We start from the raw sequence: 57,671 nt of genomic DNA on the forward strand, positions 1-57,671 counted from the left end.
CAGCGTTCAATCTGAGCCATGATCAAACTCTTCAGTTTAAAATCAATAGTACTTAAAGGGTACCAATCTTGGCTCATCAATTACTGACAAAAATTTGCTCAAATAAACTTCGAGTAATTTCTACCATCAATCAATGAAAATAATTTCGATCGATCAATCAGTAAAAATCCACACAAGTTGTTCTTCATAATCTCTTAATGATCTTCTTGTTGGTTCGTCACCAGCAAGCTAGGTCGGCTATATTACTCTTTATTTCTAAAGAGTCAACCGGTAATTTAAATTATTTTTAAACTTATCAAATAAAACCCAACTTAATCAATTCAACCAAGTCATTGTTTTACCAGAAGTTTTAATCTTCATCACCGCCGATGGATGTGCATTCTACAGCATTTCACATCCAACGCAACACCTTTTTTTAAATAATTATTTTGAGCGCACATTTTTCGCTCAAATTACATTTTTTCATTCATATTTTGATCAAATTTGGTTTAATAGTAATAAATCAGGATTATTTGAACGTTTTTACTTATTATACGGCAAACATTTTGCCGCGCTAAAAGCGTCAGGACTATATATGCGCCAAACTTCTTTTTTATATGCAGGATTATTGTCACTTGTCGTAACAACACCTGTATTTGCAAATGACGAGGCTTCAGCACCTGTTGCTCAAGACTCAGAAGCTGCCAATAAATCAAAAACACAACAACTTGCGCATGCTGCGATGGTCAAGTCATCTGAAGTTGCAAAAAAATTATCTGTAAATGCCAATGCAGCACAATCAGAAGAAGATAAAGACCCTTTCCAACCGATCAACCGGAAAGTTTACGCATTTAATGATTATTTAGATGTCCATATTGCCCGCCCTGCTGCTGTGCAATATGTAGCAAAAACTCCAAAGGATATTCGTGAATCTTATCGTTTATTCCGTAAAAATTTAGGCGAACCTTGGAATGCGTTTAACCAACTCATCCAAGGACGACCGACACGTGCCGCAAAAAGTCTAGGTCGCTTTACTGTTAATACACTGACAACTTTAGGCTTTGCTGACCCTGCGAGTCGCCTAGGCCTAGAAACCGAAGATGAAAATTTTGGTGCAACTTTAGGATATTACGGTATTCCTTCTGGTCCTTATATTGTTTTACCTGTGCTTGGTCCAAGCACATTGCGCCAAACCGTCGGTCTAGCTGTAGATAGTCAAGGACGTCCACAGAAATATATGCTTGATGGTCATGATGTGGCGTATTGGTCTGAGCAAACTTTACGTGGAATCGATACTCGCGCTCAATTACTGGATATTGAAGGTGTATTGCAAGGCGATAAATACGCTCAAATTCGCGACATCTATTTACAACGCCTGAATTATTCAATTTCTGAGAAAAAAGGTATCGCTGAAGAAAACTTATTTATTGATGAAGAAGATGACGATATTGATGAATCTGAAGATAATTCAACAGATGTTTCATCTGATGATTCTACCGATTTCATTGATGACAGCAGTTCAGATGATACCGACACGGTAACAACTGAATAAATAAAATTTTTCAATTGGCTGGTGTGGTTTTTCCCTCCAGCCATCATTAGCTTGCTATAGTACACTTATTGTCTATCGAAGGATTCATCTAATTCTTTATGTATTTCATTCAACCTACTCGTGATATTCCATATTTAGATCAGGTACTTGATGCGCTTCCTAGCGTACAAATGATTAACATTGAAGATCTAGACTTGTATGATCCAACGATCATTGCAATTGCTGATGTTGCCGACTTTTTAAATCACCAATGGACACTTCCTACCATTGTGCTCGCTTTTGAGCATGAGGGCGCTGCATTGGCTCAAGCGTGGCAACAAGGTGCTTTAGCAGGATGGGTGTGGGACCATATTCCAACCAACCTTCAGGTGGCACTCACTAAAATTGATGCGCAATACAAACGCAATCAAGACAGCCGTGATCTCCCTTCTGCTGCAGATTTGCAAAAACGTTTACTGCCCAACCCGATTGAACTCCACAACTATAAAATTGAAACATTCTTCCAGCCTTCAGCCTATTTATCCGGTGATTGGTACGATTACTGGAAAATCAGCGATAAAGAAATCATGTTTTATCTTGCAGATGTATCTGGTCATGGGGTGACGAGTAGTTTACTGACCTCTTGGATGGCTGCTTTCCACGGTCGTTCAAAAACCCCAAGAGAGTTGATCAAAAAACTCAATGGTATGTTGGTTCAAGAAAATATTGAAAAGCACATTACCATGATTGCGGGGATACTCAATCTCGATACGCATGTCTTGAAATGGTCTAGTGCAGGGCATTATCCGCCGGCCATTTTATTTGAACCTGGTCTTCCCGCAAGAATTTTAAACACCAGTAGCTTCCCACTCGGCTTAACTGAAGACCTAGAAGTGGAAGAGTTTGAATTTACCTTAAATCGTTATTCGCGCTTTGTAATTTGCTCGGATGGCGCACTTGAACCTTTTGACGGTGGATTGAATGAACAGCTAGGTCAATTGGTTTATCACTTGCAAAATCAATCATTTCAAGCACCAGACCATGTTGCTGACGACATTGCCATCCTAAGTTTACGTCGAATCAATTAATCACGAAATCAATCACTTAAACCGAATACGACTTTCTGATCATACTCGGCTACTTGAGTAAGCTGTGCCCCTATGGGATAATTTACTATCCTTCTCTGCAAATGGCATTTATATGTCAACAGGTCATGTTGAATATGCAAGCTTGAACGGAACGCATATTTTTAAGCTTATTGGCGAAGTGCGTGCCCAATCTTGTATTAGTCTAGACAAGTTATTAAACAAAATTGAACAGCAACAAAATGTCGTCGGTGCAATCGTTGATTTAACCCAAACGACATTTATCGATAGTACTGTTCTTGGCATTTTGGCGAAACTGGGTTTGAAGCTCAAACAAGTTCACCATATCCAAGCGGTAATGTTGTCTACAAACTCTGATATCACAACGCTTGCCAATAGCATGGGTTTAGGTCAGGTGTTTGTTATTTTGAATTATTGTGGTGATCCAAATGTATGCACTCGCGCACTTATGGAAGAACACATTACCCATAGCAATATGCTGAATACGGTTTTAGATGCACACAAAACGCTGATGAAACTAAATGATAGCAACCAAAATATGTTTGAGCCTTTGGTCAAACAACTGCAAAAAGAGCAGGACAATCTAGAGCAACCCAAGCAGCAAAATGTCTAATTTAGGTTAATCACAGCAGAGACCCTCTTCGCATGACTTTACTTTCCGTTGCACAAATGAATTCTCAAAATAACATTGAAGATAACTTCAAAGTGATTGAATCATTGATGCAACAAAGTCAGGCTCAAGGTGCGAGTCTCATTGTATTTCCTGAAAATTTTGTCTGCTTTGCCGCAGGTAAACAACGCGAAACCGCGGCGCAATTTGAAAGTATTCAGCAGCGACTAGAACAACTCGCACATCGTTATCAACTTTGGATTGTTGCGGGCACACTCCCATGCCCTTATCGTCCAGATGGTTCAATCATTCAAGATGGCCGTGTCCGTACGGTCAGCCTGTGTATCAGCCCTGAACGTACCGAAGCACGTTATGACAAAATTCATTTATTTGATGTGCAAGTTGGTGACGCTGTCGGTGGCTATCAAGAATCAAAATTCTTTGAACCTGGTACTGAAACCGTAGTTGCAACAACACCTTTTGGCAATATTGGCCTGATGGTGTGCTACGACTTGCGCTTTCCTGAACTGGCTTTGAAACTTCGTAGCCAAGGTGCAAACATTTTAACGGCGCCTGCAGCTTTTACTTATACCACGGGTGAAATGCACTGGCAGTTGTTACTGCAAGCTCGTGCCATGGATAGCCAATGTGCTGTACTGGGTGCTGCACAACAAGGTTGGCATGGTGAAAAGCGTCAAACTTGGGGGCATGCTGGAGCAAGCAACAGCCGCGGTCAAATTTTAGCAATCACCGCAGAAGAAGGCGCTCAACTACTCACGGTTCCTTTTGACTTAGACGAACAGCAACAGATTCGTGCATCTATGCCACTGATGCAGCACCGTGTTTTGGTTCAATATTGATTTTCACACTGTATAAAATTACAAAAAAACTGAATATTATTTAAACAAAATCCCCCACGATATGATTTTGAACCATCATCTGAGGGATTAGAAAAATGACTTTAGAAAAAGCAGTTTATACAGCCCATGCAAAAGCCACTGGTGGTCGTGATGGTCGTGCAACGACATCCGATGGTCATTTAGATGTTCAATTGGCTGTGCCGAAAATTATGGGGGGTACAGGTAATGGTACGAATCCTGAACAACTCTTCGCCGCTGGTTATTCAGCCTGTTTTTTAGGTGCAATGAAATTTGTGTCTAACCGAGATAAAATTTCAATTACCCCTGCTGCCTACGTCGAGGGTGATGTGGGTATCGGCCCTATTCCAACAGGATTTGGTATCGAAGTGACGCTTAATATTCATCTTGAGGGTATGGATGCAAGCGAGGCACAGAAATTGGTCGATGCTGCACATATTGTGTGCCCCTATTCAAATGCGACCCGAAACAATATTAATGTTACTTTAAATGTTTTGACTTAAATCCATTTGTACCTATCTATACAAAGCACTGTTTTAATTCTTATAAAATAGTGCTTTGAGCTTTTTTACTTCTACACATCTACAGCTGAGCTCAAAATAAAATCTTATCCATTTCCAATACATTTAAATATTCATATTCAGTTGCCAAAACCTTGCTAAATTATATAACGATTCTTATTTACATTCATTTGTTGATCTATGAAGCTTAAACATCTCCTTATCAGTACATTGCTCATCAGCGCATCCACACTGAGTTTTGCCGAATTAACCCTGTCTGAAAAAGTCCGTCCTCAGATTAAATCCTTGGTCAATCCAGATATTCAACGTCTTGCGCTACCACCAACACCGAACAACATGTCTTTACCTGCCTATGGTCAAGGCATCATTGGTTGGGGTACAGGCCCAGAAGGTGCTGCAGCACGCTTAGCCAATATCAGCAAAGCCGACGTTGAAAAGCTTAAAACTCAAGATGTCACTTTAGAGATGGTTCAAACTTGGCAAAAGTTTTATGAAAATGAAACGCAGCGCAATGCAGGTAACCCAACCGCGCCTATTCGTGCTGAATTGATGAAGAAAATTGTCAGTTTGTGGTAAGTGAAAGACTGTACAGCCCATATTTTTGGGCTGTTTTTAGTTCAAATTAGAAATAAAAAATCATGAGACATTCGATAGAAAGATTAATGAATAAAATTAAAAAATTGTTTAATATTCAAACTATAATTAACTATACATCCATAAAAAAATTAAAATCATTTTCAGGACTTTACAATGAAAACATACTTTTCGATGCTTTTTCTAAGCTTGGCCTTAGCCGCATGTAGCCAAACACCTGCGCCTGATTTTTCAGGGGAATGGAAACAAACACCTGACACGGAGAGCCTACGCAAACTTTCAATCAGCAAACAAGGCGATGACTATCAAATTAAAGACGAATTTTGGCTCGATAAAAATAATACTGAGCGCACTTCTAGTGCTTCATCCGGTATGGCCGAAGTGAATCATGATGTGCTGAAATATAAAGAGAGTAATAGCATTGAAATGAAACTGAGTGATGCAACTCACCTCACTCTGACAGACAAAGCATATGATGCTGTAATTCATTTTGAAAAGATTAACTAAAGCAAAGCCCCGAATCCTTACACAGGCTTCGGGGCTTTATTTATATTTTACACTGACTATTCAGCCGCTTCATTCGTCACTCTAAGCACTTCTTCAATGGTGGTTTTACCTGCCAAAACTTTACGCAATCCATCATCACGTATTGAACCCGCATTTGCACGGACATGATTTTCTAACTCAAACTCTGCAGCATTACCATGGATGAGGCGACGTGTTTGCTCATCAATCGGGACGATTTCATAAATTGCGGTACGCCCTGTAAATCCAGTATGCGAGCATTGTTCACAGCCTTTAGGTTGAGGCAATTTTAACTCAGCCGATGCATCGAGATGCCTAAATAAGTCTTTTTCAAAATCATCGGCATCATGCCAAGTCGCACAGTGACGGCACAAGGTTCGAACCAAACGCTGTGCCACCACACCGATCAGTGAGCTTGACAGTAGAAAGGGTTCAATCCCCATGTCTTTAAGACGGGTCACCGCACCGATTGCTGTATTGGTATGCAGCGTTGAAAGTACCAAGTGGCCTGTTAATGACGCTTGTACTGCAATTTCAGCAGTTTCTAAATCACGAATCTCCCCGACCATCACCACATCTGGGTCTTGTCGAAGCATGGCTTTTAATGCACGAGCAAAGGTCATATCCACTTTGGTATTGACCTGCGTCTGCCCGATCCCTTCAAGTTGATATTCAATTGGATCTTCCGCAGTCAATATATTTTTTGAACCATCATTTAGATCAGACAATGCCGCATATAAGGTTGTGGTTTTACCCGAACCCGTTGGTCCCGTAACTAAAATAATGCCATGCGGACGATGTACCAGTTGTTTCAATCGATCATAGTCATGCTGCATCAAGCCCAAATGGGTCATGTTTAAACGCCCAGCTTGTTTATCGAGTAAACGCATCACCACACGTTCACCATAGGAAGATGGTAAGGTTGATACACGAACATCGACTTCACGGCCCGCCAAACGCAGTGAAATACGACCATCTTGTGGAATTCGCTTTTCTGCAATATCGAGTTTGGCCATGACTTTGATCCGTGACACCAACAATGGCGCAAGTTCACGACGTGGCTGCACAATTTCACGTAACTGACCATCGACACGTAAGCGGACAGACAGCTTTTTTTCAAAAGATTCGATATGAATATCGGAGGCTCCAACACGAATTGCTTCCGACAATAAGGCATTGATTAACCGTACAATCGGTGCATCATCCTCCTGATCCATCAAATCTTCAGCTTCTGGCACAGAGTCTGCAAGGCTGAGTAAATCAGGATGATCTTCCAGACCCGCTGCAACTTGTTGAGACTCACCGGTGTCTCCGGCAAAGCTTGCACTGAGTAATTGATTAAACTCTTGCTCACTACATAATTGATATTGTGCAGGATGCCCTAAATAGCGACGTGCTTCCTGTAAAGCCAACAGTGGCGTGCTGTCACGACGTACAATAAAAGCTTGATCACCCTCATATCGAAGCAATACGCCATGACGTTTGGCAAAACTATATGGTATTTGTAATTGTTTAAGTACTTGCATCACGCATTATAATGATGAAAAAAGTTGTTTTGAGTGTACTCTAAGCATCTGACAGCGTGAAGTCTGTTTTTAGGATTTATCAGGACAAGGGATATACGCATTGCCATTAGAAAATGATTTGACTGAAAAGGAATCCCCAAAACGTAAATGGTGGGGAGAATATCAATTTGAACTGAATCACCCGCGCAGTTGGCAGTTTGGGTCTTTATTGTTCCGTGTGACGCGCGGCATGCAAGAGTGGCGTATGGAATACCATCGCCCAACCTTTCAGTTTGACTATGAGCAACAATGGCATCCGATACAAGACCCTGAATTTGGTTTTCCACAGCCCATTAAAATGGAACGCTATATGTTCCGCCAAACACATGACAAAATTCAAATCATGCCACGTTTGGCAGATCGGTCTGTGGTGATTAAACCGGTCGATCCGATTTATATTCCAGCCGGACAGCGCGGAACGCTATATATCAGCACACCGCTTTGGATTGCTGGTTTTGTCGAAGGTCTTAGAGAACCCTTGTTTGATATACCTGTTATTCTACCAAAAGATACCTGGTTTGGTCCGAATCATCGAATGGGTGAAATTTGCTATGCCACAGCAGTTGATGGTCGTACAGAACTTAAACAACTCAAACCTCGTGCTTTTCGTGCTGTAACCCCTATTGAGTTTCATAACGTGAGTAATCAACAGATTCGCTTTGACCGTATGAATGTCCCTGTACCGGCTTTGCCATTATTTTATAGTGAAAGTACAGGACGTTTATGGACTTCACAAATTCGGGTCGTGCATGAGGGTCATGACAAACCGCCGCGGGTCAAAATTGAAAACCGTACACCGCCACAAGCAGGTGACGTGATTTATCTGCATCCGCCACGCGAGTCAGCCAATGTGCTGTTCAATATGTTTGATTCATTTTTCTAACGGTGAGCCATGGCAGATTTAAATATTTCGACAGAAATTACCAGCAGCCTAAAAGGAATGGTCGCCAATCTCAATACTGATCGGCTGACAGAATTATTGGTGGCTGTTTTACTGGCAGTCATCGGCTTTCTGATTGCACGTTTTATCTCAAACACCTTTATCCGCACTGTGGGTATGCGTTTCAATGCCCATCAGCAGTTGGTTTGGCGTCGCGGGATTTTCTATTTCATCTTTATCATCTTTGTGATGGCCAGTTTAAAAGAAGCCGGCTTTAAACTCAGCGTCTTCTTGGGTGCAGCAGGTATTTTAACGGTCGCACTGGGTTTTGCCTCGCAAACGTCCGCATCCAACCTGATCAGCGGGATGTTCTTGATCGGTGAAGGGTCTTTTGAGGTTGGTGATACCATTCAATTGACACTGATTCGCGGGCATACCATTGAAGGTGAAGTGATCTCGATTGATTTACTGTCGGTCAAATTACTCACGCAGGACAATGTCTATGTCCGCTTGCCGAATGAACAACTGATTCGGGCACCTGTGCATAACCTGTCTAAGTTTCCAATACGGCGAATTCCAATTACCCTTGCGATTAACTTTCATGAAGACATCATCAAAGTCCGTGAAGTTTTATTAGATGCCGTTAGTAAATATCCATTGGTCTTGGCCGATCCTAAACCTGCCGTGACCGTCACTGCCTTTCGAGAGTCATCCATTGAATTGCTTTTTGCCATTTGGTGCCAAAGAGAGAATTTCCTAAAAGTCCGTGATGAAATGCAGGAACGGATTCGAAATGCCTTTGTCGAAAATAAAATTGAAATCCCTGTCCCGAAAATGGGTTTTGTTGACCACCCGCTTTCTACACAAGCAAGCGATGCTGACGTCGATCAATATGCCAATACACAAGAAATCCAACGAGAGCCTCAACTCAAATAATGGTTTATAGAATTGATATAAAAAGCCCTGCATATCATCAAATGTGCAGGGTTTTTTTATCATGTACTTTTATAGCCAACGACCTCTACAGCTTAGTGATCTAGTACGTTTAAGAACTTCATCATGGTTCAATCTTGTCATTCGGCATGGGGGCAATATAGGCAATCAAAAGCATGGCAAAACCTGCGGCCATAAATGAAATCACTCGCATGAGAGTGCCGACATGAGATAAATCCAGCAAGACCAATTTCAAAGTAACCAAGACCAAAATACTGCCGCCGAGCAGCCAAACTGAACGTAATTGGCGCTGAGTGGCAAAGCGCATACTCACCAAAGCCAATAACACCCACAGCACAGTAAAACTCAGCTGAATGGTCGCATCGCTCCAAATGTCTAAACTGTTATAAGGCGTATCCAGATATATATGTAAGGCGCGGAGCACAACATAGCTACTTAACCAAAGTAGCCCAAGAACACTCAACACGGCAGCCAAGCTACGATCTAAACCAGCTTTTAACTGTTGATTCAACATCCATAAAAAAGCCGCTAACAACAGCAAACTCACTGCATCAAAAGGATTCAGTATCGGCAAGATATATCCCACAAAGGCCTGCTGACTAAATAATTGCGAACTAATGATCCAACTCAAAGCCAAAAACAAGCTGCTACGTGCTTGCCAAAACATTTTCCAGGCCGGTTGCTGCGCTTGCCAATAACACCATGCACAAAATATCAGCGGCAAAATTACCACACTGATATACGGCATACCGGGTATCAGCGTCAGACTGGTCCACGCCAAGCTGCTCAAAATTCCGAGACTGACCCACTCTTTTTCTTCACGCACACCGAGTAATGGTCGTAGCCAAAGCAGCGTCAAGCTCAGCCCAGCGAATGCAAAATACATCTGCTCCATCGTTGAATGCCAAAGTAACTGACCGTTCTCACTCACTGAAATAACTTGGTACAGCCCCATCACATAAACAGGCACTAGACCCGTCCATTTAATGATGGACCAACTCCACGAAGCTTTTCGTTTTAACAAGCCTTCATTCACCAACAGATAAGCCACACTGACGATCAATAGACTCAAGGCCAATTGATGGCTAGTCTGCAGCCAATCTAAGAGCAACATGATGAACATGGTGGTTGCTGAGAGCATTTGCACACATTGAAAGGCAATACTCGAACTTGAAAGCTGTTTATGAAATGCAGGAACAGCATGCGTCACGATAATGGCCGCCAAATAGCTCAAACACACGCCCCAATACATCTGTGCAGGGAAATGTGGCAGTTGAACCAAATAATACAGACTTGAACAACCCGCCATCACCAAGAGCGCCATGCCTAAATAACGGCTGATATTGGACTGCTTGTATAGGGCATATATAAATATCAATGCACCTTCAACTGCCCAACCGACCACACTCCACTGCTCTTTCAATACTATCGGTGGAATCAATGCCAAGAAAATTAAGGTCAAACTCAAATAACTTTGTGCAATCAGTGGGATCACAGCACTACGTTTACTGATGCTATACAGCGCGGCAAATAGCGCCGCAAATAGCAAGCTATACCCCGCCTGCCATACCGTTTCCTCAAAATACATCAAATACAATGCCAGATAAGCAAGCACTGGTGCAGCAAAAATCAGTGCAATATCCAAGGCAGGTTTAAGCTGAAAATGCGCAAGATCCTGTTTCGCCAATAACTGGCTAAAACGAAAACCTAGCCAGATAAAAATCGCAGCGTGGGCTAAAACCAGCACGCTCATCATCTGACGTTCGGTGGTGTATCCGTGGTAAAAAGCATATCCACCACCCATGATTACCGTCATCAAAAAAGCGATTTGATTCAGATATTTCCACGGTCTTAATGTACTCATGACCGCAACAGCAATATTAATCACAAGATAATAGGCAATAAATTCCGTTGCAGTTGCATCACGAACAGGCAAGGTAAATGGCGCAAGATAGGCGATCAGCATTGCCATAATTGCCAGTTCTACCGACTGTTGTTTCAAACTGAGCCAAATCGTCAATGCCATAAGTGCAGCATATAGTAGACAAGCTATGCCAAAGCCCGGAATGACGGCATTGTAATAGGCAAAAAATAAAGTCAAAAACAGCGCTGCAAGACCTAGACCTTCTAGAGCCAAGGCAAAACTGCGATTTTTGGTTTGCAGCCAATATCCCAGTCCGACAACACCAGCACTGCTCAAACTCACAATCAGCAATTTGATGGCCAAGCTTAGTTGCCAATGCTCTGTGGCAAATCTAAGTAATAGCACCACGCCAATCACCAAGACCAGTACAGCCACTTTTAACACGGGATTGCCTTGGAAAAGCCATTGCTGAATTTGACTAGATAGATTTGGCGCAGACTTGGATGGTGTATTAGTAGACGATGAATTGACTACTGCCTGATGTCTAGCTGTACCAATTGCCGTCGCGGGATGTACAAATGGTGTATTGTCAGAATCAAAAATTTCAGGACGGTCTATTGTAGGCGCTGATATTGAAGTAGCTGCATGACTCGATTGCGACTGAAGCGCACGTCCTTGCAATAGATGCAGCTGACGTTCTAATCGTTTCAGCCAACGCAGAAAAAAATAGACCCACAGGCTAATCCCGATCGCAACTAAATATCCCAATTCTGTTAACAGTCCAACGACCGTTAATAACGATGCAATATATAACGGAACCTTTGATGTCACTTGAAATGGTTGTTTGGATGAGCTCAGTGCATCAGCGCCGTGCTGCAAATCATCGACATAATTCATCACACTGAGCATAAAACCGATGCCGCTGATATAACTCAGGATACGGACATCTAAGTACCATGCCCCGATCCCCACCATGATCAGCATCATCAACCAAATCATCTTGATTTCATTATTCTGTTTCAGCATACCTGCTTCGTCATTTTCCTGAATGTTTTGATGATACATGAGCCTGACCGATGGATTAAAACTATTCATCAGTGATTCGGTAAGTTACATATACAATCTAGACTCTGCGTGCGGGCAAAAAATCACGTACAATAAAACCGTTTTCAGGATTAGGAAATTATCCATGCCACCATTTGTCTTGGTCGATGGCTCATACTTTTTATTTCGTGCCTACCATGCACTGCCACCATTAACCACTTCAACCGGTTTGCATACCAATGCAATCCGAGGTGCCATTTCTGCCATCCAAAAATTAATGCGTCGTATTCAACCGACGCATATGGCCGTTATTTTCGATACACCTGAACCAACCTTCCGTCATGAATTGTCCCCGATTTATAAGGGTGACCGTCCAAGTATGCCTGAAGAATTATCACAACAAATTCCATATCTTCATGCATTAATTCGTGCTCTAGGGATTCCGCTGCATATGTTGCCGGGTGCTGAAGCCGATGACATTATCGGAACTTTAGCCAAACGCGCTGAAGCAGCCGGTCATCAAGTTTTAATCTCCACTGGTGACAAGGACATGGCGCAGCTCGTTACTGAGCGTGTCACTTTAGAAGACAGCTTCAAAGATAAACCGATGGACGTTCAAGGCGTTTTTGAAAAATTTGGGGTGTGGCCGAATCAAATCATTGACTACCTAACATTGATGGGCGATGCCTCTGATGGTATCCGTGGTGTACCCGGTGTTGGCGCAAAAACGGCAGCGAAACTTTTAACCGAGTACGGCTCGATTGGCGGCATTTTAGAAAATGTCGACAGCATTAAAGGTAAAGTCGGTCAAAACATTAAAGATAATGTAGAAGGGATTGCTCTTGACCACCAACTGGCGAGCATCGTTTGTGACCTCGACATGGGCCTTAAATACGAAGATCTGAAACTTGCCGATCCAAATATTCCAGCACTGCGTGATTTATATACGGAACTAGAATTCCGTAACCAACTGCAGTCTTTAGATCATCCGAACAACCCCAATGGCGCAACCTACAAACAAGCAGCCAAAGCCATCAACACCACGGCGACTGTAGCCAATGCACCTGAAGTGGAAGATCAAGCGGACAAAACCAGTGTTGATGACTTACTTGGTGAAGCACGTTATCACACGGTATTGACTCAAGAAGATTGGGATGTGTTATTCAAGCGTCTAAGCACTGAAAAGCGTTTTGCCTTTGATACTGAAACCACTAGCCTCGACTACCGCGTGGCACAGATTGTGGGTTTCTCAGTAGCTTTAGATGCACAGGATGCCTATTACGTGCCGCTTGCGCATGATTATGAAGGTGCGCCTCAACAACTTGATCGCGACACGATCCTGAATCAACTCAAACCTTTACTTGAAGATAATGACGTACAAAAAATTGGTCATCATCTCAAATATGATGCACATGTCTTAGAAAATCATGGCATTCATTTGGCAGGTTGGTATTTCGATACCATGTTGGCCTCTTATATCCTTAACTCTGTGGCAACTCGTCATGGAATGGATGACGTCGCACGTTTGTATTTAAGTCATCTCACAACGACGTTCGAACAAGTGGCCGGCAAAGGTGCAAAACAAAAGACCTTTAACCAAATTGAGCTTGAAACGGCAGCCCATTATGCCGCAGAAGATGCCCATGTGACCTATCGTCTATATGAAGTACTCGATAAGAAGTTACAAGCTCACCCGGAGCTGATCAATATTTTGCACAATATTGAAATGCCTGTTGCTCGTGTTCTAACCTCTATGGAAGAAAACGGCATTGAATTGGATATGAACTTCCTCGACCAACTCGGTGTGGAATTTGCCAATACCATTCAAAATTTAGAAACAGAAATTACCGATCTTGCGGGTCAAAGCTTCAATGTCAGCTCACCAAAACAAGTTGGTGAGATTCTGTTTGATAAATTAGGTTTAAAAGGCGGTAAGAAAACTTCTACAGGTCAGTACAGTACCAGTGAAAGTGTGTTAGAAAAAATCGACCATCCGATTACTGATTTAATTTTGGAATATCGTGGTCTCTCTAAACTGAAAAGCACCTATACCGACGGTTTGTTAAAGCAAGTGAATAATGACACACATCGTGTGCATACCAGTTACCACCAAGCGTTAACGGCTACAGGTCGTTTGTCATCTACCGATCCAAACTTACAGAACATTCCTGTCCGTGAAGATATTGGACGTCAAATCCGTAAAGCTTTTATTGCACCTGAAGGTCGCATTTTATTGGCAGCCGATTATTCGCAAATCGAATTACGTTTAATGGCGCATTTCTCGCAAGATCATGCATTAGTCGATGCTTTCAATCATGGGCAAGATGTACATAAACGTACTGCGGCAGAAGTTTTGGGTATTCCACTCGACGAAGTGACCAGCAACCAACGTCGTCAAGCCAAAGCGGTGAACTTCGGTCTGCTCTATGGCATGTCAGAATTCGGTTTGACCCGTCAACTGGGTTTCACTCGAGAAGAGTCGCGTAACTATATTGGTAAATACTTCCAACGTTACCCTGGTGTTTTGGAATATATGGAACGTACTCGCCAAGTTGCACGTGAACAAGGTTTTGTGGAAACCATTTTAGGTCGTCGTCTGTATACACCAGACATTATGGCGAGCAACAAAATGGTGAAACAAGGCGCTGAACGTGCAGCGATTAATGCGCCGCTACAAGGTTCTGCGGCGGATATCATTAAACTAGCCATGATTGCAGTCGATAAAATCTTACCGAAAGATCAAGCCAAAATGTTACTGCAAGTACACGATGAATTGGTGTTTGAAGTTGATGCTGCAATTGCCGATGAACTGTCTGCCCAACTGACTGAAGTGATGCAATCTGTGTTGAAAATTTCCGTTCCACTGATTGTGGAAGTGGGTCAAGGCAATAACTGGGATGAAGCACACTAATTCATTCACGTTCATTCACACCTTTCTCCTTCTAGGAGGAAGGTTGGGATAGAGGTGAGATGTTTCTTAGTTAGTAAAAATATCTTATTTTACACCTCATATTAAATCCACAAAAAAGGACGCCTCGGCGTCCTTTTTAATTTAACTCGTCTTAGCTCAGATTAAAGACCAGTCAATAATGCAATTGCGACTTGCTTCATAATGGTTTCCGCAACCAACAATGCCAAAATCGCAAAAATTGGTGACAAGTCAATCATCCCCATATTTGGAAGAATACGACGGAATGGTGCAAGTAGCGGTTCTGCCAATTCTTGAACCACTTCAATATAAGGCGAACGTGACTGACTAAACATCACGACCCAACTCAAAATAATCGATGCAAAAATTAAGTAACGACAGAAACGGATTAAATCCTGAATCATGGTCACAAAGGTCATAATGATCAGATGGAATGGACTATTCACTGCCACGCCAGACAAATACATCAAACCAAACATTTTTAACAAATACAGAATCACCACCAACACCAAAGCTGCGGTATTGACTCGACCTTTGGCCAAAGTTGGGAAAATTCGGCTAAAGATATCGACAATTTTTGTTGCTTTTGCTGTAGCCAAAACCACAGGATTATATGGACTGACCGCAGCAAGCTGCATTAAAAAACGGAAAAATACGAGCAAAATTGCAACGTTAATAATGATTCCAAAAATTTGAGCAGAGCCCATACTTGAACTTTCCTAAATCAAATCGAATTATTTGGTGCTTTCGCTTAACTCTTGTGCCAACTCTTGGCTACGCTTTTGCGCTGCGGCTAAAGCGGCCTGAATATTTTGTGAAATCTGAGCACGATCAAACACTTCAATCGCGGCTTGTGTTGTACCGTTTGGAGAGGTTACATTTTTACGTAACTCCGCAGGACTGTTAGCACTGGTAATTGCCATTTGTGCGGCACCTAATGCAGTTTGCAAGGTGAGTGCTGTAGCTACTTTTTCATCCAAGCCCATGTTTTTACCTGCACGGATCATACTTTCCATCATATAGAAAAAGTATGCAGGACCTGAGCCAGAAACTGCTGTTACCGCATCAATTTGCGCTTCTGAGTTTACCCAAAGTGTTAAACCCGTTGAAGCCAAAACTTGACTTGCAAGATCACGATCTTCAGCCGAAACCGCTTCACCTGCATATAAGCCATGCGCACCGGTTTGAACTAAAGCCGGTGTATTTGGCATGACACGAACAATACGCTCTGTGCCTAATAGTTTTGAAATCGTTGCAATTTCTGCACCTGCAACAATTGAAATCACCAACTTCCCTTCTAGCAAACCTTGTAATGGTGCCAAAACTTTTGCCAACACCTGAGGTTTAACTGCAAAAAGAACAATGTCAGCATCTCGAATTGCCGCAACATTATCATCGGTCACATGCAAATCTTTTTCAGCCAAAAGCTCACGTACTTTTTCTACGGGATCTGAAACTGTAATACGTGTAGTCGGGACACCACGTGCAATTAGGCCACCAATTAAAGCCTGTGCCATGTTGCCGCCACCAATGAAACTGATATTACAATTTAGAATTGCGCTCATGATTGAAGATCCGATATTGCAGATTTAGCGTTAAGAGATAATGTCGGTTGCCAGCCAGCTTGAGTACAAAATTCAGACTGCGCCAACCAAAAGCCCTGAGGCGTAAAGACGCCTAGCATAACATTATCTCGGCTTAATATTTGAATAGTATGACGCTGCCATGGAAAAATTTGCGCCTGCTGAATGGCTTTTTTCAAAGGCCAACTTCCGACACGACCATATAAATGAATTTTTTCGCCGCCAAGGCGTGGGCGTATCTGCAGTTGCTGCCCCAATAATTCAGGTGATAAGCCAACCTCTGAGGGTTGAATCACAAAATGGCCGGCAGGCAACTTGAGGCACTGACCTGCAACACAAGTTACAACTTCAACCTCTTGAATGGATTCTGCTGGCAGATAATCCGCTTTGGCAATCCGATGAAGTTGCTGTTGAAAGCGCAGATAATAAAATCCATTCCAGTGTAGTGCCGCTTGCGAGTCTTCGCGTGAGTTAATCACTTCTGAAACTAAACGCTGTACCATTTCAAAGCTTGGACGATATTGCCCCTCACCTTTCATCCAGTGCGATAACAACTGACGCTGACGTGCCAGACTGAGCTGTTGTAAAACCACTAAAGATAAAGTTTGCGATGAACCACAGGCTGCCAAATCTTGTTGCAACACCTCGTGTAAAATTTCATCAGCATCTTGCATCAAATAACTGGTTCGACTCAGGGCTTGCTGCATTTTAGGAAATCGACCACTGAGTACAGGCCATAGAATTTCACGACTCCACGCGCGGTCATAGTCGGTATCAAAATTAGTGAGATCTTGAATATTTTGCACATGCAGTTGTGCTGCCCATTGGCAAATTTGCTCACGTGAAAGATCCAATAGCGGACGCCATAAAGCAAAATCTTCACGTACATCGAATTTTTTCATGGCAGCAAGGCCATGGACACCCGCACCTGAAAGTAGCCGCAACATCAGTGTCTCGGCTTGATCTTGCTGATGATGCGCGAGTACCAATATTTCATCTGCTTGTAAATGTTGGGCAAAGGCTTGATAGCGGGCCGAGCGTGCTTGATTTTCAAGGTTACCTTGCGCAACCTGAACTTTTTGTATGATGAATGGAAGATTCAGCGCTGCACACTGAGCACGTACAAACTCCCCCCAAGCGTGACTACTCTCTTGTAGTTGGTGATCAATATAAATTACCCGTATTTTTTCAGGGCACAAAAACGGCATAAGATGCAGCAGCAACATGGAATCCATGCCACCACTACATCCTATTAAAAATCGGCTTTGTTCAGGCAGCGCCTGAATTTGACTTAAGCAGTCAGCCCTAAATTGTCGCTGCCAAACTTCATTAAACGCTGATAACGCGCTTCGCATCGTTCGTTTGCATCCATTGGTTGCAGTTCTTCTAGAGCTTGCTTCAAGACCACTTTCAAATCCTGCATGACTTTTTCAGGGTTTAAATGTGCGCCTTCCGCTTCGTCCACCACGTATTCCACAATGCCCATCTTCTGCAATTTATCTGCCGTCAATGCCAATGCTTCACTTGCTTGTTCTGCTTTCTCTGCAGTTTTCCACAAAATAGATGCACAGCCTTCAGGTGAAATCACTGAATAAATACTGTGAGATAGCATAATCACACGGTCAGCCACGCCAATACCGAGCGCACCACCCGAACCACCTTCACCCAATACCGTTGCCACTACAGGCACTTTGAGTGAAGAAAGCTGAGCTAAGCTGGTTGCAATCGCTTCGGCCTGACCACGCTCTTCTGCACCTACGCCAGGGTACGCACCCATGGTATCAATAAAGGTAAAGACTGGCAGATTAAAACGCTCGGCCATATCCAATAAACGCTGTGCTTTACGGTAACCTTCGGGGTTACTCATACCAAAATTATGCTGTAATTTTTCACGTGTACTACGACCACGGTGCTGACCTACGATCATCACAGGCTGACCATCTAAACGAGCCAAACCACCAATCATCGCACCGTCATCACCAAATAGGCGGTCACCGTGCAAAGCATCGAACTCTGTAAAAATTTCGCCAACATAATCCAAAAACTGCGGACGTTCAGGATGACGTGCGATCTGAACCGTAGTCCAGGCTTTAGATTGAGCTGCTTTATTTTTCATAGGTCGATCATTATCCCTAACTTAACTGGTCTGTTAATTGATAAATTGTTCCGACTGGATATTCAGTTCAATATCCCAATGCTTAAATTGCACTTGCTCATCATGCAAGTCTGCAACCAACAAAGGCCACTGTTTGGCATCACCAGAAACACTAAGTTGCCATTGTTGCGCATTGTCCACGCTTAATTCAATGGCAGGAAGCATCTCATCGCTGCGACTATGATTTAATAAAACTGCTAAACGAAGCAATAGACATAAGTAAACAAGTTTGTTACCACCGACTTTCATCACATCGACACGTGCATCACTGCGCAACTTACGACGATGATGCGCCACTAAATGTGACAAATGGTTTTGATCAATTTGCGAGAAACCCGGAATATCCGAATGTTGCAACAAATAGGCACCATGACGATGGTAACCACTATGACTAATCGCTAAACCAATTTCATGCAGATATGCCGCACGACGCAGTAAATCACTGTCATCACTGGTCAAATTCAGTGCGGTCGCCACACCATTAAACAGTTGTTGCGCGGTATTGACTACACGCTCAGCTTGTTTCACATCTGCGTTGTAGCGACCCATCAACGCATGTACAGAACGATCTCGAACATCTTCATGTTGGAAACGACCCAAGAGGTCATACATCACGCCTTCACGTAATGCGCCATCCGAATAGACCAATTTATCGATATTCAGCACATCAAAGACGGCATATAAAATGGCAATACCGGCTGGCAAAACTGCTCGACGGTCTTCTTTTAGACCATCAAATTCCATTTCATTGACATGCTTATATTTAAGCAATTTATCTTTGAGTTTAAATAGACCGTCACGTGTCAGTTCTTCCTGATCGTTACTCCAGCCCATATTGACACAAATCTGACGACACGCTTTGATCGTACCGCTTGAACCGACAACAGTATCCCAGCCCGCAGCTTTATAAGTGTTAGCAATACCTGCAATTTCCTTGCGAGCAGCATTTACCGCTTTATCAAAACTTTTCAGGTTAATTTCACCATCGGCAAAAAACGCTTTGGTAAAAGCGACACAGCCCATTTGCACGGATTCAGTATGAATCGGTTCAAACTCTTCACCAATAATCAGCTCTGTAGAACCCCCACCAATATCAATCACTAGACGACGACCACTGTTTGCCATGGTATGTGAAACTCCCAAATAAATGAGACGGGCTTCTTCACGACCAGCAATGATTTCAATGGGTTTCGGTAAAATTTCAGCGGCTTTTTGAATAAATTCATGACCATTTTTTGCTTGGCGCAAGGCATTGGTCGCCACAATACGTAAACGGTTGGCTTGGACAGGATTTAAACGCCCTACAAAACGTGCTAGGCAGGCTAATCCTCGTTGCTGTGCGGCTTCGGTCAAATTTTTATTTTCGTCTAGACCTGCGGCAAGCTGTACTTTTTCTGACATTGATGCAACTTTTTTCACTTCACCATGGTCTACACGTGCGATAGCCAAGTGGAAGCTGTTCGATCCCATATCGATAGCAGCAAGTAATTCTTCATCAATCAAAAAATCAGACATTATTCAAAAAAACCTGTTCAGAATTGTGCTTAGATTAATTCACATACATGCAATTTAAAAGCCATTTATGAGTAGTTCGGGCGGAACTTATCGATTTTTTATCTGAAGCAATGATAGTCATACACGATCATCGGCATCGTGATCATCCATTAGACAAACTGACCATTCAGGTCGAAAATTTACATAACCCCCTACATTGTTATAGTTGGCTATGTAATACTTATAAGCATAGAGTCAACTTAAAAATTAAATCCGGAGCAAAATCCATGTCTGGCAATATCGTAAATACAACTGATGAAAACTTCCAAGCCGATGTACTAGAGTCTGATACTCCTGTACTTGTAGATTTCTGGGCAGGTTGGTGTGCTCCTTGTAAAGCCATTGCACCTGTACTTGAAGTACTTTCAACTGAGTTTGAAGGCAAAGTTAAAATCGTTAAAGTAGACGTAACTTCTTGCGAACAAACAGCTGTAAACTACAACATCCGTAACATTCCTGCATTATTAATGTTTAAAAACGGTGAAGTTGTAGCAACTCAAGTCGGTGCAGCACCAAAATCTAAATTGACAGCTTTCATCGAAGAAAACATCTAATATTTTTTCGATAAAAACACTCGAAAATACGCTGTTTTACACAGCGTATTTTTTTGGTTGATAAATTGACAAATGCTGCGTTCTCTCTTATATTGTTTACTCAAGAAATTAAGGATCTCAAATCCTGTCATTTTCTTACAACACACAACACATAAAATGCCGCTCGGCAACAGAATTGTTTTTCACATCTCTCTTCATATAACGAATCAGATCTCTGAATTGTTTTGTGCAAACCAATTGCTATCGTTTCTTGCACGATCGCGGCACATTTGTTGCTCCCTTTTCCAACCTGTACCTCAGAATTTTAGATTCTATCTGACCACCTATGAACTTAACCGAACTCAAGAAAAAACCGATTGGCGAACTCATCAAGATTGCCGAGTTTATGGGCCTCGAAGGAATGGCTCGTAACCGTAAGCAAGATATTATTTTCGCCATCTTAAAGCGCCACGCAATGAACGGCGAAGAGATTTTTGGTGATGGCGTTCTAGAAATTCTGTCGGACGGCTTTGGTTTCTTACGCTCTGCAGCGGGTTCTTACCTAGCCGGCCCTGACGATATCTATGTGAGCCCATCACAAATCCGTCGCTTCAACCTTCGTACTGGTGACACTATTACAGGTACGATTCGTCCACCTAAAGAAGGCGAACGTTACTTTGCATTATTAAAAGTTAATCAAATTAACTACGACACACCCGAAAACTCACGTAATAAGATTCTTTTCGAAAACTTAACACCTTTATTTCCAACCGAACAATTGGTAATGGAATTAGGTAATGGTACAACAGAAGACTTAACTGCGCGTGTGGTTGACTTGGTTGCTCCGATTGGTAAAGGTCAACGTTCAATTATCGTTGCACCGCCAAAAGCCGGTAAAACCATGTTGTTACAAAACATCGCTCAGTCGATTGTTCGTAACAATCCTGAATGTTTCTTGATTGTCCTTCTAATTGACGAACGTCCTGAAGAAGTAACAGAAATGGAACGTACTGTTCGTGGTGAAGTAGTTGCTTCAACATTCGATGAATCACCAGCTCGTCACGTACAAGTTGCAGAGATGGTGATTGAAAAAGCTAAACGTCTTGTAGAACACAAAAAAGATGTAGTGATTTTACTTGACTCAATTACTCGTTTAGCACGTGCTTACAACACTGTAATCCCTTCATCTGGTAAAGTTCTTACTGGTGGTGTGGATGCCCATGCTTTAGAACGTCCAAAACGTTTCTTCGGTGCAGCACGTAATATTGAAGAAGGTGGTTCACTGACAATTATCTCAACTGCGTTGATTGAAACTGGCAGTAAGATGGATGAAGTGATCTACGAAGAATTCAAAGGTACAGGTAACCAAGAAATTACCCTAGACCGTCGTATTGCTGAAAAACGTGTGTTCCCTGCGATGAACATCAAAAAATCAGGTACACGTCGTGAAGAGCGCCTAATGTCTGAAGATAACCTCCGTAAAGTTTGGATTTTACGTAAATTGCTTCATACACAAGACGAACTTGCAGCGATGGAATTCTTGCTTGATCGTATGAAAGAAACCAAAACCAATGATGATTTCTTTGATCAAATGAAACGTAAAGCATCCAACTAAGTTGAATGTTTGACTGAAAAGGCCATCTATAACGATGGCCTTTTTATTTGGTTGACTTTAGTTACACAAAGAAACATTTGATGGATTTCCATGTAAACTTATTTTCAAGTTGATGATTATAAAAAATATATTTTAAAAAACCCTATTCTTTTTAGTGGTTTATTTGCTATTTCCCCAATATAAATCTTTCTCTTAATTGTTATTTTCTGTTAAAAAATGGTCGTTTTTCACCTATTTTTCACGGTTTTTTCAAAGTCGCTAGTAGCATTTCAAAATACTCAGTGATAGCATACACGCAGACCAGTTAGACTGCTCTATGCATTTTTAATACCTATTCAAATTAGGCATAATAAAAGCACACAACAGACTAACGCAGGTTATTTTTTAATCTCATATTTTAGAGAGTGATGCCATGTTATTCAAAAAAATCGCTATTACTGCTGCAGTTGCTACTACTTTAGCTTTCGTTGGTTGTGCTAAAAAAACTGAAGAAGCTGCTCCTGCTGCTGCATCTGAAGCTGCTGCTTCTGAAGTAGTTGCTGCGTCTGACGCTGCTGCTGTTGAAGCTACTGCTGCTGCATCTGAAGCTACTGCTGCTGCTTCTGAAGCTACTGCTGCTGCTTCTGAAGCTACTACTGCTGCTTCTGAAGCTGCTGCTCAATAATCTAACCGATTATTCAGCACAAAAAGAGAGCCCTTTGGCTCTCTTTTTTATTGCCTCAAACTTTAAACCTTAGTTCATAAAAAATAGCTAATATTCAAAATACTAAACCCATGCTTATTGAAAAATAAAAACTGAAGATTTAGCTCAAAGAAAGCCACAATCAATCTTTACGACAACTCAACTCAACTCAACTCAACTCAACTCAACTATATCGTCTCACCTTAAATCGAATATTCTTCAACATGACTTGTGCGATAGATGATGAACACTGCGCCTCCTAAATCAAAGGCAAAAAAAAGCAGATCAATCGATCTGCTCATTTCCAACACGTTGACGGAATTTTTGTCCCGCACGGAAGGTCACTACACGACGGGCAGAAATCGGAATTTCTTCACCCGTTTTCGGGTTACGGCCTGGGCGTTGACGTTTATCACGCAACTCGAAGTTACCGAAACCAGAGAGTTTAACTTGTTCCCCAGAGATTAGCGCTTGGCTAATCTCATCGAAGAATAACTCGACCATTTGTTTTGCTTCACGACGGTTTAAACTCGTGAGCTCACTTAAATGATCAGCCATTTCTGCTTTTGTTAATGCTGTCATGAAGCCCTCAATGTCGCCTGGTAAGTGTTTTCCAACACCTGAAGTATGTTATCCATACCGGTTTTGATTTCAGCATCTTCTAATGTACGTGTTGGATGTTGCCATTGAATTGCAAATGCCAATGAGCGCTTGCCTTCTTCGACACCTTGACCAGTGTACACATCGAATAACCAAACTGCGTCTAAAAGCTCACCGCCGGTTTTTTCGATAAGTTGCTGAATTTCACTAACATTAATCTTATCACTAATTAAAAGCGCAATATCACGTCGAACCGACGGAAAACGTGATAATTCTGTAAAATTAGATACATAAGTTTGCAAAACAGCCGATTGATCCAACTCAGCAACCCAAGTTGTCGCCAAATCCAACTCATCTTCTAAAGATGGGTGTAAACGACCGAAGTAACCAATTGATTGACCATTGACTAAGATTTCAGCAGATTGACCTGGATGCAACCACGTACGCTCTGAACGTACATATTCAACATTTAAACGTGCAGAATTTAAAATCTCTTCTACATCGCCTTTAAAGTCAAAGAAATCCATTGGCTGTGCTTTACCATGCCAAGATTCAGTCGTACGCGAACCTGTTGCAACCAGTGCAAATGTTGGGATCTGTTTAAGATCATGAATGCTGTTCGCACCTTGATAATCAAAACGTAGACCAAGCTCATAGAAACGCACACGGTTTTGTTGACGGTTCACGTTGTATTGCACACATGGGATCAAACTTGATAATAAGGTTGAACGCATCACTGCAAGGTCGCTAGAAATCGGGTTTGCAAGCGCTAGTGGTTGAACCTGTGGATTCAATTGTTTCTCTAGTTTCGCATCTGCAAAGCTAAAGCTAATCGCTTCTTGATAACCCAAAGCCACTGCAGTTTGACGTAACTGAACCAATTCAAATTGGTCTTGGTATTTCGCTAGTTTGACATCAATCACCGGCAAGCTAATTTGAATATTGTCGTAACCGTGAATACGTGCTACTTCTTCGATGAGGTCTTGATAAATCGCCATGTCAAAACGATGTGATGGTGGTAAAACAGTCCACTCACCTTCTGCTTTCACAGTAACATTGCAACCCAAACGCGTTAAAGCATCCGTAATAAATGCAGATTCAACTTTATAACCGAGCAGTTGATCAACTTGCGCTTGGTTCAGTTCAATGGCTTCACGTTTTGGTAATAACTCTACTTTTTCAGCAACAGTAATTGGACCAAACTCACCACCAGCTAAATCAGCAATAAGCTGAGAAGCACGATGCATTGCAGTCATCGGCAATTCAAAGTCTACACCGCGTTCATAACGCTGAGATGCATCGGTATGCAAACCAAAACTACGTGCACGACCTGCGATATAGAGTTGATCAAAGAACGCCGACTCAAGGAAAATTTCAGTGGTATCGTCAGAAACGGCTGAACTTAGACCGCCCATGATCCCTGCAATCGCCAAGGCTTTTTGATCATCCGCAATCACCATCACGTTTTCAGATAATTTAACTTCTTGTTCATTCAACAACGTTAACTTTTCTGCTGCTGTTGCTTGGCGTACACGAACTGCCCCTTCAACTTTACCGCCATCGAATGCATGTAAAGGTTGACCCAATTCCATTAAAACGTAGTTGGTAATATCGACCAAAATACTGTGCTGACGAATGCCTGCACGAGCTAATGCACGCTCCATCCACTCAGGAGTTGGTGCTTTGGTATTGACGTTTTTGATCACTCGACCTAAGTAACGTGGGCAACCATCAGTTTCAACAACAACTTTCTTCTCATCAGTAATTGTTGCAGCAACTTCTTTAATTTCAGGGGCAGTCACAGGGAGTTGATTAATCACACCAATTTCACGTGCAATACCACGAATACTGAAGCAGTCACCACGGTTTGGCGTGATGCTGATATCAATCACATTGTCATCAAGATCTAAATATTCACGCACATTTACACCAACAGGTGCATCGGCAGGAAGCTCTAATAGACCGTCGATTTTATCTTCAAGATCAATTTCAGACGCACCGCACAGCATGCCTTGTGATTCAACACCACGAAGCTTGCCTTTTTTAATTTTGAAATCGCCCGGAAGTACTGCACCAATGGTTGCTACAGGAGCTTTCATGCCTACACGTACGTTTGGAGCTCCACAAACGATTTGTAACGGCTCGCCTGAACCGATGTTTACAGTAGTGACACGTAAACGGTCAGCATCGGGATGTTGAACCACTGTTAAAACTTCACCGACTACTACACCAGTAAATGGTTTTGCAGCAGGAGATAAATCATCAACTTCTAAACCTAACATGGTCAGTTGGTCAGAAAGTGTATCGCTATCAATGGCTGGGTTAACCCATGTACGCAACCAATTTTCGCTAATTTTCATTGTATAAAAACCTATTAATTCTAAATTTCTAATCCCCTCTAGCGCCCCTTTAAAGAAAGAGGACGAACCCTAAGTCATGATGAACACCCCCTCTCCTTTTAGGAGAGGTTAGGGAGAGGTATAAAACTGTTTAAGCAAATTGGCGTAAGAAACGCACATCATTTTGGTAGAACATACGCAGGTCATTAATGCCGTAACGCAACATGGCAAAACGCTCTACACCTAAACCGAAGGCAAAGCCTTTGTATTTTTCTGGGTCGATGCCAGCGGCTTGTAAAACGTTTGGATGCACCATACCGCAGCCCAAAACTTCCAACCATTTACCACGTTCATCCATGATATCCACTTCCGCACTTGGCTCTGTAAATGGGAAATAAGATGGACGGAAACGTACTTTCAAATCTTTTTCAAAGAATTCATTTAACAAGTTAACCAACAAACCTTTTAGTTCTGCAAAGCTGGTGTTTTCAGCCACATACAAACCTTCGATTTGATGGAACATTGGCGAATGCGTTTGGTCCGAGTCACAGCGATAAACACGACCAGGACACACAATACGGATTGGAGGCTGCTGATTTTCCATCGTACGAATTTGCACGCCTGAGGTATGCGTACGAAGTAAATGATTCGCATCAAAATAGAAAGTGTCGTGCATCGCACGTGCAGGATGATGACCCGGAATGTTCAATGCTTCAAAGTTGTGATAATCATCTTCAACTTCTGGACCAGTCGCAACAGTAAAGCCAGCTTTGGTAAAAAATTGGCAAATACGTTCTTGAACTTGGGTCACAGGGTGAATACTACCCACCGTTTGACCACGGCCGGGTAAAGTAATATCAATCGTTTCGCTAGCAAGCTTTTGTTCTAATGCAGCTTTTTGTAATTCAGCTTGACGAGCAGTCAGTGCGCCAGTAATCGATTCACGAACGGCATGAATTTGAGCACCAAAAACTTTACGTTCTTCTGGGTCCATTTTACCGAGCGACTTCGATTGTTCCGCGAGCTGGCTTTTCTTCCCTGTAAATTGCACTCGCACTTGGTCGAGTGTAGCAAGGTCCTCTGCTGCTGCAATCGCAGCGAGCGCTTCAGTGGTCAGGGCTTCCAGTGACATAGTAACTCTCAAAGCAACAATTTAAAAAAATAATATAAACCCCTTATTCTAACAGTTTTTAGCCGTTATGATGAAGCGCATTCACAAGTTAAAATTGCATTAGCATCAAGTTTTAAAAAAAGTATAAGATAAACACAATATCAATGGGATCCAATCTTTATGGCACTCGATCCAATCTGGAAACAACAGCTCACACTCGTCACTTATGGCAATGAATTTCTCAACCAAGGTTTGAGTTTTCAACGTTGGTTGAATCACCACATTTTTGATCAGCACAGTTTCCATTTTCGTGATTTGCTATCACAGCATTTATTGGCTCAACATTTCCAAATTTGGCTAGAAGGCTTAAAAAAACACGGGGTACAACGCTTAAGCTTACATAGCTCTAGCTTGCTAAATGATGAACAAAATCCGAATGCTAACGTTGAACTTCTTCCCTTTGCCCATTTTATTGTGAGCCACGAACAAAATAAAAAGCAGGCATGGATTTTTGGTAAAGAACTTGCCGAGTGGTATAACGCAGAAAATGACTATGAAGCACCTGTATCCCAACAACTACAAATACGTCGCGAAACTTTTTGGCGCTATGAGCTGAACCATAAACTCATTAAACGCATTGAAGCGGATATGCAGTTACCAAAATGGGATGATATTCATAACTTCACTGAAGCAGAATTATTTTTACAAAAACCTGCGGAAGGTTTTATTGAGCCGGAGGTGTTAGGCACACCTTATTATGGTACGCAGCCCGATCTAAGCAGCGAATCAAATGAATCCGCAAAACTCGCACTCTTGCCAACGGATACACAAGCAGATTTCGCACATGACAGCTTACATCGCTTAGATGCATTAAACCGCCATATACAGTCTAAAATTCAGCATCCCTATCATGCAGATGGCAGCATCTATACACCTGAAGAACAGTTAAATTTACGCCATTTTGCTCAAAAAACTGAAGATTTAACGGCTAAATTTATTGTAAAAGTCGCCAATCACTATAAAACTGCACGTTTAACTCCTGTGGTCGAAAGCTCTCCTCTGGATGGATTTAAAACTGAGCAAAGAAAATCAAATCCTCAGCATGCACACACGCCAAATCCAACCCATAAACCCGGTGCAGGTGGAGTGATTACCTTAATTATTATTACGGTAGTGATTTGCTTATTGGCTTATTACTTCGGACTTTAACTGTATAAATGTGATCAACACTAAAAAGCCCTTCTCATGGAAGGGCTTTTTTATGAACATGCTTATGTATGAAAGACCTCAAAATTATGAGGTCGTTAAATAATTAAACGGACGAATTTCTAATCGAACGCGATGCTGATCGGCATGTTGATTAATATAATGACTGACAGAGACTACTTCCCCCTCAAGCTCTGCGTCTGCACCATACATGATTTTGACTGCCTCACCTTTGCGGGGAATCATTTCGAGCTCTACAGTAATGCTACCTTGACCCATACCAACTATTTCAGCCAACATTTTATTTTCCTTTTGTTCTTTTCTATCCATACATTAGGCATGTCGCAAAGCGCGGTATAAAGATTATTTCTGTAACTTAACTGCACTTTTTATTGATAAAACATCAAAACTTAAACATCAAAAACATAAGAGTCCAATTGTTCTAAAAATGCATCAACTGCATTTGCAGACTTTAAACGAATCCATTGAATATGTTGATATTCAGGTGCATTCATCATCTGTAGATATTTTTCACGATTCTTTTTATGGGTCTTAATCATCCACCAGACAATGGAATCTCGACCAAACATCCGCCATAAACTTTCCTGATTATTTGAATCTGGCCAAAGATCTTGTTTGGACTTAGCCCGAGAAAATGCGCGCTTTACAGAGCGGTATAAATTGACTGGAAACGGAAGGTCTAACCATATCACCGTATCTATTTCCGACCATTTCACCGGAATCGCCCGAGTATAGTTGCCATCAATAACATAACCATTTTTTGCTTTGGCAATTTCAGCTTCGATACGTGCAAAAAAGATTTCGTCAGGACACTCCTGCCAATCATCCAGCCAAAATAGGTTATCCAGTTCAATATAATGTAACCTTAATTTTTCCGCCAAAGCTCTGGAAAAGGTTGATTTTCCAGTGGCTGATGTACCGACTACGTTTATTCTTTTCATTGTCATGATGATCTACTTGAGTCTGGTGAATCTACTCCAAGATAACAGCATTGGATCTGTAGGTTAACTTTTATTCTTTACGATAATCCAAAAGATCTGCATCGATATTGATAAAATCAGGCTTTGGGGTTTGTTCAAATTGAACGGCTAATATATCTGACTGATTAGAAATGCAGGCTTTCGCGACTCGATGCATCCCATCCATCACTCGACCACTGGCACATAAAATAATGGGATAACTTAAGTCTGCATCATTTACCAATTGCAGATGTTCAATAATTTGCTGTGTGGTCGGTACAGATTTTGGAAACCAATATGCTTCATTTAACTCTTGAATGTCATTTACAGGGATTTGCTGAATCTTAAAATTTTGACTGAGTTTTACTAAACGATGTACATCCCAAATATACGTATCATCACCTACTTGGCGGAAGTGATACTGTTTGCGCACCAGGCCGTTACCTTTTGAATCAAATTCAAGCTAAGATAACTTACAATTGAAAAATAAAAAAATGATTCATTATGCTAGATCATTACGAGCAATTTATTCTTGGTTTGCAATATAACGCTCAACGCTTTTTTAACCAGAAAATTTACTATGACGAGATTTTGCACCCATGGTGCGGCCAAGCTTGCGACATTTTCTTGATTCGCGATTTTAAAACCAATGCATTACTACATGACTCAATTGATCATTTGATCATGTATATGGCTGAAAAGCGGATTAGAACATGCTCACTTTATCCATTTGATCTTCTTTTTGAGCATGCAAAACTTAATCAACATCCTCATTTTGACTTTGTAAAAACCAACTACCCTCTTGCTGTTTTCCACAACAATTTAAATCAAGCCTTTGCACTGGTTCAAATCCAATCTGAAACGAAAATTTTAGATATCAGCCCTATTGGTGATCCTCGGGAGTTTTGGGGTGCAAGTTCCACACAATTTCATGACGCATTCGGGCTGTTTACATTGATTGAGCTCAATCAACAACAGCGGAACGAATGCTTTTGCTTTGATAAAAAATCGAGTTGGAGCAGTTTAGTAAATAGCATTCAACTGGATTTATTTGAACATCCGTTTTCTACCCACACTCAGCCTCAATTTAAACTGATCCATAATTTGTATTATTATGACCTTCAGGATGATTCACTCCCTCTTCTTTTGGAGAATCATCAAGCTTCACCTCAAGTTGGATTAAGTCTGCTTAAAATGCTCAATTCAATCGAAGCTGCTATCAAAAATTTAAAACATGTAAAAAACGAAAGTTCACCGATCCATTTATTTACAACCGAAGAATATGCACAACTATTGGATTATGAGTACAAACTGTCAGAACACCATGTAGATGTCACGTGCTATACAGCCAATCATTTCAAGCACGAAAATTTAGTCAATGATGAAGAGAAAGCTTTACTCAAACAACTACAGAAAAAATACCCCAAAGTTAATTATTTCAAGGCAACATCTGATCAAGCTCTTTCCGCCACCAACACTTCAACAGATAAAGAGCCTGAAAAACCATGGGTTGCATTTTTTTCTTTAGTTTTAATTTTTGCCATGCTATTCGCTTTACTTTATGGCTTTTATTTACTTTTTAAACAATTTGAGTTTATAAAATTTGCCGCAATCACAATTGGCATCATTGTGTTTTTAGCCATATGGTCGAAAAAATAAGATGTCTAATCAAATTCGTCCATAAAAAAAAGACCGCTAAAAGCGGTCTTTTTTTAAGTCATAAAGACTTATGCAGCTAATGCATCTTTAGCTTTAGAAGCTAAAGCAGCAAACGCAACTGCGTCATGCATAGCGATGTCAGCAAGTACGCGACGGTCGATAATCACTTGAGCTTTTTTCAAGCCAGCGATCATACGGCTGTACGACAAACCATTTTGACGAGCACCAGCATTGATACGCGCAATCCATAGAGCACGGAATTGACGTTTCTTTTGACGACGGTCACGGTAAGCATATTGACCTGCTTTGATTACTGCTTGGAACGCTACGCGATATACGCGTGAACGAGCGCCGTAGTAACCTTTAGCACGAGCAAGAATTTTTTTATGACGGCGATGAGCCTGTACACCACGTTTAACACGAGCCATTTATAATCTCCTTAGATGTATGGGCACATACGGCGAACTGAAGCAACGTCACTTACGTGAACCATTACACAGCCGCGTAATTGACGGATACGCTTAGCAGATTTTTTGGTCAAAATGTGTCGTTTGAACGCTTGGTGACGTTTAAAACCGTTTGCAGTTGGCTTGAAGCGTTTAGCTGCACCACGGCGAGTTTTCATCTTAGGCATAAGAACCTCTTTTGAACACCTGTTCGGCACGTCTGCACCATTGCAAAGACGCCCTGCAGGTAAGGGAGCGAGTATTCTAAAGCATCTTTGCTCAAAACAAAAGCGAATCTTTCTACCGAATATCGAACTTAATTAATTTTCTGATATAGATTTTCCGATGATTTTATAAGCGATGCCCAATAAGGCTTATATAATGTCGGCACGCCAACTATTAATGTCCATTATGAAACCTGCACAGGATGCTTTTGCAGCCCTACGTTATCGGGATTTCTCGATTGTTACGCTTAATCAATTTTGTCTGACCTTAGCCATTTTGATTCAAGAAATTATTGTTGCTTACTCACTGTATCAAATCACTAAAGACCCGCTAACACTGGGCTTAATTGGTTTAGCTGAAGCAATTCCTTTTATTGCTCTCTCTTTGTGGGGAGGATACTTTGCAGATCGTTTCAATAAACAGACCATTATGAAAATTTGTCTGTTTTTTTCTGTACCGATGCCACTAATTCTTTGGGGGTTATTTCACCAATATGGTCTCGGCCAAATTGATGTCACCCAACTGTCTTGGGGAATTTATGCGGTCATTTTTGGGCTTGGAACGATCCGTGGTTTCTATAATCCCTCGGCAACGTCGCTTAAACCTTTTTTAATCCCGCGGGAGCTCTATGCCAATGGTGCAACATGGACAACGATTGGTTGGCAAAGTGGGGTGATTATTGGGCCAATGCTTGGCGGTTTTATGTTGGCATTTTTAGGCCGTGAAACCAGCTTACTCAGTGTTGCGGCGCTACTAACGGTCTGCTTCGTTCTCATTAACCTACTCAATAAACGCAGTTTTCCTAAAATTGAATCTGACAATTTAAAAGATAGTTTAAGTGAAGGTTTTCGATTTATCTGGAAAACCAAAATTGTCCTTTGGGCGATTTCACTCGATTTAGTTTCTGTGCTTTTTGGTGGCGTGATTGCCCTCTTACCGATTTTTGCCGAAGATATTTTAAAAGAGGGGCCTGAAGGTTTAGGCTACTTACGGGCAGCACCGTCTATTGGCGCCCTGATCACTATGATTGCATTGACCAAATTCCCTCCAACTCATCATGCATGGCGTAATATGTTATTGGCTGTAGCGGGTTTTGGTGTATTTACCATTTTATTCGCATTTTCAAGCAATCTTTGGTTATCACTCTTTGCACTGGCAATGACTGGGGCATGTGACAGCGTGTCTGTGGTGGTTCGTCAGACCATTTTGCAACTTTATCCACCTGAAAATATGCGAGGTCGTGTTGCTGCGGTGAATGGCATGTTTGTTTCTAGCAGTAATGAACTTGGAGCTTTTGAATCGGGACTTGCAGCAAAATACATGGGCACGATCATGGCGACACTTTTTGGTGGTTGTATGACCATGGCTGTTGTTGCAATCAGCTGGGCAAAAACCCGTGACTTGTTTGGGATCGACATTACCCATCAGTCAAAAAAATAATGGCATATTTTCCATTTAAACCTTGCCAGTATTTCCAATACAGGAAATACTGCGCAGCAATATCGACGCATTCATCACTCACATTGTGATCTTAGAATAGACTTATGAAACAATATCTGTGCTTAACCCTTTTGGCCTGCGCTCCATTTTCTACAGCGTTTAGTGCTTCAACCAAAACCCATCAACTTCCGGCACAGAATATTGAAGTTGCTCCTGCGCATTTAACCACGCGTTTAAATTGGTCGGTTTTTCCAAAACCAGTATATGCCAATGAAGACCTCAAGCAACGTGACCGCGCGGCCATTATTCGTGTCACAGCGAATGCAAAAGGTACAATTACCGATGCAAGTGTTGAAGAAAGTACAGGTGTCGATCAACTCGACCGAATCTTAATTTCTGCTGTCAAAAAAGCTAAAGTCAAACCACATTTAGAAAATGGTGAAGCCAAAGCCATTATTGGCTATCAAGCGTTTAATTTGAGAGTTAAAAGCAATACACCTGAATGTGATTTCAACTTTGATTCAAAAGTTTGGAATGCACAAAGTGCAGATAAGAAAACGCCATTCCAATATGTATCTCAACCAAAATTAGATCTCACTAGTCATGAGTTGAAACAGCATGATCGTAAAGTCAAATTTAACTTTAAAGTGGATAAACACGGACAAGTAAAAAAGGTCAAGATCAAGCAAGGCTCTGGCATTTATGCACTCGATCAGAAAGTCGTTGAAGCACTAAGAAATAGTCAGATCTCGGTTAAACGTACTGCGAGCACCCTTTGGATCTATAAAAAGTCGAACTTTAAAGATGAAATTCAATTTAAAGTGAATGGCTGCTCATAATCTCAATTTTTAGCGGCATTAAAATAATGAATTGGCGTGCCGCGCACTGATGGAATGACTATGTTGAAACAATATACAGCAATAGGTCTAATGCTCTGTGCAAGCACAGTGATGTGCACGCAGTATGCTGCCGCTGAGACTGCGCCCGCCAGCGAAGTAAAAATATTGCAAGACAGACCTGTCAGCTGGATGCGCGCACCCAAAGTTAAATTTGAGCCAGGAGATCTGGAAGGACGCCCTAGATTTGTCAATGTCGCAATTGATGCAGACAACTCGGGCAACATTACCGCAGTCAAAATCATCACCAGTTCAGGCTTGCCAGATTTGGATGATATGGTCATTAACGCGGTAAAAAAGGCACGCTTCAGGCCTTATATAGAATCGGGCATCAGCTATCCCTTCCGAGCGACGCAGCCATTTGAATTTAATGCTGATGACTATTCATCGACACGTAAAACACCAAAAAGAAAGCCCATCAAAACCTGCTGGGCTGATTTTGAGCCCGAGGGCTTGCAGCTCCAACAGTCTGGCCAACATAGAACATTTCAATACAAAGACGTCCCCGCAATGAAGCTGCCGATGACGGAATCTGAAGCAAAACAATTCAGCATAGATTTTAGTTTTAGCGTAGATCGTAAGAACCAAATTTCCGATATTCGTTTAATACAAAGTCCAAGTGATCCAATTGCCCGCTTGCTATTAAAGAAATTTGAACTGGCAAAAATCGAAGCGCCACGTAAGTTTTATCAGATCTTTAAAATTCAATTTAAAGAGCGCATTCAGCTGAAAAATATTCAATGTAATTGAAAAAATAGCCCGTAGATAAACAGATAACGTCCAATTTTGGCGATACTGACCAGTGTGAAAAATCGCCAGAAGTTTTCTTTCATTAAACCCGCGATTAAAGTAATTGGGTCTCCAATAATCGGCAGCCAACTCAGTAGCAAAGACCAATAACCATATTTGTGATAAATACCCTGTGCCTGCTGCATTTTCAGCTCTGACACGGGAAACCATGTTTTATTTTTATAATGTTCTATTTTTAAACCGAGCCACCAATTTACACAGGAACCGAAGATATTTCCGATACTGGCCACCAAAATCAGCAGCCATGGATTATGTTGACTATAGGTCAGCAAGCCGAGCAATACGGCTTCGGACTGTAAAGGAAGTAAGGTCGCAGCCCCAAATGCCGCGAAGAATAAAACTAAAAATGACCACATCGAAACGAATGCTTAGAGACCTAATTTTTTCTTCGACTTCAAATATTCAAAATTTGACCAAAGCACTGCTGCAACAATTACAACGATTCTCGACCATTTATATTGTGAAGAAATCGGTTCAATCGCAGCCCGCATCAAGTTTTGATCTTTGGTATGTAAATCTGCAAGAATATTTTGAACATGCACAATTTCAGCGACAAATAGCACTAAGCAGCCTGCAATACCAAAAATAATACTCCAATAGATTCTTGGGTTATTTTCAACAATACGGGTAAAATTTAAGAAAAAGTCTTTCATCGCAAAATCGTCCAACTAAGCCGTCAACAACGCGTTCTTTTCGGCAGCGCCGCATTCTAACACAGCGTTAGAATTTTCTTCCGTCCTATCTAAAATCTTAAGGGGAGTCTTTCCGCACTTTACTTTTATACATGAGACTTCTAATCTGCCACGCAAATATTGAATAATTTTAACTCACTTTATGAAAAAAATTCTTTGCTTAAGTTTTATCGTGTTATTACAAATTTTGACCGCTTTATATGCACAAAGTCCTTCTGAAGTTGCCAAACAACACGTGATTACACAAGATCAAATGATTTGGCAAAAGCGACCTATCTTTAACTTCAACAATGACGATCTGGGCAATCAAAATCGTGACCTTAGTTTTAAATTGTATGTTTTAGCCACCGGCGAAGTTCAAAAAGCTGAATTAATCAAAAGCTCTGGACTTACACACATTGATAAGCGGGTTGAGCAGTCACTTTTACGTGCCAAGTTCAAACCTTATATCGAAAATGGTGTAGCCTCCCCTTTGTTGCCTTACAGCCCTTCTCACTCAAGATACTGAAAGAAAACCAAAGACCTTGGTGGAAAAAGCTTCTATTCATTCCATAAAAAAAAGAGCATGTTTCCATGCTCTTTTTTTTAAACCTGTATCGCTAAGGCTTTTTGTACCGCTGGACGGGCCGTCAGTCGATCAATATAGTCTTTCACGTATGGATAATCTTCCAGCTGAATTTGCTGCCATTCATGACGCAGTGCCCAAGGCAGAATAGCCATATCTGCAATCGAATACTCTCCAGCCACAAATTTTTGACCAATCAACTGATGGTTCAAAACTTTATATAAGCGTTTAGATTCATTTACATAACGTTCAGTTGCATACGGAATACGTTCAGGTGCAAAACGACTAAAATGATGATTTTGTCCTAACATGGGCCCAAAACCACCCATTTGCCACATCAACCATTGTTCAACTTCAACGCGCTCAAACTCATCTTGTGGATAAAACAAACCTGTTTTACGTCCAAGATATTGCAGAATCGCACCAGACTCAAAAACTGAAATCGACTCTCCTCGTGGGCCATTCTGATCCACGATTGCAGGGATTTTATTGTTCGGAGAAATTCTCAAAAAGTCTGGCTGAAATTGATCATTTTCCAAGATATTAATCGGAAAAATTTGGTATTCCAAACCCATTTCTTCTAAAGCGATGGTAATTTTATGTCCATTGGGTGTACCCCAATAGTAGAGATCAATCATCTATATTCCTTTTTAATTTTCAGTAAGGCAATCTCATTTTGCTTTATGTATAACATGTTTAATCCAGTGAAAGCTTGTCAGTTTTTCTGCAAAGTAACGTTAAAATGTGAATTATCACTTTGCTTTTAAAATCACTTAAGGTACAAAAATTCAAAAAATATAATTTTTTTATAAAAATCCCTTGAAAAAAATCAGCACAGACCGATATTGATACATGTACAAGGATCAAACGATCTTGTTAGTGAACAGTGGATGCCAAGCATCACTGAACATTTCTTATTGTTACAACTTTGCTTATTAAAGAGAGTTCTAATTATGAGTAGTTTAAATCTTAACCCACTTTTCCGTCGTAGCATTGGTTTTGATCGTTTCAACGATTTATTTGATTATGCCATGCAAAGCGACACACCAAATTACCCGCCATACAATATTGAAAAAACGGCTGAAAATAGCTATCGCATTGTGGTGGCAACCGCAGGTTTTACAGAAGATGAACTTTCGCTAAACTTAGAAAATCAAGTGCTAAGCATTTCAGGTAAACCAACTGAAGCGCAAGATACAACTGTGGAATTCCTGCATAAAGGCATTGCTCGTCGTACATTTAAACTGTCTTTACGCTTAGATGAACATATAGAAGTGCAACAAGCCCTATATGAAAATGGTTTATTGACAGTGGACTTACAGCGTATTATTCCTGAAGAAAAACTGCCACGCCAAATTCCAATTGGCAAAAAGGCATTGATAGAAAGTCCTGTCCAAGAAAATAGCGCTGAGTAAACCCTCATAAAAAAAAGACCCTTCGGGGTCTTTTTTTTGAAAAAAATAGTTAAATTCGTAACATGATAAAAAAGAATTAAAATCATCCCATCTCAAAAATATAGTGTCTAGATTGCAAATTTTATGTTCTGATTTTTTATTCCAAACTAAATACTCCATATAGGTGTTTTTAATGAATCCTTGGTGGGTCTGGCTTACAAGCTGTTCATCTACTCTTTTTAAATTTTGACGTATCTTGCAAAAAATAATCCTACTCTGTATTACTATCTATTTATATGAAATGTACTTTGTTCTGATTGCTTTTATGACATGGAATATACGACCTAATATTACCAAGATGAAAATCTATTGGAGGGTACTGAAAACCCCTATTTCACGGCCTGTTTTATGTAAATAGATCTCACATAGTTAGCTCAATAAAAAGCTTTGCTCACTTTATACCTACATTAAAACTAAATTAAAGCATTTCAAAACGTCTGAATCGAAACAACGATTGAATATCAATTAGAATATAATCAAATTTGTCTTTCTTAAAGAAACTTACTCAATACCCTCAGACATAAGTTCGCATTCATGAATTTTGCTCTATTTTCCAATCAATACGCAGCAAAAATTATTGGTGCCCTTGAACATCATTGAGATTAAAAAACCAAAATATAGGCAAAAAAAAGCACTGCAAATGCAGTGCTTTTTTAATGGATACTTACTTTTTCTTTTTAGGACCAAGCAGCATACCCATTTGACGGCCTTCCATTTTCGGGGTTTGTTCAACAACACCATAGTCAACCACGTCAGCTTCAATTTTTTGCAATTGAGCCAAACCTAACTGTTGGTGTGCCATTTCACGACCACGGAAACGAAGCGTGATTTTTACCTTATTGCCTTCTTCAAGGAACTTGATAATGGCACGTAGTTTAACGTTGTAGTCACCAACATCAGTACCAGGGCGTAGCTTGATTTCTTTCACCTGTACTTGATGTTGTTTTTTCTTCGCTTCTTTTTGCTTTTGTTTTAGATCAAACAAATGCTTGTTAAAATCCATGATTTTGCAGACTGGTGGCTCAGCATTAGCAACAATCTCAACAAGGTCAAGATCTACTGCTTCTGCAGCACGCAAAGCGTCAGCAAGAGATACAATCCCTTTTTGCTCGCCATTTTCGTCTACTAGACGGACTTCTTTTGCACGAATTTCATCATTCAAGGCAGGACGGTTTGATTTTCCGCCCTGTTGATTACGGTCAGGCTGTTTAATCGCTTTTACTCCACAATGTACCGGCCGCGTTCGGCTACGGCTGCTTTTACTAGGTCAACGAATGCATCAATTGACATAGTACCCAAATTTTTTCCAGAGCGAGTACGGACGTTTACAGTACCTTCCTCAACTTCACGGTCCCCAAGAACCAATAAGTAAGGAATACGCTCTAAAGTACGTTCACGAATCTTAAAGCCGATTTTCTCATTTCTCAAGTCTGAAATCGCGCGGATACCGCTTTCTTTAAGTTTAGCGACGACTGACTCACATGCTTCAGCTTGTGAATCGGTAATGTTCATCACACATGCTTGAATTGGAGACAACCAAGGTGGCATGAAACCAGCATAGTGTTCAATAAGTATACCAATAAAACGCTCGAAACTGCCAAGAATTGCACGGTGCAACATTACAGGCTGATCACGGTCGTTATCTTCAGTCACATAAGATGCGTCAAGACGTTCTGGTAAGTTAAAGTCACATTGAATTGTACCGCACTGCCATACACGACCTAAGCAGTCTTTGAGTGAGAATTCAATTTTCGGACCGTAGAATGCACCTTCACCCGGTTGAAGTTCCCACTCTAGGCCTGCAGCATCTAAAGCATCTGCTAAAGATTTTTCCGCCATGTCCCAAAGTTTGTCATCACCCACACGTTTTTCTGGACGTGTCGACAACTTCATTTGTACTTCTTCAAAGCCAAAGTCTTTATAAACATCTAAAGTCAATTTAATGAAGTCTGCAACTTCAGTACCGATTTGTTCTTTGGTACAGAAGATATGCGCATCATCTTGGGTAAAGCCACGTACACGCATAATGCCGTGTAATGAACCCGATGGTTCGTTACGGTGACATGAACCAAACTCAGCTAAACGGATTGGCAGGTCACGGTAAGATTTTAAACCTTGGTTGAACACTTGCACGTGACATGGGCAGTTCATTGGTTTTACTGCATAGTTACGGTTCTCTGAGTGAGTCGTAAACATGTTTTCAGCATAGTTTGCTGCGTGACCTGATTTTTCCCAAAGCGTGAAATCAACCACTTGCGGTGTACGGATTTCTTGGTAACCGTTGGCTTGTTGAACTTTACGCATGTATTGTTCAAGCACTTGGTAAATCGTCCAGCCGTTTGGATGCCAGAACACCATACCCGGCGCTTCTTCTTGCATATGGAACAAGTCTAACGCTTTACCAATTTTACGGTGATCGCGTTTTTCAGCTTCTTCAATACGTTTGATATACGCAGCTAACTGTTTTTTGTCAGCCCAAGCTGTACCGTAAATACGTTGCAGCTGTTCGTTTTTCGCATCACCGCGCCAGTAAGCACCAGAGATTTTAGTCAACTTGAACGATTTTAAGAATTTAGTATTTGGAACGTGCGGACCACGGCACATGTCCAAGTAGTCTTGATGGTAGTACAAGCCCATTTCAGTTTCTTCAGGCATGTCTTCGATCAGACGCAGTTTGTATTCTTCGCCGCGTGCAGTGAACTCTTGGATCACTTCATCACGTGGAGTCATTTTTTTGATGACATCATAGTCTTGGTCGATGAGCTTTTTCATGCGCTCTTCGATTGCTGCCATGTCGTCTAAAGTAAAGGGACGTGGCATCCAGATGTCATAGTAGAAACCTTCTTCAATGACAGGACCAATGACCATCTTTGCTTCTGGGAACAATTGCTTAACTGCATGACCCACCAAGTGCGCACAAGAGTGACGAATGATGTGAATACCATCTTCATCTTTAGGCGTGATAATTTGTAGGCTAGCATCTTCTGTAATTAAATCAGACGCATCAACTAAACGATCGTTTACACGACCCGCAACTGTATTTTTTGCTAGACCAGGACCGATGCTTTGAGCAACTTCCATCACAGATACGGCATGATCAAATTCTTTTTGATCGCCATTTGGCAAAGTGATAATTGGCATATAAAAATCCTTAAGGAGTGATGCCCCGTACAATGGAGCATGTCACCGCGAGATTATGATCGAGGGAGACCCTCAAAAGATAAAAACGGTGGATAAATAAAATTCGACCTAAATTTTACACGCCCTGTCAACTTTAATAAACCTCTAATCCCATAGAAGTTGATTTTTCTACCGCCTTTTACAAGACTCCTGATAATTCAAGCAGATTTCAGCCGAAATGCGCTTTATGCTGTCAACATAATAATCACGTTCTCATTCATAACTGATGTTACGCACGTAAAAAAAATTGCGAAACAATTGAACCAAAGAACGTAAGGACGCTTTTTTATTCTCTGAAGGTCTCAAAGGCCATGAATTGATCAGCTTGGTACAACCAAAGCTGTGCAAATTGAGGGATGATCATTTCACTCTGGGTAGGGCGTAAAAAAATATAATCATCTACATCTATGCTGCTTGTCTGTGGAATTTGCACAAGCTCCTGATTACTACTGCGACCATATAACGCATGGGGCTGACTGCCTTGAGGATAAACATAGTCCCCTCGCCAATAGCCTCCATAAATAAATACAGCCTGATATTTTGCCCAACGACTGAGCCATTCTAACTGTGGTAATTCAGTCCGCGGCAACACTTTTAACACAGGCGTGGCGATCCACAAGGCACTTTGGAAAGCTTGTAAATTTTTCAGTTCAAAATCTGCGGGTTTTAATAACATCGAGCCAAACGAGACTTCGTTACAGACACTCTGCTGACAATGAAAACTAAAACTAGGACTACCACCACCATTCCAACAGGTGTGTTCATCACATAAGGTTGGGTAGCGCTGTTGTACATAAGCTTTGAATTGTTGATAACTTTGCTGGGACTGTTGATAAGTCTGTTCAGCAGATTGGATCAGCCGTGGAATCTTCGCCACATGTGCGTCATAGCCCATTAATCCTGAAAATTTTAAATGTTGAGGATGTTGAACGATTACATCCAAAACAGCCTTTAGCTCATTGATCGTTTTTAGACCACCACGATGTAGCCCAACATCGATTTCAATATTGATGCGTAGACACAGTTGATGCTGCTCAGCAAATTTGAGGTATTGGGCTAAACGCTGTTCACTATCAATAAGCCATTGCACTTGCGATTGCGTTGCCTGCAAAAACGCCTTGTCTGCATGGTTCAAGGCCTGAATCGGCATCGGTTTTCCAAACAACACATCGGCTTGCGGTATCGATTCGAAAAGTGTTTTCAGATGTACAAAATGAAATAGCATGAAACGCTGTGTCTTGAGCTGTGTAGCACAGTGTTGAAGCAATGCCATGCACGCCAAGGATTTCACTACCAAGCGCGGATGCAGACTATGTGGTATTTGCTGCTGAGTGATCACCAAGTTGTGATTTAATGCATCAACATCCACGATTAACTGGGGCATCCCCGTCCCGTTTTGCTTTAACAGCGTATTCAACTGTTGAAAATATGCATCCATGCCATCCCCTTTTTCATATCGTTCAATTGGTCTTCAGTGTTTAACCTTCCACGACGCTTATTCAATCAGTAATTGCTGTAGCTCTGGACTGAGCCACTTTTGCTGAGGATCTAATTCTTGTCGAATATTCAAAAAATCTTGCCACTTGGGGTACACATTTTGAAGCTGCCGCGCATTTAGGCTATGCAATTTCCCCCAATGCGGACGCCCGCCATATTTTAAAAAAATCGGCTCCACGAGCTTAAAGATGACTTGATAATCTTGCTTATAGAACTGATGCACCGAAATTGAGGCCGAATCTTGCTGATAAAACGGACTGAGCCAAATATCATCCCCACGTACAAGTCGATATTCTAGCGGGAAAAACATCGGAACCTTATGTCGTCGAAGGGTATGCAAAATTTCTTCTAAACAATTCATCCCGTGTTGCAGCGGAATCTGGTATTCCATCTCATTAAATTTGGTACTTCGAGCAGAAGGAAAAATTCGACTTGACCAGTCTACGCTCATCGAGGGTTTGACAAAAACACCTAATAATTTTTGTAGCCATGGATTCAGTGGTGGAAAAATTCGCGTCAATTCTGCACAAAGTTTGAGTAATACGTCGTCATCTAAGCACTGTTCTTTTCGAGGTTGAAGGTTATCTTCCGTCTCATCTAAGGTTTTTAAAATAACCTGATCGGCATGACTAAATGCCCAGAACTCAATATGTCGATGTTCATATTGCCATTGCTGCATATTCTGCATGACATCGTTCAGTGGACATAATCGCGTCTGTTCTTTGAGTTTATACATCGGTCGATTTTGCAGCTGTACATGCGTCAGCACGCCTAAACTCCCGAGTGAAACACGCCCTGCTTGGAAAATTTCGCTGTTCTGTTCAGCACTGCATTGTAGTAACTCGCCCTGCGCGGTTAATAACTCAAACCCCTTAACCAGTGCCGATAAACACGGCAATTCGAGTCCTGTGCCATGTGTCCCTGTTGCGATAGCTCCAGCCAAACTTTGACGATCAATATCTCCTTGATTGATCAGTGCCTGATCAAAAGACGCGAGCTTCTCGCCCAAATCAAATAATCGTGTGCCAGCTTGGACGGTACTTTGGCAGCGTTCAGCATCGATATCTAGAATACCTTTGAGATGATCTAAACTTACTAAGGTATCTGTAGTTTTTGCCAAAGGGCTAAAAGAGTGCCCTGCGCCAACCATACGAATCTTAGGTTGGGATTGAACCACCTCCATTAACTGCTCAAGATTTTTCGGTTGTATAAATGACTTCGGGATCGACTTCTGAGCACCTGACCAATTTTCCCATGCAATGTCGTGTTGAATTGTCATATTCATCCTTATCGCCATACTTTTTATTGTATTCAGCCGTATTGTTTTATTTTTGATTTCCGCTTTTGCAATGTTGATGCACAAGCCATCTTGATTTTTTACTTAGATTATACGAAGTTCAGCATCTACTCAAATTTAAGTTTATTGTTATAAAACAGCAAATAATCCACGATCAATTAAAGAAAATATCATTCGTTTATATCCCCACAAAGACTATTCAAGGCGCTCTACATTATTCGTTAAGCATCATTCAAACCGAATCAATAAAAAAGATCACACACAGAAATATCTGCCAAATCAGTATAAAAACCAACAACACCTATATATTTTTCAACTAAATTATTTATGCTAAAAAATCAATTTTGAGAACTACAGGGTTCATTTTCCTCACCTTATTGTTTTTATTTTATTCAATTTCAATCACTTAAAAATTTAGTATAAATACTCGACTAAAGCATAAATGCAGAGAAGCTACGGACTGAATTATTGTTAAGTCAGATTTAAAACAAATATATATGGACTTGGAGTACCACGATGGTTAGCGCATACGATGAATTGCCACGGACCCCGGCAAATTTTGTGGCACTTTCGCCTCTACGTTATTTAGAGCGTGCAGCCTATATTTATCCTGATCAGGATGCCATTATCCACGGTAATCGTCATATTTCATGGCGCCAAACGTATAACCGCTGTCGTCAATTTGCACATCAGTTGCAACAATTAGGCATTGGCAAAAACGACACCGTGTCTGTGTTATTACCGAACGTTCCGGCTATGGTTGAAGCACACTTTGCCGTACCGATGGCGGGTGCTGTACTAAATACGCTAAATACACGCCTTGATGCGAAAACCATTGCCTTCATGCTGGAACATGCAGAAACCAAAGTCCTGTTGGTTGACCCTGAATTTGCTCAAGTTGCCACCGAAGCTTTGGCTTTGATCGATCAAGACATTTATGTCATTGATGTTGCAGATGCTGAATTTGAAGGTACAGCACAACCGATTGGACAAATCGAATTTGAAGACTGGTTGGCGCAAGGCGATGCGAACTTTGAATGGCACTTACCTCAAGATGAATGGGATGCGATTAGTTTAAGCTATACCTCGGGTACCACAGGGAATCCAAAAGGCGTGGTGTATCATCACCGCGGCGCATATATCAATGCAGCGAGTAACATCATTGCTTGCGGCATGACGCCACGTGCAACGTATCTGTGGACGCTTCCTCTATTCCACTGTAATGGCTGGTGCTTTGCATGGACAATGGCAGCCAATGGCGGAACCAATATTTGTCTACGTAAAATTGACCCTGAACTGATTTTCAAATTGATTGCAGAACACAAAGTAGATTATTTCTGCGGTGCGCCAATCGTACTTTCAATGTTGATCAATACGCCTGAAGAGAAAAAAGTGCAATTTGACCATCGCGTTGAAGTGATGGTTGCTGGTGCAGCGCCACCTGCAGCGATTATTGAAGGGATGCGTAATATTGGTATTAATGTCACACATGTCTATGGTTTGACTGAAACATATGGTCCATCGGCACTTTGCGCATCGCAAGCTGGTTGGTCTGATCTTTCCATTCAAGAACAAGCACAGTTGCATTCTCGCCAAGGTGTGCCATACCCGCTTCAAGATGGCATGAAAGTCATTGATCCTGAAACCATGTTACCTGTTCCGCATGATGGCCAGACCATGGGTGAAATCATGTTCCGTGGCAACATCGTAATGAAAGGCTATTTGAAAAACCCAGAAGCAACGGCTGAAGCCTTTGCCGGTGGCTGGTTCCATACCGGCGACTTAGCAGTCTGCCAACCTGACGGTTATGCCAAAATTACTGACCGCTCTAAAGATGTGATCATTTCAGGGGGTGAAAACATTTCATCGCTCGAAGTAGAAGAAATTCTATATCAACACCCTGCTGTACTGACCGCTGCAGTGGTTGCAAAACCTGACCCTCGTTGGCAAGAAGTGCCTTGTGCCTTTATTGAATTAAAAGCAGGTAAAGAAGCAACGCCTGAAGAACTGATCGAATTCTGTAAGCAGCACCTTGCACGTTTCAAAGTACCTAAAGATGTAGTGATTACCGAAATTCCAAAAACCTCGACAGGTAAACTTCAGAAGTTCGTTCTCCGTGAATGGGCTAAAGAGCGCGCTGTTGGTGAATTTGGTTAATATTAAAACTCAAAAGCCAAGCATGATTTTTTCAATCATTTAAGCAAAAAAAGCGACCTAATCAGGTCGCTTTTTTGATGTGAAGTCTATAACTTCACGTTTTGCTTCAATGATCAGATCATGTTGAATTCTCTGATCATTGAGCTATCTAAGTACCTGGTTATCTAATCATGCATTAGTTATCAGATAATAAAGCCACTTGTTGAATGTAGTTAAACAATTTCAACTTTGACGCAGTCAGTTCTTCTTCGCTTACATTTTTTGCTATATCACGTTGAATACGCAAAATATGCTGACGAATAGGATGATGTTCAGCAGCATTATGTGCTTTCATGAACTCTTTAATGACTGGTTCACCTTGGGCAATCATACGTTCAGTCCAGCGTTGAAGCTGCGCTGTTTTTTTCGCACCTTGCTGCGGGGTTAAGTAAGATAAAATCATGGTTTCATCTTCATTACGCAGCAATTTACCTACACGTTGAAACTGACGGCGTCGCGCTTCATGTGAAGTAATGGTTTGTGCATCAAGTAGTGCTTCGATCAGACGCTCTTCTACAGGAAGATTTTTAATCTGTTTAGGATTCAGTTTTGCAAGTTCCTCGCCCAAAGCAGCCATACGTTGTACAGCTTTCTTTTGCTCAGTTTTACTTGCACGTCCTTCTAAGGATTCAAAGTCTTCTTCGGTATAGCGGTTCGGTCGACGTGCCACGTTTAATCTGCCTCGTAAAATTTTGCTGCAAACAGTGCTTGAATTTCAGACAAAGCTTTTTCTTCATCTGCACCTTCAATCACTAAGCGTAAAGTTGTGCCCTTGCCTGCGCCAAGCATCAGCAAAGACATAATATTTTTGGCATCTACTAATTTTCCACCCTTACCAATTTGAATCGACGAGCGAAATTTGGTCGTGACTTCGATTAGCTTGCCAGATGCACGCGCATGTAAACCCAGTTTATTAATTACGTCAACAGTTGTGTCGATCATGACCAGTGCTTCATTTCTCTATGTAGAACCTGAATAGACCATTTTGCCTCAAGTGCTTTTTTTAGTCTATCTACGATATATACCGAACGGTGTTGCCCACCTGTACAACCGATCGACACCGTCATGTAATGACGATGCCCTTCGGCAAATGCCGGCAGCCATTTATCCAAGAAATTATAAATATCTTGGAACATTTCATTGGTTTGTTCACTTTGCTGTAAAAATTGACGAACTGGCTCATCTAATCCTGAATACTTACGTAATTCCATATCCCAGTGCGGATTGGGCAAATGACGGACGTCAAAAACATAATCTGCATCGAGTGGAATACCATGCTTATAGCCAAAAGACTGTAAGATCAAAATTAAATTATCTGCCTGTCCAAGTTTAGACAGCAAGGTATGTTTTAAATCATGTACACTCTTATCTGTAGTATCAATATGTACTGTCGAGCGTAATTGAATCGGCAACAGTAAAGATTTTTCTTCCTGTATGCACTCATTTAAACTTTTGAAACGACTTGCCAACGGATGGGGACGTCGAGATGAACTGAATCGCGCAATCAATTCCTGATCACGCGTGGTCAAATAAATAATATCGACTGAGCCATGGCGTTGTAGCTGTTGAAAAACCAAATCGAACTCTTGTAAATCTGCACGTGTACTGCGGACATCCACACCCAGTGCCAATTGTTCAAGATTATTTTCTGAATCAAGTTTTTCAACAATTTCGGGGAGTAAGGCCAATGGCAAATTATCGATACAGTAATAGCCTAAATCCTCAAGTATCTGTAATGCAGATGACTTTCCAGATCCAGATTGTCCTGTAACAATTAAAATGCGCTTCATCGCTTGCTACCCCATAGCCGTTTTAAACTGCAGTATATTTAACCTGCATATTATCAATAAGACGTGTTGCGCCTAATTTAGCCGCAATAAACAACACCACGTCTTGATCAAATTCTTCAATTTTCTGTAATTCAGGTGTACGTGCTTCAACATAGTCCACAACAAAACCCGCTGCTGTCAATGTTGCTTTAATATTCGCTAACACATCTGCAAGTTGAGTTCCAGCATGTAATTCTGCCTCAGCCGTTTTCAAGCTTTGGTAAATCGTTGGTGCAATCGCACGATTTTCCGCACTTAAATAACCATTACGTGAGCTCAATGCCAAACCATCTTCAGCACGAGTAATCGGCACACCAATCACTTCTAGTGGAATATTTAAGTCACGTACAAACTGACGAATCACTGCAAGTTGCTGGTAATCTTTTTGCCCAAAGAATGCAAAATTCGGTTGAACAATATTAAAGAGTTTTGTCACAACAACAGCAACACCGTCAAAATGACCCGGACGCTGTTCGCCACACAAATCATTGGTAATGCCGCCCACGCTAATATTGGTTAAGCGCGGTTTGTTGCCATACATTTGTTCAACAGTCGGTGCAAACACGATGTCACAACCCACTTCAGCCAATAAGTGCTGATCTTGTTCCAAAGTACGTGGATAGTTGTCAAAGTCTTCATTTGGACCAAACTGAATTGGGTTAACGAAAATACTCACCACCACGACATCACACAGTTTACGTGCTTCACGAACTAAATTAAGGTGACCTTCATGCAAGTTCCCCATCGTTGGTACAAAACCAATGATTTTGCGCGCAGCACGTGCTGGATTTAGCGATGCACTTAAACCTTGAATCGTTGTTTCAGTTTTCATGTCTTACAGCTCAATTTGGAATGTATGTTCTTTGGCAGGGAAACTACCATCAAGTACGGCAGTATGATACGCCTTAAACGCATCCACAATTGCTGTTTCCCCTGCTTGCTCTTTCATAAAGTTGCGAACAAATTTCGCCACGTGACTAAACGTCAGTCCCAACATATCTTGTTGAACCAAGACTTGAGCATCCGTTTCTGCACCGGCACCGATCCCAATCACAGGTGTATTTGGGAATAATTCACTAATTTCTTTACCCACTTGGGCAGGAACACATTCCAAAAGTAAAATTGCTGCACCTGCATCAACCACAGCTTTACAATCTGCAATGAGTTGATCCGCGGTTTCGCGTGTACGTGCTTGCACTTTATAACCGCCAAACACATGAACCGATTGCGGAGTTAACCCTAAATGCACACACACTGGAATACCATTACGGGTCAATACTTCAACTGTTTCTGACAACCATGCACCACCTTCCAATTTGACCATCTGTGCGCCTGCTTGCATCACAGTCTTTGAATTCACCAAAGCGTCATTCAAAGTGGCATAGGTCATAAATGGCAAATCAGTCAAAATAAACGCATGTTTATTGCCACGACGCACTGCAGCAGTGTGATATACCATATCTTCAACAGTGACAGGCAAAGTTGAGTCATTCCCTTGAATGGTCATCCCCAATGAGTCGCCAATCAGAATACTATCGACTTCAGCAACTTCCATTGCTTTTGCCATGCTCGCATCATAGCAAGTCAGGCAGGAGAATTTGCGGCCTTCCGCTTTAAATTTTTTCAAGTCACTTAGACTAATCATTTCAATATTCCTCAGATGACGGCTTTCTCAAGTGGTCATACAAAAATTAAAGATGGGCCCAGTTTCCTGCATCCAATACAGTTAAATTTGGATTATTCAAAATAGGTAAATCTTTTAATGATTGTCCTTTAATCTGTAGATTCTCATCTAAATCCAACAAAGGTTTCAACACAAAATCACGTTCTAAAACACCAACATGAGGCACCGTCAAACGTTCATTTTGAATGTGCTGTTCACCATAAATCAGTAAATCTAAATCCAGTGTACGCTCCCCCCAATGACGTAGGCGTACACGCCCCGACTCTTGTTCAAAGCGTTGCAATTCATCCAACAAGGCCAAAGGTGCTAGATCAGTTTCTAATGCAACCGCTGCATTTAAATAATTCGGCTGATCTTGTGGCCCCATTGGCGGGCTTTGATACAGTTTTGAGACTTTCACTTTTCCGAGTGTTGCAAGTTTATGCACCGCTTCACTAAGGATCTGTAGAGAATCACCTAAATTACTGCCTAAACCAATATATGTCAGCGTCATTGTGTTGGCCCAAAAATAACCTGAGTCAAATCTCGTTTCACACGTTTACGTTTTAAAATCGGATGATCTGCACCAATTTCACCACTGGCTGACGCTGCCACGATTGACACTGTCGCTGGACTGTTGGCATGTGATTTAGGCTTACGTTGACGGCGACTTCTGCTTTCTGGTTCATTCACCAGCGGTTCAATTTCAACTTGCTGATGAGTAGAAGTTTTGGCTTCCACATCTTCATGCGCCGCTTTACGACGACTCTTGGCACGTTGACGATTGTATTGGCTAATTGCCAGTTCTTTTTCGTCAGTGCTCATCTGCTGATAAGCATCCCACCACTGGCCCATACCTTGCGTGCTTGTATCGCCCGATTTTTCACGCAGAAGCAAGAAGTCAAAGCCTGCACGGAAACGCGCATGACCTGATAGTGCTTCAATTTGCTGTGGTTTTGGATTCAGCAAACGGGTTTGCATTTCCCAAACTTCACGAATAAATGTTTCTGCAAAGCGTGGAATAATGGTTCGTGTAGCCTGACGTTTCAATACATCCAAGCCTGCTTGAGCACGCGCTTCAGCAGGAACCACACCTTTATTCAAATAGAACGTACAACGTTCTTGGAACGGAATCCACAATAACACGGCATAGAAAAATGCAGGGTTAATGGTTTTCCCAATCGAAATACGTTGATCGGTATTTTTTGCAGCCAACTCAATAAATGGGGTTACGACCGGTTTGATATCTGCAAATAATTGATACCAAATACCAAAATCGATCAGCATCGGTAAGACGCGATTGAGATGCCCCATGGTAAAGAGCTTTTGTGACTCATCGTATAAACGATGTGGAGACACATCACGCAGCAATTGAGTGAGTTCTGGAGTAAAAACATCCAGAATTTTTTCATCAATATTAAAGTTTAATTTGGCTGCAAAACGTAAAGTCCGAAGCATCCGCACAGGATCTTCTTCAAAACGTAATTGTGGATCACCCAATAAACGCAACGTTTTATGCTTAATGTCATCTACTGCATGACAAAAATCTAGCACTTCACCTTTGCGTGGTTGGTAATACATTGCATTGATCGAGAAGTCACGACGTGCAAAGTCTTGCTCAATCGTACCCCAATTATTATCACGTAAAATCATGCCCGCAGCAGAAGTCACGGCTTTTTTAGGTGGCGCACGAAAGGTCGCAACTTCGATCAGTTCACGTCCTGAGTAGACATGCACCAGCTCAAAACGACGACCAATAATTCGGCAACGTCGCCCGAAGACTTCTTTCACCTGAGCTGGTGTCGCATTAGTTACGGCATCAAAATCTTTAGGTGCATGACCCAACATTAGGTCACGGACACCGCCACCCACGATATAAGCTTCATAGCCTGCCTTAGTTAAGGCATCAATCACATCTAAAATGGAAGAAGGTAATTGTGCGGTTGATAAACCACATTTGGACGCGCGCAAAGTTTGCAAAAGACGCTGTCTCCTACGTCTGAACGTAAAATTCTTAAGATGTCGCTAATGATATCTCTAACACAATCAAAGGGCAATTTGATTATCTCAATGCTCAAGCTGAGCTTAACCTAATTCTTTTTTTTACACTTCACTTAAAGTGCCAATTTTGCTTTATTTTTAGCAAACAGTGCAGGACCGATTCCCTTAACCTGTTGAATATCATCAATGCTTTTAAATAAGCCATTACTTTTACGATATTGCACAATGGCTTCTGCTTTTTTCTGACCAATTCCATGTAATGTTTGCAGTTCATCGACTGAGGCTGTATTTAAGCGTACCTGATCTGTTCGACTATTTTGTTGGGTGCTGGGGCGTGACAAATAATAGTTGGCATTGCTCGGTGCAGTTGTCGCTTTGGACTTAGTGGCCTCAGATTGCTTTTTTAATTGTTGATCTTGAGCTTGCTGCATGGCTTTCCATTCCGCGTAGCCCGAAGGGCTTTGCGCAAAAGTTAAATCTGCCATTAAACTCAAAACCAAGACAAGTAGTTGTGTAAAGCATTTATTCTTTAGGATGTAGTGCATATTCAGCCTGTTGTTTTAATTGTTGTTTTGCCTGTTCCCATAACTGATCCATTTCAGTCAGGGACAAGTCTTCTACATGTTTTTGTTGTAATGTGGCCTGTGCTTCAATATAAGCAAAACGGCTTCTAAATTTATGAATGGTACTTAACAGTGCCATCTCACTTGAGATGCCAATCTTACGTCCAACATTCACTAGAGAAAATAAGCAATCACCAAATTCATCAAATATTTCGTCGGATTTTTTGCCTGCCAAGGCCTCTTTTAACTCCCCTAGCTCTTCCTCAAGCTTGCCATAAGCCCCTTCAATATCTGGAAAATCAAATCCAATTTTCGCCACATTTTTTTGGATTTCATCTGCTTGGCTTAATGCAGGTGCATGTTTAACCTCATCTAATCTAGATGCTGATTTCCCTGCTTTTTCTTGTTGTTTAATCTGTTTCCATAGTGTTGCCACATCATCCGCATTGAGTGCAGAAAACTGCTCTGCCTGAAACACATGGGGATGACGGCGAATTAATTTATCTGTAATGGCTTGCACCACATCTTGAAAATCAAACGCGCCTTGTTCGCTATACATCTGCGACTGAAAAACCACTTGCAGCAACAAATCCCCCAGTTCATCTCGCACATCGTCAATCTGACCTGAACGAACCGCCGCTTCAACTTCATAGGCCTCTTCTATAGCATAACGAGTCAGACTTTCTGGGGTTTGCTTTTGATCCCATGGACATTTTTCACGTAATTCTTTCATCACTGCTAATAATTGTTCCATGTGAACTCCAGCTATTTACTCATCAGTACATTGTTTCGATTACAGAATTTGATATGCTCAAAATTCACTCAGGGAATGAGCAACTCAATTCAGGGAAGCATAACATGCAAAGTATTTTTATTAGCGGTGCAGGACAAGGGATTGGCGCAGCAATTGCACGACTGTTCATACAACAAGGCTATAAAGTTGGGCTCTACGACATTAACCAATCTCAAGTCACCTCATTAGCTGCTGAACTCGGTAGCCATGCCAAAGCTGGGCTTTTAGATGTGACACAACCAGAGCAATGGCAAAGCGCTTTAGCTGAATTTGTTGCTTGGGCAGGTCAGCTGAATATCTTAGTCAATAATGCCGGAATTCTGTATTCAGGCAGCTTTGAACATACGGAACTGTCTGCACACCACCGAACGATTGATATCAATGTCAAAGGGGTGATAAACGGTTGCTATGCGGCATTCCCCTATTTACAACAAAGCAATTTTGCTCGTGTGATTAACCTCTCTTCGGCTTCAGCTATTTATGGACAAGCAGATTTAGCCAGCTATGCCACATCTAAATTTGCTGTACGTGGGTTCACTGAAAGTTTGGATATTGAGTGGCAAAAATACAATATTCGCGTTTTAGATGTGATGCCTTTATTTGTTCAAACCGCGATGGTGCAAGACATTGATGCACAAAGTATTAAGAAAATTGGCGTCAATCTTCAACCGAGCGATGTCGCTCAGCAAATTTATGCCTTGGTACAAAAAAAGGATACGGTCTTAATGGCCACACATACACCTGTGGGGATGAAAGCTAAATTTTTATTTAATTTATCGAAGTTTAGCCCGCAATTTGTCAACCGCTTAAGTAATATTTGGATTGCACAAAAACCCAAATAGTAACGTGTTACTAATCATCTAATTTTGCAATCATATTTGTACGCAAATTACACAAAGTTACACAATTGTCACATTTTAACAGGACAAAATTCCTTTTTTTGAATAATATTCACCCGCCCATTACTTTCGGGCGTTTATTTTCTAACAATAAAAGTGAATTATTTCATGAAAAAATTACTTGTTCTTGCAACTGTTACTTCTATTTCAATTTCTGCTTTTGCTACAACTCAATTCGCATCTTCAGAATTAAAAGCGATGGATTGTGCAACTCTTGCTGTTGAAAAAGCGAATGCTAAGCGCTCTTTAGAAGCTGCTGACAAAAACATTGCAAACATCCAAGCATCTGCTCAAGCGCCAGGCAAATCATTGAGCAAATTTGCTGGTTTAGCGGGTGGCGCTCTTGCTGCTTTCGGTGGTAACTCTGAAAAAGCTGCTCGTGCAGGCAACATTGCAAACAGCTTGGCTGGTGAGCAAGATACTTCAGAAGCAGGTAATCTTGAACTTCAACAAGCGAACAAATCTGCTGCTCAAGCAAACATCGACAACATTGGTATCTACCAAGGTTCTAAAAAATGCAAAATCTAATCTAAAGCCAGTTTAGATTAATTTAAAAAAAAGCCCTGTTCAGCCAGAACAGGGCTTTTTTCATGATGATTTTATTTCATACCGATTTATAAGACATTCAACTCAATATTAGGCAAATGAAAGCCTCGGCAAGATTGTTCACTTTGCCATGCCACCGTCAACATGACATGCGGCAGTTGAATATTCTGATAAGCAAAAGTGCCAATTGCGGGATGGCTACACATCCCACCATTCTGCTCAGGATGACACTGTGTATTCAGTTCATTCAGGTTCACTCGAATCCCTAAACCTGACGCTTTAAGTACCGCCTCTTTGGTGGTCCAAACTTTAAACCAAAAATCAGGATCATGCTCACAACTGTCCCAATTGAGCAATTCTTCGGGATGAAAGCTGTGTTGAGCCATCGCATCAAAACAAACTTTTCGATTTAAATCCTCAATATCCACACCAATATTGGCGATTTTTTCACTGCTGGCTAAAACATAATGCTGCTGGCTATGACTATGATTAAAATGAAAGTGTGGAAAATCAGGAAGAAAAGGCTTACCAAATGCAGACTTTGAAAAATCTGAATTTTCAACTGACCTATTTAGCCGCTGCGCAAGTAATTGATTGCGATATTGGTAAATGGCTTGTTTACGCACGGCAATTACCTCTTGACGACTCAAGCCATGCGGCTCCACAAAGAAGTCAGTAATTGCACTATATTCAAGCTGAATTTTCGCCATAAGTTGTTGATCCAATATCTTTTACACTACGTCCATGACGCTATATTTTATGCGACACTCCGACACAAAATACACCACATTACAGATGAGCGCATCGGTCCTTTGACTCGTCGAGATTTTAAAACTCAGTTTAAAAATATTTCTAACCACTTAAGAAATACTTAATATTATAAATATATTCAAATACTTAAGTATAATAAATATTTCAAATACATCTTCAATTAGATAAAATACTCTAGATTCTTATAACTTTAATTTAAAACTCGGGGTAAACCAGATGCTAAGAAAAATCACCTTAATCAGTTCACTTTGTGTCCTACCATGTTTCGCTCAAGCAGGTTTATTGGATGCAGCTGTTGCAGTGATGGGTGCCAAAAATGGCGCGATTATGGACCAAGCTGAAGCTCGTATGAATCAAAGCCGTCAAGAAGCTGCTAACGCCGTGGCTCAAGCAGACCGTGGCTATGCCTCAAATTTCAATCAAGCTAGCCAAACCAACAATAGTGTTTATAGCACCAGTTATTTAAAAACCTTGGATTGCACAGACCTGAGCGTTGAGCGTAAAACTTTCGAACGTACATTGGAAGCATCACAACTGGCATTAAGCCAAGCGTCAGCACAGCAAAATAACCAAGCTTCAAAATGGGCGGGGCTTGCTGGCAACGCGCTATCCGCCTTTTCAGGTCAATCTGAAACAGCGGCACGTATGGGACAATTTGCTACGGCTTTTTCGGGCAATAAAAATACACAACAGGATAGCAACAGCGCTCAGCAAGCCATGGAAGTTGCTCAAGCCAACCTCGATAATATTGATATTTACCGCCAAGCTAAAAAGTGCAAAAACTAATTTCTACATCTTTTTAGATAAATAAAGTGAAAAAAAGCCTGCATATCTGCAGGCTTTTTTACTTATCCAAACTTAGCGTTTGAATTTCTTTTCCGCTTTTTTGAACTTCTGAACATAACGACGTTTACGTGCAGCCGTACGCTCATCGATTTGCGACTTACGACCCTCAAATGGGTTATCAGAGGTTTTAAATTCAATTTTGACTGGCGTACCTTCAAGTTTATAAACTTTACGGAACACGTTTTCTAGGTAACGACGATAGTCATTTGGCGTTTTATCAACTTTGTTACCGTGAATCACAATCGTCGGTGGATTTTGTCCGCCCATATGTGCATAACGCATTTTGATACGACGACCTTGAACCATTGGTGGTTGGTGTGCATCAGTTGCATCATTCAAGATTTGAGTGATTTTCGCAGGTGACACTTTCAAATGCGAAGAATCATAAGCACGATGGATCGATGGATAAAGATCACCAACACCTGTACCGTGAAGTGCAGAAATTAAGTGAATTTTTGCCCAAGGAATAAAGTCAAAACGACGTTCAACATCTAATTTACACTGTTTACGGTCGTAGTCAGACATGTTGTCCCATTTGTTGATGGCAATTACCATCGCACGCCCTGCTTCAAGCGCATAACCGATCAAATGCAAGTCTTGCTCAACGATCCCTTCACGTGCATCGACAACAATAACCACAACATGCGCATCTTTCATCGCTTGTAAAGTTTTCACAATCGAGAATTTCTCGATCATTTCGTCCACTTTACCTTTACGACGTACACCCGCAGTATCGATTAATGTGTATTTACGGCCATCACGTTCAAATGGGATATAAATCGAGTCACGTGTAGTACCTGGTTGGTCAAATGCAACCACACGGTCTTCACCCAACAAACGGTTCACTAGAGTCGATTTACCCACGTTTGGACGACCAATAATCGCTAAACGTAAGCCAGTGTCTTTATCGTGTTGTTCTTCACTTTCATCTTCAGGCACTTCAGCTAACACTTCTTCAAGCATTTGCTGAACACCACGACCATGGCTGGCAGCCACTTGAAGTGGTTCACCCATACCTAATTTGAAGAATTCAACTAAAGCTGCTTCGGCATGAACACCATCAACTTTGTTGGCAACAAGATAAACTTTTTTACCCAGCGTACGTAGGTCACGAGCAATTTGCTCATCAGATGCCAATAAGCCTGCGCGAGCATCAACAACGAAGACAATAATATCTGCTTCATTGATGGCAGTTTTTGACTGTTCTGCCATGTACGAATCGATACCACCTTCAGTTTCGCCAATACCCCCAGTATCAACGACAATGAAAGATTTGTTTTGATAAGTCGCGTCACCATATTTACGGTCACGAGTCAGACCGGCAAAGTCAGCAACGAGAGCATCACGGCTCTTGGTTATCTGGTTAAACAACGTTGATTTTCCGACGTTCGGACGACCAATGAGCGCAATTACGGGTTTCATAGATTAACCTTTATTCCAGATCAGCCAGTTTGGTCTGGTCTGAACATCAGAAAGCTTAGGAAGAATGGAAATAGGATAAATGCCTAAAATAAATAAAAACACGGGGCATTGATGATTCAATCCCCCGCGTTCAAAAATACGGTTTGGCTTATTTTAACATAAGCCGCAGAAAAATTAACGGTTCTGCCAAATACTTAAAGCGCCCTTACGAGTCGAGACATACAGCTGGTTGTCAATGACACGTAATGAGCGAACTTCGCCACTGGTTTTTGAACGACCAACAAGCTCACCTGTGGCTGGATTAATGAGGTGTAATACACCATCTAAATCACCCACCACAAGCTCTTGACCGAGCATGACAGGATTACTCAACTGGCGATTGAGTAACTGATCATTTTCCCACAGTTTTTGACCTGTGGTAATTTCATAAGCCACGATTTTACCATCTGTTTGCGCAACAAACACACCATTACCCACAACTTCAGGGCGTTGAATGCTACTAGCATCATTGCTCCAAATCACTTGCTGACTGGCTAAATCCAGTGCAGTGACCTGACCTTGATAACTGGTGGTAATTAAAAATTGACCTGCTACAGTCGGTTCACCGTCAATATCAATGAGACGTTGTACATCTGAACGACCG

General features: G+C 41.4%; 58 protein-coding genes (1 of these 58 running past the window's edge). 24 read left to right on the plus strand and 34 right to left on the minus strand.

The window, feature by feature from the left end; genetic code table 11:
- Nucleotides 1-574: 574 nt before the first annotated feature.
- The 7 genes from FTV38_RS01510 (at nucleotide 575) to FTV38_RS01540 (ending at nucleotide 5,726) form a co-directional block, all read left to right on the plus strand.
- The gene (locus FTV38_RS01510; protein WP_180011797.1) at nucleotides 575-1,531 is read left to right on the plus strand and encodes a VacJ family lipoprotein; all 957 of its coding nucleotides are present in this window, start codon (nucleotides 575-577) and stop codon (nucleotides 1,529-1,531) included.
- 98 nt (nucleotides 1,532-1,629) lie between these two features.
- A complete protein-coding gene (gene gigA, locus FTV38_RS01515) occupies nucleotides 1,630-2,598 on the plus strand; it encodes an RsbU family protein phosphatase GigA (RefSeq protein ID WP_078192616.1) in 969 nt (322 codons plus the stop codon).
- A 112-nt stretch (nucleotides 2,599-2,710) separates the two neighbouring features.
- The gene (gene gigB, locus FTV38_RS01520; RefSeq protein WP_180020948.1) at nucleotides 2,711-3,229 is read left to right on the plus strand and encodes an anti-anti-sigma factor GigB; all 519 of its coding nucleotides are present in this window, start codon (nucleotides 2,711-2,713) and stop codon (nucleotides 3,227-3,229) included.
- A 32-nt stretch (nucleotides 3,230-3,261) separates the two neighbouring features.
- The gene (locus FTV38_RS01525) at nucleotides 3,262-4,086 is read left to right on the plus strand and encodes a carbon-nitrogen hydrolase family protein (protein ID WP_078192617.1); all 825 of its coding nucleotides are present in this window, start codon (nucleotides 3,262-3,264) and stop codon (nucleotides 4,084-4,086) included.
- 95 nt (nucleotides 4,087-4,181) lie between these two features.
- Nucleotides 4,182-4,607 carry an organic hydroperoxide resistance protein gene (locus FTV38_RS01530; RefSeq protein ID WP_111884709.1) on the plus strand — a complete coding sequence of 142 codons (426 nt, stop codon included), beginning with the start codon at nucleotides 4,182-4,184 and terminating at the stop codon, nucleotides 4,605-4,607.
- 198 nt (nucleotides 4,608-4,805) lie between these two features.
- Nucleotides 4,806-5,201, plus strand: a complete 396-nt coding sequence (locus FTV38_RS01535) for a DUF4951 domain-containing protein (protein ID WP_180020950.1) — start codon at nucleotides 4,806-4,808, stop codon at nucleotides 5,199-5,201.
- Nucleotides 5,202-5,375: 174 nt separating this feature from the next.
- Nucleotides 5,376-5,726, plus strand: a complete 351-nt coding sequence (locus FTV38_RS01540; RefSeq protein ID WP_180020952.1) for a hypothetical protein — start codon at nucleotides 5,376-5,378, stop codon at nucleotides 5,724-5,726.
- A gap of 56 nt (nucleotides 5,727-5,782) precedes the next feature.
- Here the strand turns inward: FTV38_RS01540 and gspE are convergent, their stop codons facing one another.
- A complete protein-coding gene (gspE, locus tag FTV38_RS01545; RefSeq protein WP_078189563.1) occupies nucleotides 5,783-7,270 on the minus strand; it encodes a type II secretion system ATPase GspE in 1,488 nt (495 codons plus the stop codon).
- 100 nt (nucleotides 7,271-7,370) lie between these two features.
- On the opposite strand from gspE, the gene FTV38_RS01550 reads away from it, so the two are divergent.
- Both FTV38_RS01550 and FTV38_RS01555 read left to right on the plus strand, forming a co-directional pair.
- Complete coding sequence (locus FTV38_RS01550; protein WP_078192622.1) at nucleotides 7,371-8,192, plus strand: hypothetical protein; 822 nt, start codon at nucleotides 7,371-7,373, stop codon at nucleotides 8,190-8,192.
- Nucleotides 8,193-8,201: 9 nt separating this feature from the next.
- Nucleotides 8,202-9,125, plus strand: a complete 924-nt coding sequence (locus tag FTV38_RS01555; RefSeq protein WP_180020954.1) for a mechanosensitive ion channel family protein — start codon at nucleotides 8,202-8,204, stop codon at nucleotides 9,123-9,125.
- Between the two features lie 121 nt (nucleotides 9,126-9,246).
- Here FTV38_RS01555 and FTV38_RS01560 read toward each other — a convergent pair whose 3' ends face one another.
- Nucleotides 9,247-12,033 (minus strand): DUF2339 domain-containing protein, encoded by a 2,787-nt coding sequence (locus FTV38_RS01560; protein ID WP_180021179.1) that lies wholly within the window; start codon nucleotides 12,031-12,033, stop codon nucleotides 9,247-9,249.
- 163 nt (nucleotides 12,034-12,196) lie between these two features.
- Here FTV38_RS01560 and polA point away from each other — a divergent pair, with 163 nt between their 5' ends.
- The gene (gene polA, locus FTV38_RS01565) at nucleotides 12,197-14,962 is read left to right on the plus strand and encodes a DNA polymerase I (RefSeq protein WP_180020956.1); all 2,766 of its coding nucleotides are present in this window, start codon (nucleotides 12,197-12,199) and stop codon (nucleotides 14,960-14,962) included.
- Nucleotides 14,963-15,123: 161 nt separating this feature from the next.
- Here polA and FTV38_RS01570 read toward each other — a convergent pair whose 3' ends face one another.
- From FTV38_RS01570 to ppx, 5 genes are read right to left on the minus strand one after another with little or no spacing between them, the layout of a single operon-like run.
- The gene (locus FTV38_RS01570; RefSeq protein WP_078189567.1) at nucleotides 15,124-15,687 is read right to left on the minus strand and encodes a YggT family protein; all 564 of its coding nucleotides are present in this window, start codon (nucleotides 15,685-15,687) and stop codon (nucleotides 15,124-15,126) included.
- A gap of 27 nt (nucleotides 15,688-15,714) precedes the next feature.
- The gene (gene proC, locus FTV38_RS01575) at nucleotides 15,715-16,545 is read right to left on the minus strand and encodes a pyrroline-5-carboxylate reductase (protein ID WP_168378486.1); all 831 of its coding nucleotides are present in this window, start codon (nucleotides 16,543-16,545) and stop codon (nucleotides 15,715-15,717) included.
- Entirely contained in the window at nucleotides 16,542-17,918 is a 1,377-nt protein-coding gene (gene tilS / locus FTV38_RS01580; RefSeq protein WP_180020958.1) for a tRNA lysidine(34) synthetase TilS, read from the minus strand. The genes proC and tilS overlap by 4 nt, the downstream gene beginning before the upstream one ends.
- Nucleotides 17,855-18,679, minus strand: a complete 825-nt coding sequence (locus FTV38_RS01585; protein WP_078189570.1) for an acetyl-CoA carboxylase carboxyltransferase subunit alpha — start codon at nucleotides 18,677-18,679, stop codon at nucleotides 17,855-17,857. The genes tilS and FTV38_RS01585 overlap by 64 nt, the downstream gene beginning before the upstream one ends.
- Before the next feature lie 33 nt (nucleotides 18,680-18,712).
- Nucleotides 18,713-20,233: an exopolyphosphatase gene (gene ppx / locus FTV38_RS01590; protein ID WP_078189571.1), complete on the minus strand. Its 1,521-nt coding sequence runs from the start codon at nucleotides 20,231-20,233 to the stop codon at nucleotides 18,713-18,715.
- 266 nt (nucleotides 20,234-20,499) lie between these two features.
- Between ppx and trxA the strand changes: the two genes are divergently transcribed.
- From trxA to FTV38_RS01605, 3 genes are all read left to right on the plus strand, one after another.
- On the plus strand, nucleotides 20,500-20,826 hold the full coding sequence (gene trxA, locus FTV38_RS01595) for a thioredoxin (protein ID WP_078192629.1): 327 nt from the start codon (nucleotides 20,500-20,502) through the stop codon (nucleotides 20,824-20,826).
- A gap of 325 nt (nucleotides 20,827-21,151) precedes the next feature.
- On the plus strand, nucleotides 21,152-22,420 hold the full coding sequence (gene rho / locus FTV38_RS01600; RefSeq protein WP_067731074.1) for a transcription termination factor Rho: 1,269 nt from the start codon (nucleotides 21,152-21,154) through the stop codon (nucleotides 22,418-22,420).
- 412 nt (nucleotides 22,421-22,832) lie between these two features.
- A complete protein-coding gene (locus FTV38_RS01605; RefSeq protein ID WP_180020960.1) occupies nucleotides 22,833-23,084 on the plus strand; it encodes a hypothetical protein in 252 nt (83 codons plus the stop codon).
- 303 nt (nucleotides 23,085-23,387) lie between these two features.
- Here the strand turns inward: FTV38_RS01605 and FTV38_RS01610 are convergent, their stop codons facing one another.
- From FTV38_RS01610 to pheS, 3 genes are all read right to left on the minus strand, one after another.
- Nucleotides 23,388-23,684, minus strand: a complete 297-nt coding sequence (locus FTV38_RS01610) for an integration host factor subunit alpha (RefSeq protein ID WP_004649746.1) — start codon at nucleotides 23,682-23,684, stop codon at nucleotides 23,388-23,390.
- A complete protein-coding gene (gene pheT / locus FTV38_RS01615; protein WP_180020962.1) occupies nucleotides 23,681-26,062 on the minus strand; it encodes a phenylalanine--tRNA ligase subunit beta in 2,382 nt (793 codons plus the stop codon). The genes FTV38_RS01610 and pheT overlap by 4 nt, the downstream gene beginning before the upstream one ends.
- Before the next feature lie 130 nt (nucleotides 26,063-26,192).
- Nucleotides 26,193-27,173: a phenylalanine--tRNA ligase subunit alpha gene (pheS, locus tag FTV38_RS01620; RefSeq protein ID WP_078192633.1), complete on the minus strand. Its 981-nt coding sequence runs from the start codon at nucleotides 27,171-27,173 to the stop codon at nucleotides 26,193-26,195.
- 159 nt (nucleotides 27,174-27,332) lie between these two features.
- Here pheS and FTV38_RS01625 point away from each other — a divergent pair, with 159 nt between their 5' ends.
- Nucleotides 27,333-28,361, plus strand: a complete 1,029-nt coding sequence (locus FTV38_RS01625; RefSeq protein WP_180020963.1) for a hypothetical protein — start codon at nucleotides 27,333-27,335, stop codon at nucleotides 28,359-28,361.
- An 84-nt stretch (nucleotides 28,362-28,445) separates the two neighbouring features.
- On the opposite strand, the gene FTV38_RS01630 is transcribed toward FTV38_RS01625, so the two are convergent.
- The 3 genes from FTV38_RS01630 to FTV38_RS01640 form a co-directional block, all read right to left on the minus strand.
- Nucleotides 28,446-28,658 (minus strand): hypothetical protein, encoded by a 213-nt coding sequence (locus tag FTV38_RS01630; RefSeq protein ID WP_111884721.1) that lies wholly within the window; start codon nucleotides 28,656-28,658, stop codon nucleotides 28,446-28,448.
- Nucleotides 28,659-28,768: 110 nt separating this feature from the next.
- Nucleotides 28,769-29,320 (minus strand): adenylate kinase, encoded by a 552-nt coding sequence (locus FTV38_RS01635; protein WP_180020965.1) that lies wholly within the window; start codon nucleotides 29,318-29,320, stop codon nucleotides 28,769-28,771.
- 70 nt (nucleotides 29,321-29,390) lie between these two features.
- Entirely contained in the window at nucleotides 29,391-29,771 is a 381-nt protein-coding gene (locus FTV38_RS01640) for a hypothetical protein (RefSeq protein WP_180020967.1), read from the minus strand.
- Nucleotides 29,772-29,842: 71 nt separating this feature from the next.
- Here FTV38_RS01640 and FTV38_RS01645 point away from each other — a divergent pair, with 71 nt between their 5' ends.
- Nucleotides 29,843-30,997: a hypothetical protein gene (locus FTV38_RS01645; RefSeq protein WP_180020969.1), complete on the plus strand. Its 1,155-nt coding sequence runs from the start codon at nucleotides 29,843-29,845 to the stop codon at nucleotides 30,995-30,997.
- Between the two features lie 68 nt (nucleotides 30,998-31,065).
- Here the strand turns inward: FTV38_RS01645 and rplT are convergent, their stop codons facing one another.
- Both rplT and rpmI read right to left on the minus strand, forming a co-directional pair.
- Nucleotides 31,066-31,425 carry a 50S ribosomal protein L20 gene (gene rplT / locus FTV38_RS01650; RefSeq protein ID WP_004647525.1) on the minus strand — a complete coding sequence of 120 codons (360 nt, stop codon included), beginning with the start codon at nucleotides 31,423-31,425 and terminating at the stop codon, nucleotides 31,066-31,068.
- Between the two features lie 11 nt (nucleotides 31,426-31,436).
- Nucleotides 31,437-31,631: a 50S ribosomal protein L35 gene (gene rpmI, locus FTV38_RS01655; protein ID WP_065994397.1), complete on the minus strand. Its 195-nt coding sequence runs from the start codon at nucleotides 31,629-31,631 to the stop codon at nucleotides 31,437-31,439.
- A 223-nt stretch (nucleotides 31,632-31,854) separates the two neighbouring features.
- On the opposite strand from rpmI, the gene FTV38_RS01660 reads away from it, so the two are divergent.
- The 3 genes from FTV38_RS01660 to FTV38_RS01670 all read left to right on the plus strand — a co-directional run bounded on the left by FTV38_RS01660 (nucleotide 31,855) and on the right by FTV38_RS01670 (nucleotide 34,754).
- Nucleotides 31,855-33,108 carry an MFS transporter gene (locus FTV38_RS01660; RefSeq protein ID WP_180021181.1) on the plus strand — a complete coding sequence of 418 codons (1,254 nt, stop codon included), beginning with the start codon at nucleotides 31,855-31,857 and terminating at the stop codon, nucleotides 33,106-33,108.
- Nucleotides 33,109-33,212: 104 nt separating this feature from the next.
- Complete coding sequence (locus FTV38_RS01665; RefSeq protein ID WP_180020971.1) at nucleotides 33,213-33,947, plus strand: energy transducer TonB; 735 nt, start codon at nucleotides 33,213-33,215, stop codon at nucleotides 33,945-33,947.
- Between the two features lie 60 nt (nucleotides 33,948-34,007).
- On the plus strand, nucleotides 34,008-34,754 hold the full coding sequence (locus tag FTV38_RS01670; RefSeq protein ID WP_180020973.1) for an energy transducer TonB: 747 nt from the start codon (nucleotides 34,008-34,010) through the stop codon (nucleotides 34,752-34,754).
- Here the strand turns inward: FTV38_RS01670 and FTV38_RS01675 are convergent.
- Both FTV38_RS01675 and FTV38_RS01680 read right to left on the minus strand, forming a co-directional pair.
- A complete protein-coding gene (locus tag FTV38_RS01675; RefSeq protein WP_180020975.1) occupies nucleotides 34,742-35,170 on the minus strand; it encodes a YqaA family protein in 429 nt (142 codons plus the stop codon). The genes FTV38_RS01670 and FTV38_RS01675 overlap by 13 nt on opposite strands.
- 12 nt (nucleotides 35,171-35,182) lie before the next feature.
- Complete coding sequence (locus FTV38_RS01680) at nucleotides 35,183-35,467, minus strand: hypothetical protein (RefSeq protein ID WP_078192639.1); 285 nt, start codon at nucleotides 35,465-35,467, stop codon at nucleotides 35,183-35,185.
- A 181-nt stretch (nucleotides 35,468-35,648) separates the two neighbouring features.
- On the opposite strand from FTV38_RS01680, the gene FTV38_RS01685 reads away from it, so the two are divergent.
- Nucleotides 35,649-36,014, plus strand: a complete 366-nt coding sequence (locus FTV38_RS01685) for an energy transducer TonB (RefSeq protein WP_180020977.1) — start codon at nucleotides 35,649-35,651, stop codon at nucleotides 36,012-36,014.
- A gap of 77 nt (nucleotides 36,015-36,091) precedes the next feature.
- On the opposite strand, the gene FTV38_RS01690 is transcribed toward FTV38_RS01685, so the two are convergent.
- A complete protein-coding gene (locus tag FTV38_RS01690) occupies nucleotides 36,092-36,709 on the minus strand; it encodes a glutathione S-transferase N-terminal domain-containing protein (RefSeq protein WP_180020979.1) in 618 nt (205 codons plus the stop codon).
- 315 nt (nucleotides 36,710-37,024) lie between these two features.
- On the opposite strand from FTV38_RS01690, the gene FTV38_RS01695 reads away from it, so the two are divergent.
- Nucleotides 37,025-37,486, plus strand: a complete 462-nt coding sequence (locus FTV38_RS01695; protein WP_168378471.1) for an Hsp20 family protein — start codon at nucleotides 37,025-37,027, stop codon at nucleotides 37,484-37,486.
- 703 nt (nucleotides 37,487-38,189) lie between these two features.
- Here FTV38_RS01695 and infC read toward each other — a convergent pair.
- From infC to FTV38_RS01715, 4 genes are all read right to left on the minus strand, one after another.
- Nucleotides 38,190-38,738: a translation initiation factor IF-3 gene (gene infC, locus FTV38_RS01700; RefSeq protein ID WP_078192643.1), complete on the minus strand. Its 549-nt coding sequence runs from the start codon at nucleotides 38,736-38,738 to the stop codon at nucleotides 38,190-38,192.
- Between the two features lie 5 nt (nucleotides 38,739-38,743).
- Complete coding sequence (thrS, locus tag FTV38_RS01705) at nucleotides 38,744-40,666, minus strand: threonine--tRNA ligase (protein ID WP_180020981.1); 1,923 nt, start codon at nucleotides 40,664-40,666, stop codon at nucleotides 38,744-38,746.
- Between the two features lie 325 nt (nucleotides 40,667-40,991).
- Nucleotides 40,992-42,143 (minus strand): alanine racemase, encoded by a 1,152-nt coding sequence (locus FTV38_RS01710; protein WP_180020983.1) that lies wholly within the window; start codon nucleotides 42,141-42,143, stop codon nucleotides 40,992-40,994.
- Nucleotides 42,144-42,200: 57 nt separating this feature from the next.
- Nucleotides 42,201-43,481, minus strand: coding sequence for a D-arabinono-1,4-lactone oxidase (locus tag FTV38_RS01715; RefSeq protein WP_180021183.1), 1,281 nt, complete (start codon nucleotides 43,479-43,481; stop codon nucleotides 42,201-42,203).
- 534 nt (nucleotides 43,482-44,015) lie between these two features.
- Here FTV38_RS01715 and FTV38_RS01720 point away from each other — a divergent pair.
- Nucleotides 44,016-45,656: an acyl-CoA synthetase gene (locus FTV38_RS01720; protein ID WP_180020985.1), complete on the plus strand. Its 1,641-nt coding sequence runs from the start codon at nucleotides 44,016-44,018 to the stop codon at nucleotides 45,654-45,656.
- Between the two features lie 175 nt (nucleotides 45,657-45,831).
- Here FTV38_RS01720 and yjgA read toward each other — a convergent pair whose 3' ends face one another.
- The 9 genes from yjgA to mazG form a co-directional block, all read right to left on the minus strand.
- Nucleotides 45,832-46,365 (minus strand): ribosome biogenesis factor YjgA, encoded by a 534-nt coding sequence (gene yjgA / locus FTV38_RS01725; RefSeq protein ID WP_168378467.1) that lies wholly within the window; start codon nucleotides 46,363-46,365, stop codon nucleotides 45,832-45,834.
- 2 nt (nucleotides 46,366-46,367) lie between these two features.
- Complete coding sequence (locus tag FTV38_RS01730; protein ID WP_067763492.1) at nucleotides 46,368-46,637, minus strand: HPr family phosphocarrier protein; 270 nt, start codon at nucleotides 46,635-46,637, stop codon at nucleotides 46,368-46,370.
- A complete protein-coding gene (gene rapZ, locus FTV38_RS01735; protein ID WP_078189595.1) occupies nucleotides 46,634-47,485 on the minus strand; it encodes an RNase adapter RapZ in 852 nt (283 codons plus the stop codon). The genes FTV38_RS01730 and rapZ overlap by 4 nt, the downstream gene beginning before the upstream one ends.
- Before the next feature lie 22 nt (nucleotides 47,486-47,507).
- On the minus strand, nucleotides 47,508-48,356 hold the full coding sequence (panC, locus tag FTV38_RS01740) for a pantoate--beta-alanine ligase (RefSeq protein WP_078192648.1): 849 nt from the start codon (nucleotides 48,354-48,356) through the stop codon (nucleotides 47,508-47,510).
- A 3-nt stretch (nucleotides 48,357-48,359) separates the two neighbouring features.
- Nucleotides 48,360-49,169, minus strand: a complete 810-nt coding sequence (panB, locus tag FTV38_RS01745; RefSeq protein WP_180020987.1) for a 3-methyl-2-oxobutanoate hydroxymethyltransferase — start codon at nucleotides 49,167-49,169, stop codon at nucleotides 48,360-48,362.
- Between the two features lie 46 nt (nucleotides 49,170-49,215).
- The gene (folK, locus tag FTV38_RS01750) at nucleotides 49,216-49,701 is read right to left on the minus strand and encodes a 2-amino-4-hydroxy-6-hydroxymethyldihydropteridine diphosphokinase (protein WP_168378465.1); all 486 of its coding nucleotides are present in this window, start codon (nucleotides 49,699-49,701) and stop codon (nucleotides 49,216-49,218) included.
- Nucleotides 49,698-51,167: a polynucleotide adenylyltransferase PcnB gene (gene pcnB, locus FTV38_RS01755; protein ID WP_180020989.1), complete on the minus strand. Its 1,470-nt coding sequence runs from the start codon at nucleotides 51,165-51,167 to the stop codon at nucleotides 49,698-49,700. The genes folK and pcnB overlap by 4 nt, the downstream gene beginning before the upstream one ends.
- Before the next feature lie 134 nt (nucleotides 51,168-51,301).
- Complete coding sequence (locus FTV38_RS01760) at nucleotides 51,302-51,733, minus strand: ComEA family DNA-binding protein (RefSeq protein WP_168378463.1); 432 nt, start codon at nucleotides 51,731-51,733, stop codon at nucleotides 51,302-51,304.
- Nucleotides 51,711-52,505 carry a nucleoside triphosphate pyrophosphohydrolase gene (mazG, locus tag FTV38_RS01765; protein WP_180020991.1) on the minus strand — a complete coding sequence of 265 codons (795 nt, stop codon included), beginning with the start codon at nucleotides 52,503-52,505 and terminating at the stop codon, nucleotides 51,711-51,713. Before mazG ends, FTV38_RS01760 begins: the two co-directional genes overlap by 23 nt.
- A 104-nt stretch (nucleotides 52,506-52,609) precedes the next feature.
- Between mazG and FTV38_RS01770 the strand changes: the two genes are divergently transcribed.
- Nucleotides 52,610-53,386 carry an SDR family oxidoreductase gene (locus tag FTV38_RS01770; protein WP_180020993.1) on the plus strand — a complete coding sequence of 259 codons (777 nt, stop codon included), beginning with the start codon at nucleotides 52,610-52,612 and terminating at the stop codon, nucleotides 53,384-53,386.
- A gap of 165 nt (nucleotides 53,387-53,551) precedes the next feature.
- A complete protein-coding gene (locus tag FTV38_RS01775) occupies nucleotides 53,552-53,971 on the plus strand; it encodes a hypothetical protein (protein ID WP_180007221.1) in 420 nt (139 codons plus the stop codon).
- Between the two features lie 86 nt (nucleotides 53,972-54,057).
- On the opposite strand, the gene FTV38_RS01780 is transcribed toward FTV38_RS01775, so the two are convergent.
- Nucleotides 54,058-54,699, minus strand: a complete 642-nt coding sequence (locus FTV38_RS01780; RefSeq protein ID WP_180020995.1) for a 4'-phosphopantetheinyl transferase superfamily protein — start codon at nucleotides 54,697-54,699, stop codon at nucleotides 54,058-54,060.
- Between the two features lie 277 nt (nucleotides 54,700-54,976).
- On the opposite strand from FTV38_RS01780, the gene FTV38_RS01785 reads away from it, so the two are divergent.
- Nucleotides 54,977-55,546 carry a hypothetical protein gene (locus FTV38_RS01785; protein WP_180020998.1) on the plus strand — a complete coding sequence of 190 codons (570 nt, stop codon included), beginning with the start codon at nucleotides 54,977-54,979 and terminating at the stop codon, nucleotides 55,544-55,546.
- 72 nt (nucleotides 55,547-55,618) lie between these two features.
- On the opposite strand, the gene der is transcribed toward FTV38_RS01785, so the two are convergent.
- Both der and bamB read right to left on the minus strand, forming a co-directional pair.
- Nucleotides 55,619-57,028, minus strand: a complete 1,410-nt coding sequence (gene der, locus FTV38_RS01790) for a ribosome biogenesis GTPase Der (protein WP_078189606.1) — start codon at nucleotides 57,026-57,028, stop codon at nucleotides 55,619-55,621.
- Between the two features lie 174 nt (nucleotides 57,029-57,202).
- On the minus strand, nucleotides 57,203-57,671 hold the 3' end of the coding sequence (bamB, locus tag FTV38_RS01795) for an outer membrane protein assembly factor BamB (protein WP_180021000.1). Its footprint extends 677 nt past the window's final position; only the last 469 of its 1,146 coding nucleotides appear in the window; its start codon lies off the right edge, out of view; its stop codon occupies nucleotides 57,203-57,205.

Source organism: Acinetobacter sp. YH16044 (assembly GCF_013417145.1).
GTDB classification, from domain to species: Bacteria; Pseudomonadota; Gammaproteobacteria; order Pseudomonadales; family Moraxellaceae; genus Acinetobacter; species Acinetobacter amyesii.

What these genes read in the sequence shown, in the direction of transcription:
- FTV38_RS01535 (WP_180020950.1), top strand. Translation starts at nt 4,806, where the DNA reads ATGAAGCTTAAACATCTCCTTATCAGTACATTGCTCATCAGCGCATCC.
- ppx (WP_078189571.1), bottom strand. Translation starts at nt 20,233, where the DNA reads ATGTCTGATTTTTTGATTGATGAAGAATTACTTGCTGCTATCGATATG.
- pheS (WP_078192633.1), bottom strand. Translation starts at nt 27,173, where the DNA reads ATGTCACTGGAAGCCCTGACCACTGAAGCGCTCGCTGCGATTGCAGCA.
- rho (WP_067731074.1), top strand. Translation starts at nt 21,152, where the DNA reads ATGAACTTAACCGAACTCAAGAAAAAACCGATTGGCGAACTCATCAAG.
- FTV38_RS01510 (WP_180011797.1), top strand. Translation starts at nt 575, where the DNA reads ATGCGCCAAACTTCTTTTTTATATGCAGGATTATTGTCACTTGTCGTA.
- FTV38_RS01675 (WP_180020975.1), bottom strand. Translation starts at nt 35,170, where the DNA reads ATGTGGTCATTTTTAGTTTTATTCTTCGCGGCATTTGGGGCTGCGACC.
- tilS (WP_180020958.1), bottom strand. Translation starts at nt 17,918, where the DNA reads ATGCGAAGCGCGTTATCAGCGTTTAATGAAGTTTGGCAGCGACAATTT.
- FTV38_RS01785 (WP_180020998.1), top strand. Translation starts at nt 54,977, where the DNA reads ATGCTAAGAAAAATCACCTTAATCAGTTCACTTTGTGTCCTACCATGT.
- FTV38_RS01770 (WP_180020993.1), top strand. Translation starts at nt 52,610, where the DNA reads ATGCAAAGTATTTTTATTAGCGGTGCAGGACAAGGGATTGGCGCAGCA.
- FTV38_RS01730 (WP_067763492.1), bottom strand. Translation starts at nt 46,637, where the DNA reads ATGATCGACACAACTGTTGACGTAATTAATAAACTGGGTTTACATGCG.
- FTV38_RS01670 (WP_180020973.1), top strand. Translation starts at nt 34,008, where the DNA reads ATGTTGAAACAATATACAGCAATAGGTCTAATGCTCTGTGCAAGCACA.
- rapZ (WP_078189595.1), bottom strand. Translation starts at nt 47,485, where the DNA reads ATGAAGCGCATTTTAATTGTTACAGGACAATCTGGATCTGGAAAGTCA.
- FTV38_RS01715 (WP_180021183.1), bottom strand. Translation starts at nt 43,481, where the DNA reads ATGACAATTCAACACGACATTGCATGGGAAAATTGGTCAGGTGCTCAG.
- FTV38_RS01780 (WP_180020995.1), bottom strand. Translation starts at nt 54,699, where the DNA reads ATGGCGAAAATTCAGCTTGAATATAGTGCAATTACTGACTTCTTTGTG.
- FTV38_RS01665 (WP_180020971.1), top strand. Translation starts at nt 33,213, where the DNA reads ATGAAACAATATCTGTGCTTAACCCTTTTGGCCTGCGCTCCATTTTCT.
- FTV38_RS01645 (WP_180020969.1), top strand. Translation starts at nt 29,843, where the DNA reads ATGCTAGATCATTACGAGCAATTTATTCTTGGTTTGCAATATAACGCT.
- FTV38_RS01540 (WP_180020952.1), top strand. Translation starts at nt 5,376, where the DNA reads ATGAAAACATACTTTTCGATGCTTTTTCTAAGCTTGGCCTTAGCCGCA.
- FTV38_RS01525 (WP_078192617.1), top strand. Translation starts at nt 3,262, where the DNA reads ATGACTTTACTTTCCGTTGCACAAATGAATTCTCAAAATAACATTGAA.
- FTV38_RS01695 (WP_168378471.1), top strand. Translation starts at nt 37,025, where the DNA reads ATGAGTAGTTTAAATCTTAACCCACTTTTCCGTCGTAGCATTGGTTTT.
- FTV38_RS01635 (WP_180020965.1), bottom strand. Translation starts at nt 29,320, where the DNA reads ATGAAAAGAATAAACGTAGTCGGTACATCAGCCACTGGAAAATCAACC.
- FTV38_RS01605 (WP_180020960.1), top strand. Translation starts at nt 22,833, where the DNA reads ATGTTATTCAAAAAAATCGCTATTACTGCTGCAGTTGCTACTACTTTA.
- mazG (WP_180020991.1), bottom strand. Translation starts at nt 52,505, where the DNA reads ATGGAACAATTATTAGCAGTGATGAAAGAATTACGTGAAAAATGTCCA.
- FTV38_RS01760 (WP_168378463.1), bottom strand. Translation starts at nt 51,733, where the DNA reads ATGCACTACATCCTAAAGAATAAATGCTTTACACAACTACTTGTCTTG.
- trxA (WP_078192629.1), top strand. Translation starts at nt 20,500, where the DNA reads ATGTCTGGCAATATCGTAAATACAACTGATGAAAACTTCCAAGCCGAT.
- FTV38_RS01625 (WP_180020963.1), top strand. Translation starts at nt 27,333, where the DNA reads ATGGCACTCGATCCAATCTGGAAACAACAGCTCACACTCGTCACTTAT.
- FTV38_RS01690 (WP_180020979.1), bottom strand. Translation starts at nt 36,709, where the DNA reads ATGATTGATCTCTACTATTGGGGTACACCCAATGGACATAAAATTACC.
- gspE (WP_078189563.1), bottom strand. Translation starts at nt 7,270, where the DNA reads ATGCAAGTACTTAAACAATTACAAATACCATATAGTTTTGCCAAACGT.
- FTV38_RS01660 (WP_180021181.1), top strand. Translation starts at nt 31,855, where the DNA reads ATGAAACCTGCACAGGATGCTTTTGCAGCCCTACGTTATCGGGATTTC.
- proC (WP_168378486.1), bottom strand. Translation starts at nt 16,545, where the DNA reads ATGAGCGCAATTCTAAATTGTAATATCAGTTTCATTGGTGGCGGCAAC.
- der (WP_078189606.1), bottom strand. Translation starts at nt 57,028, where the DNA reads ATGAAACCCGTAATTGCGCTCATTGGTCGTCCGAACGTCGGAAAATCA.
- FTV38_RS01630 (WP_111884721.1), bottom strand. Translation starts at nt 28,658, where the DNA reads ATGTTGGCTGAAATAGTTGGTATGGGTCAAGGTAGCATTACTGTAGAG.
- thrS (WP_180020981.1), bottom strand. Translation starts at nt 40,666, where the DNA reads ATGCCAATTATCACTTTGCCAAATGGCGATCAAAAAGAATTTGATCAT.
- pheT (WP_180020962.1), bottom strand. Translation starts at nt 26,062, where the DNA reads ATGAAAATTAGCGAAAATTGGTTGCGTACATGGGTTAACCCAGCCATT.
- rplT (WP_004647525.1), bottom strand. Translation starts at nt 31,425, where the DNA reads ATGGCTCGTGTTAAACGTGGTGTACAGGCTCATCGCCGTCATAAAAAA.
- FTV38_RS01610 (WP_004649746.1), bottom strand. Translation starts at nt 23,684, where the DNA reads ATGACAGCATTAACAAAAGCAGAAATGGCTGATCATTTAAGTGAGCTC.
- polA (WP_180020956.1), top strand. Translation starts at nt 12,197, where the DNA reads ATGCCACCATTTGTCTTGGTCGATGGCTCATACTTTTTATTTCGTGCC.
- FTV38_RS01530 (WP_111884709.1), top strand. Translation starts at nt 4,182, where the DNA reads ATGACTTTAGAAAAAGCAGTTTATACAGCCCATGCAAAAGCCACTGGT.
- FTV38_RS01720 (WP_180020985.1), top strand. Translation starts at nt 44,016, where the DNA reads ATGGTTAGCGCATACGATGAATTGCCACGGACCCCGGCAAATTTTGTG.
- FTV38_RS01585 (WP_078189570.1), bottom strand. Translation starts at nt 18,679, where the DNA reads ATGAAAAATAAAGCAGCTCAATCTAAAGCCTGGACTACGGTTCAGATC.
- FTV38_RS01710 (WP_180020983.1), bottom strand. Translation starts at nt 42,143, where the DNA reads ATGGATGCATATTTTCAACAGTTGAATACGCTGTTAAAGCAAAACGGG.
- FTV38_RS01570 (WP_078189567.1), bottom strand. Translation starts at nt 15,687, where the DNA reads ATGGGCTCTGCTCAAATTTTTGGAATCATTATTAACGTTGCAATTTTG.
- gigA (WP_078192616.1), top strand. Translation starts at nt 1,630, where the DNA reads ATGTATTTCATTCAACCTACTCGTGATATTCCATATTTAGATCAGGTA.
- gigB (WP_180020948.1), top strand. Translation starts at nt 2,711, where the DNA reads ATGTCAACAGGTCATGTTGAATATGCAAGCTTGAACGGAACGCATATT.
- FTV38_RS01775 (WP_180007221.1), top strand. Translation starts at nt 53,552, where the DNA reads ATGAAAAAATTACTTGTTCTTGCAACTGTTACTTCTATTTCAATTTCT.
- FTV38_RS01685 (WP_180020977.1), top strand. Translation starts at nt 35,649, where the DNA reads ATGAAAAAAATTCTTTGCTTAAGTTTTATCGTGTTATTACAAATTTTG.
- FTV38_RS01560 (WP_180021179.1), bottom strand. Translation starts at nt 12,033, where the DNA reads ATGCTGAAACAGAATAATGAAATCAAGATGATTTGGTTGATGATGCTG.
- panB (WP_180020987.1), bottom strand. Translation starts at nt 49,169, where the DNA reads ATGATTAGTCTAAGTGACTTGAAAAAATTTAAAGCGGAAGGCCGCAAA.
- folK (WP_168378465.1), bottom strand. Translation starts at nt 49,701, where the DNA reads ATGACGCTGACATATATTGGTTTAGGCAGTAATTTAGGTGATTCTCTA.
- rpmI (WP_065994397.1), bottom strand. Translation starts at nt 31,631, where the DNA reads ATGCCTAAGATGAAAACTCGCCGTGGTGCAGCTAAACGCTTCAAGCCA.
- panC (WP_078192648.1), bottom strand. Translation starts at nt 48,356, where the DNA reads ATGAAAACTGAAACAACGATTCAAGGTTTAAGTGCATCGCTAAATCCA.
- FTV38_RS01555 (WP_180020954.1), top strand. Translation starts at nt 8,202, where the DNA reads ATGGCAGATTTAAATATTTCGACAGAAATTACCAGCAGCCTAAAAGGA.
- FTV38_RS01680 (WP_078192639.1), bottom strand. Translation starts at nt 35,467, where the DNA reads ATGAAAGACTTTTTCTTAAATTTTACCCGTATTGTTGAAAATAACCCA.